The sequence below is a fragment of the Vibrio metoecus genome (genome assembly GCF_009665255.1).
Lineage (GTDB): Bacteria > Pseudomonadota > Gammaproteobacteria > Enterobacterales > Vibrionaceae > Vibrio > Vibrio metoecus_B.
The window spans coordinates 1,326,444-1,384,114 of the sequence record NZ_CP035686.1 but is presented as its reverse complement, the minus strand read 5'-3'; the positions used below and the strand labels follow the sequence as shown (position 1 = coordinate 1,384,114).

The window sequence follows — 57,671 nt, the reverse complement described above, 5'->3', positions numbered from 1 at the left end:
GAATGAACGGTATTGAGTTGTTAACCCGAGTGAAATCACTCGGGTTGCGTGAACAAACCAAATGTTTTCTCGTCACCGCGTATGGACGTGATATTCATCTCGATAGCGAAAACAGCAAACTGGTTGATGCGTTGATTGTAAAACCAGTTAACCCCTCTAACTTGTTGGATGCGATTGTCACCAGCTATGGGATTGATCATGTACGGCATAAACAAACAGAAGCGAGCCAACATCGCAAACCTAATTTTGCAGGGCAAACACTGCTGCTGGTTGAAGATAATGAAGTTAACCAAGAAGTGGCGTTAGGGCTGTTGCAAGAGACAGGGCTTAGTATGACGGTGGCTAATAACGGGGAAGAAGCCTTGCAAATGTTGGCCGAGAAATCGTTTGATCTGGTCTTGATGGACATGCAGATGCCGGTGATGGACGGGATCACCGCTACACAAAAAATTCGCGCAGATGAGCGTTGGAAGACGCTGCCCATCGTTGCAATGACCGCGAATGCGATGGCGACAGATATTGAACGCTGCACTCAAGCGGGGATGAATGGTCACCTGTCTAAACCAATTGATGTCGATAAGTTTTATCATGTGCTCAAACAGTTCTTAACATGGACGGAGCCTGAAGAGTCGGCGGCGTCTCCTTCACTTCAAGCAACGTCGATGGCGGCATCTAAGAAGTTGCCTGACGGGCTGCCAAATCTCACCGGTATTGATCTTGAACAAGCGATTTTCCGAATTGGGGGTAACCAAGCGCGTTATTTTGAAATACTGCGACATTTTATTGATAGCCAACAACAAGAATTAGACAACCTATCTGGGTTGATTTCCGAGCAAGATTGGGATACCGCAACGCGAGTTGCGCATACATTAAAAGGCTCATCGGCTAATTTAGGGTTCGATTCGCTCGCCCAATTCGCAGCGAGTTTGGAGCACCGATTAGAGCAGCAAATGGAACCTAATAGAGAAGACATACAACAAGCACAAAGGCTCTTGATACAGGTGAATGATGAACTTGCGATCTGGGAAATGCAGCACCATAAGCCAGAATGCCAAGCGAGCATGGATTGGAGCGCGTGGTATCAACAGTTATGGCAGGCCGTGAATGATTATGATGTGGTAGCTTTGAATTTGAGTAAACCGATCCGTCAAGTCTCAGCTTGGAATCCTACGCAACAAGAGGCCTTGATCAACGCTCTTGAGAACTTCGATTATGAACGTGCGAAACAGTTATTAGCAGAATATCCGGAACCATAAAGCAGATTAATGCTGGAACTCCTTGCAAATGCTAGGAGTTCCAGCGAATCGGCGGTCGAGTTATAGGCTCGCGAGTACCGTTTCCGCTTTGCTCAATTCAAAGGTTTTAGGTGGTTCAACATTGAGCAGCGTCACCACATTATTTTCGATAACCATCGCGTAACGTTGAGAGCGAACACCGCCAAAATTGCCAGTATCCATTTCTAAACCCAGAGCTTTGGTAAAACTGGCATCACCATCGGCAAGCATAAGAATCTCACTCGCGTTTTGGGCTTCACCCCATGCTTTCATTACAAAAGCATCGTTAACCGAAACACAAGCAATCGCATCGATACCTTTCTCTTTGAATTTGTCAGCGAAGACCACATAACCAGGTAAGTGCGCTTCTGAACACGTTGGAGTAAAAGCACCGGGAACGGCAAAGAGTACGACTTTTTTGTTCGCGAATAATGTTTTTACGGAATGCGTTAATGTGCCTTCGTTGGTGCGTTGGCTTAGTTGTGCATCAGGTAACGTTTGTCCAATTTGAATCATCATAGTTTCCTTAAGTCAGGTGGAATACCTTGTAGGCCATCATGTGAGAGGGCATGGGTACAGACCCAAGTAGTGTAGAACGATACGAGGCAAACAAACACAGAGTGTTATTAGGGGTATAACGTAAAGCCCTCGAAGTTGGGTATCGATTACACCTGATTAACAGCAATGATCACCATTTCGATTGAATCTATGGCTAAATCCACAGATTGAGTTTATTTTTCATAATGATTTGTGTACGACAAAATTGAGATAAAACCCATGAATAGTGTGATCAGAAAATAGATAATCAGTCGCTTCGATTGACGGTCTAATAAAAACTATTGAACCCTTGATCGGATAAAAGGAATGTTACAACGTCGAATTACGAAGGAACGTTACTGTCGTAAACAATGTCAGAAAAACCTCAGCCGCTTTCAAGCAAGTGCACTGAGGAAGGTTAGTCTTCAAATAACAACTAATCCGCTTATCGTTATCGGTGAAGCGGCGCTTTGCGTTGCGCCTAAATGATGAGTGTTGAATAAAATGATCCAGACTAATGCGAGAAATCCCTCTTTTTTGGGTGTCGGTTTCGAGTGTGAAGGACAATTAGAATAATGAAAGGAATTAGGCTTTTGGCTTGCTACTGGCTGCAGGTGTGTTCTATCACCATGCTGCTGTTTACGTTTTCCGCTTACGCTGTAGTAGAACACATTTCAGACTATTTCGTGGAAACGTGGACCTCAACGGATGGTTTACCGCACAACAGCATCAACAGCGTGGCACAAACCCGTGATGGGTATTTGTGGTTTGCAACTTGGGAAGGGGTGGTTCGTTATAACGGTATCAATTTTCAGTTATTTGATCGTAACCCACAGACAGGCATGGATGACTCTGGCACGCGAACCTTATTGGCAATGGAAAATAATGGCTTACTTGTTGCGGGGGCGCGAGGAAGTATTACCCAAAGACTCAGCTATGGCTGGCACTCTTTCCGTTCTGCGCCCAGTTTGGTGAATGGCGCGTTAATGGATGCTGACCAAAATTTATGGTTGGCCATTGAAGGCTTAGGCGTGATGATCCGCCCCTATTTAGGTAAAGGCGAATATGGTAACGACCAATGGCTACTGACGGGCGTTAGCGCTTATCGTTTAGTGAAAAACCAGCAGAATGTTGTTTTTGTGGCAACAGATAAAGGGTTATATCGATTCGATGAGCGTAAACCTTCGGTGGTTGACCTTCCGAAAGGACGTTACCAACGAGTTAACTATGTGTCGATCGACTCGAATCAAGCACTGGTCGTGGCTACGGAGCACGGTGTATGGGTTGAGGACGAAGAAGGTTTCCAATCGCTGTTTCCGCCGCTCGAAAAGGAGTCTGTCACTTTGGCTGAGCAAGATCGCGCAGGAAACTGGTGGATAGGCACCGTGAATCGAGGTATCGCTCGCCTTAAAAATCAGCAACTGCAATTTTTAGAGCCTAATCGGGGATTGCCCCACAGCCGAGTATTGTCTTGGTATCAGGACATTGAAGGCAGTATTTGGGTGGGGACAAATGCGGGGCTGATGCGTCTGCGTGATGCGCCATTCATTAACATCAATAGTGACAAAGGCTTGATCGGTGACTACGTGCGAACCTTACTGCCTCTTGATGATGAGCGCGTGATGGTTGGTACCAGTCGAGGATTGAGTATCATTGAAGATGGTCTGGCACACAGTGCACTAATGCCCCATGTGGGCTCTCGGCCGTCTGTTTTGAGCCTTGCTCATGCCAGTAATGTGAACGGTGGAGTATGGGTTGGAAGTGTGCAACGAGGTTTGCTACTTTGGCAGCATGGACTACTCCATCCGGTATTGGATGAAAACAAAGGTCTTCCGAGTAATGAAGTCAGAGCCATTGTGGATGATCAAAAGGGTAACTTATGGATCGGTACTCCTAATGGCATCGTAAAGCGCACCTCGGGAGGCGATTTAATTACCTATAATAAGCGGAATTCTCCCCTTCCTGATGATTACATCATGGGATTAAGTCTCGATGCACAAGGTCAGCTTTGGGTAGGAAGTGCGGTTGGCGTGGCTTATTTCGATACTCAAGGGCAAATTCATCCCGTCGATTTAACCAAGATGGAACGCGCTCAGTACGTTTTTGGGTTTTATATGGAACCAGATTATGTCTGGATGGCAACGGATCGAGGTATTGTTCGTTACCGGATGAGTGACAGACAACTCTCCCTGGTGGGGCGTGCGGCGGGCTTACCGATTGATAAGTTCTTCCAAATGCTGCGAGATAATGAAGGGCATGTTTGGCTATCAAGTAATCGTGGGGTGTGGAAACTCAATTACGATCAAATGTTGGCCGTTGCCGATGGCATCAGTAACAAGGTTGAGTTTGAGCATTTTGATGAAGGCGATGGCATGGCAACCAGTCAAGCCAATGGTGGAACCAATCCAGCCTCCGCCACATTACCCAGTGGTGAACTCTTTTTTGCCACCGCAAAAGGAGTCGCCAGTATTGAGGTTCAGCGCTTACAACAATTGAGTGAGCTGCGTTTGCCAGTGGTGATTGAGTCCGTCAGTTTTGACAGTGAAAGCATTAATCCAGAGACACAACATGTCGCGGCAGCGGGGACTAACCGAGTCAGCTTCAACTATGTTGGATTGGGTTTTGTGATGTCGGAACGTTTGCAATATCGAACGAAGCTAGAGGGCTTTGACCAAAATTGGTCGTATCGAGGGCAAACGACGTTAGCGGAATACACCAATTTGGCCCCCGGTAATTACCAGTTTTTTGTGAGTGCTCGGTACCCATATGGTGAATGGAACGATGCCACTTACGTTTACCGTTTTACGATTGAACCGCATTTCTGGCAGCGGAAAGAGGTGATCGTGTTGGCGGGAATGCTTGTCTTGGCTTTTGCTGTTTCAGTGGTGATGTGGCGAATTCGAGCGCTTAAACGTCGTGAATTATATCTGGTGGAGCAGGTCGCTCTGCAGACTCACAAACTGCGTTTACAGGCCGAGAAATTCGAAAAACTGTCTAAAGAAGATGAACTTACGGGGTTGGCGAATCGTCGCGCATTTGATCTGTATCTCAAGCAGACTTTCTCACGAATCGATAACCCGCAGCAACAGGTGAGTATCGCCGTACTCGATATTGATCACTTTAAACAAATTAATGATCGTTATTCACACATTATTGGCGATCAGGCGATTATCGCGGTATCTCAACAGTTACTGGAATATGTGGGGGATAAAAGACGAGTGGCACGTTGGGGTGGGGAAGAGTTCACCATTCTCTTTTTCGGTGAGTCTAAAAATGCTTGGCATTATTTCGAGCATTTGCGGCGTAATATTGAGCAGATGGATCTTTCAAGCATAGCATCAGGATTGGCAGTCACGGTGAGTGTGGGCTTTGCTAACGCCAACCAAGCAGAGAATTATGAATCGGCCTTGAAATTAGCGGATCATGCGCTGCTGACAGCGAAAAAGCTGGGACGTAATCGTGTGGTGAAAAGCGAAGAGTGGCAAATGAAAAGCGGTCTCTGTTGAGACCGCTTTGAATACAACTTAGCGTGAGAGGTACATGCAAAATGCCTCAGCAGGCTACAGCACTTTACACGCGAAGCCTTTCAGGTAGAAACCTTCAGGATAAGCGGTGTCGGTCGGATGATCCGCCGCTTGCTCGAAACGCTCGACAAACTTAACGTCACGTCCGGCATCCAACGCTGCATCGGCAATGATTTTCTGGAATAGCACCTGATCCATCAAGCCGGAACAAGAATAAGTCAACAGTGTGCCTCCAGGTTTTAGGATTTGCATCGCCAGCATGTTGATGTCTTTATAGCCGCGACAAGCGCCATCTAGCTGAGCTTTTGATTCGGCAAACTTAGGTGGATCCATGATGACGACATCAAAGCGTGTTCCTTGATCACGGTACTCACGTAGTAGCTTAAAGACGTCGGCATTCAAAAATACGGCGCGTTTCTTACTGATATCAAAGCCGTTGAGTTCGGCGTTGAGTTTTGCCGTATCCAAAGCCGGTTGTGACACATCCGCGTTAATCACGCGTTTCGCTTCACCTTTTAATGCGTATAAACCGAAACCACCGGTGTAAGAGAAACAGTTCAATACGTCTTTATCTTTGACGTATTTCATCGATTGGAAACGGCTATCCCGTTGATCCAGATAGAAACCAGTTTTGTGACCGCCGACAATATCAACGCTGATTTTGACGCCATTTTCTTCAATAACGACCGATTTAGGTGGCAGTTCACCATGCAACACACCAACGCGTTCTTGCAAACCTTCTTTTTTACGCACGGCCACATCAGAACGCTCATAAACATGGCATTCAGGAAAACAGTGCACAAGAGCTTCAACTAAAGTCTGCTTTTGATATTCCGCCCCCGCACTTAACAGTTGGCACACTAGGTAGTTTTGATACTTGTCGATGGTAATGCCGGGTAAACCGTCTGATTCTGCGGCAATTAAGCGGTAACCTGTTAAGCCATCACGCTCAATAATATCGTTACGCAGCAGTTGGGCCTGCTCAATACGCTTAATGAAGAAATCACGATCGATCGGCTGTTGCTCAAAGCTCCAGACACGTGCGGTGATTTGTGAATGTGGTGAGTAGGCGGCTTTGGCTAACCATTTACCCTCAAAGGAATAAACATCGACGGTTTCACCTAATTCTGGTGTCCCTTCGACTTTGCTGATGCCACGAGAAAAAATCCATGGGTGTTTACGACGCAAAGATTTGTCTCGACCTTTGACCAAATAAATTGCAGGAGTCATTACGCTACTCAGATGGAAATAGAAATGGGCGGCTATTGTCGTGGAACTGAGTAAGAAAAGCAAAAGAAAAGAGCCGCAGTCAGCGGCTCTGAGATTAGGCTTGAAGCCCTGTCAGTAAACGTTCTAGCTGATCACTTTGCTGACGTAATTGCTTGATGGTGTGGGTCGTGGATTGAATCGTTTTATGGATTCCTGATGCTTTTTGGCTAATCTCTTCGACGCTGGCGGCGATATTGTCCGCCACGACACCTTGTTCTTCCGCCGCCGTCGCAATTTGAACACTGCTGTCAGAGATGGACTGGTTTTTCTGAGCAAGAGCATTAATTTCGCCACTGACATCGGTCATGAACTGATGCCCTTGATTGGCACTGGCTACAGTGACTTCCATAAGCTTAGTGAGCGACTGGCTATTACGTTGCAGTGCTTCAATCATAGATTGAATTTCCACCGTGGCTCTCTGTGTTCTGCCTGCTAAAGCTCGAACTTCATCTGCTACTACGGCAAAACCACGACCTTGTTCTCCGGCACGAGCGGCTTCAATGGCGGCGTTTAACGCCAATAAATTGGTTTGCTCGGAGATGGCATTTATCGTAGAAACAACGGCATCAATTTGTGCGGCATTGCTATCAAGCTCCGTAACAGCATGAGAAGCAGAGCTAATTTCATTCGCGAGCTGACCGACGGATGTTAGTGTTTGGGTCACTTTTGTTTGGCCAGTGTTGGCCACGCGTTTGGCTTCTTCGGTTTGTTGGCTTGCATTATGGGCTAGGCTCGCCACTTCTCGGATGGTTGAGGCCATTTGCTCCGTGGCACTCGCCAGTGAGTTAAGATGCTCTTGTTGGTTTTCTGAAGCGCCAGAACTACTTTGTGCCGATAAATTGAGATCGGAGCTAATTTGCTGCATCAGCGCAACCGACTCTTGAATAGAGTGAACCAATTTCTGCTCACGTTCAGCCACTTTATCGAAAGTGATCGCGATTTCACTGAACTCGTCACGCACTGGAAAGTAGTTCATGCGGTAGGTCAAGTCACCTTGGCTTAGGGTTTCAAGAGCCTTATGTAATGAATACATAGCCCCACCAATAAACGTCATGATGTAGTAAACACCGGCAGCCAGTACCAGCAGGGTCACACCAATTACCAACCAATGATTGAAATTTAACGCATGCCATAAATCCATATTGTGGTTGGCGATTAAACTGAGAGTTCCATCCATGATTGGCATAGCATTAACACCATTACCTAAGCTAATGGTGTCAGATTTGGCTATTATTGAAGAGACTTGTTGTGCTGAAAGTGAACCCGCTTCGATCAGATCTTTTAATAGCACCAATTCTTGATGATAAAATTGTGCAAGCATCAGATCGGCTGCACGGTCTAGGACTAACGTCACACTCACCAAGGCTGCGATAGGGAAGAAAAACAACAGATAAAATTTTTCTTGGATTTTAAGATGAATCAGGTACTTATCTATCCAGCGGAAAGGGATCTCTTTCATAGTTTACGGCTCAAGTTATGAATCTGGGAAAGGGAAAGTTATGCGCAAAGCAGTATATCATTCGGTAGATTAAGGGTTTAAGGCGATGGTAACAAAATGCGACAAATTCATCGTATCGGGTCATGTTCAAGGTGTGGGATTTCGTTACCACACATCCCATCAAGGGTTGAAATTAGGTTTGACAGGGTACGCAAAAAATTTGAATTCAGGCGATGTTGAAGTGGTGGCTTGCGGTTTACCAGAAAAATTGGAGCAATTTTATGTGTGGTTACACGAAGGCCCTAAAACGGCCAGTGTAGAGCAAGTCACTCGCACAGATTGTCTGCCAGAAAAAGAGTATACAGGGTTTGAAATTCTGTAGCAGGCAAGGCTAAAACCGCCCACAGAAGCAAGCTTGTGACTTACCTCTGTGGTCTGTTCATATCATGAGAATAGGCGTTATAAACACTTTGCAGGTTTTGGTAAGCCTGCAAGCTTAGTGGCTTGTTTCGCTGGCCCTTTGGGGAACAATTTAAACAGATACTTGCTGTTGCCTTTCTCTGGTCCATGCTCTTTTTCCATTGCTTTCACGAGCATCCGAATCGCGGGAGATGTCTTAAATTCTTCATAGAACTTGCGAACAAAGTGAACCACTTCTAAATGGGCATCGCTCAACTCAATCCCTTCCTGCTCAGCGAGCAAGGTAATCATGCCTTCTTCCCATTGTGTGTAGTCCAAAAGGTAGCCTTGGGCATCGGTTTCAATCGTTTGGCCGTGATATTCAAGCATATTTAGATTCTGTGATTAGACAATTTGAGCTTAGGGTAGCGAAGCTCAAGGCGGGGCTCAAGTACAAAAAAGCCCGAAGGAATACCTTCGGGCTTAGGAATATCATAATGCGGCGAATTAATCGTCGTTCATGATACCGAGAATGCTCAGTAAGCTTGTGAACAGGTTCAAGATATTCAGATACATAGAAATCGTCGCTGAAATGTAGTTGGTTTCTTCACCACGTACAATGCGGCTGGTATCAAACAAAATGAAACCTGAGAATAGCAATGCAGAGGCGCTACTGATGGCAAGATGAGCCACGCTTGATCCTACAAAGATATTGATCAGTGAAGATACAATCACAATGATCAAGCCGGCAAACAAGAAATTACGCATGAAAGAGAAATCTTTCTTGCTAGTAATGGTGTAAGCCGACAGACCTAAAAAGACCATACCAGTCAGTCCCAACGCTTGCGCAATAACGATAGGACCATTAGGCATTGCGGCATAGAAATTCAGCATCGGGCCAAGTGCACCACCCATCAATCCAGTAAAGACAAATGTCCATACCACACCAGATGAAGAGTTAATGGCTTTAGGCATAACAAAAAACAACACACCAATCGCAGCCAACTGCATCACCAAAGCGACGATAGGAGAGATGCCGATAGCCATTGTCGCCATGGCTGCGATAGCACTAGTGACAAGAGTCATGGAAAGCAGGAAGTAGGTATTCTTCAAAACCTTGTTGGTTTCGAGAGTACGTTCCAAGCTAGAAGTTCTGGTAAACATTGGCGTATTCATACTTTTCCTCTATTAAAAGTACTGATTGCGATGTGAACAGTTATGAGGCTCAATCCCATAAATTTCAAGCCCCTTGTGCTGTTTAAACCAATAATAATCAAAATTGGTTGCGAAGGTGATATGGAGTTGTAACACGATATTTCATTAGGTTTGATGAATGTGGCGATACTGTTGCTTTACATTTAAAAGCATTCAGAAGCGGGTGAACGCTTCTGAATGTGTGTTGGATGGCGGAGGGTGTTAGCTAAACTCCGCGAGATCAGTGGTGTAGAATTTGCGCAAGGAAGTTTTGTGTGCGATCTGATTGCGGATTTTCAAAGAACTCCTTGGGATTGTTCTCTTCGATAATTTCGCCAGCATCCATAAAAATGACGCGATCGGCTACTTCTTTAGCAAAACCCATCTCATGGGTTACGCACAGCATGGTCATGCCTTCTTCGGCGAGTTCAACCATTACGTCTAACACTTCTCGTACCATTTCGGGATCGAGGGCGGAAGTCGGTTCATCAAATAGCATGACCTGTGGATTCATACAGAGTGAACGAGCAATCGCCACGCGTTGTTGTTGACCACCAGAAAGTTGCCCAGGGTATTTATCCGCTTGCTCTGGAATGCGAACGCGAGTGAGGAATTTCATCGCGATTTCCTCTGCCTTGTCTTTGGGCATTTTTTTGACCCAAATCGGCGCGAGAGTACAGTTTTCCAGAACCGTTAAATGTGGAAACAGGTTGAAATGCTGAAAACACATCCCCACTTCACGGCGTACTAATTCAATATTTTTCAAATCTTCGGTTAATTCATTTCCCGCCACGATAATTTGGCCTTTTTGGTGTTCTTCGAGGCGGTTAATACAGCGAATCATCGTCGATTTTCCTGAACCAGAAGGGCCACAAATAACGATTTTTTCACCTTTTTTGACATTCAAATTGATGTTTTTGAGTACGTGGAATTCACCATACCACTTATTCATATCTTTTATTTGAATCATAAAATCTTGATTGAGTTGTTGCGTCATAATACGTTCCTTGCAAGTGACTTATCGTTTGTGACCGGTATGGAGTTTGCCTTCAAGCCATATCGAATATCTCGACATGCCGAAGCAGAAAACCCAGAACACTAACGCGACAAAAACATAACTTTCTGTAGCAAATCCGAGCCAGTTAGGGTCGGTATTCGCTGATTGACCGATGCCGAGCACATCAAACATACCGATGATCAGCACTAAGCTGGTGTCTTTGAACAGACCAATAAAGGTATTTACAATCGATGGAATAGTGATCTTTAAAGCCTGAGGCAAAATAATCAGCCCCATTTTTTTCCAATAACTCAAACCCAATGCGTCAGCTGCTTCATATTGCCCTTTGGGGATGGCCTGTAAGCCACCACGAATCACCTCGGCCATGTAAGCGGCACTGAACATGACCACGCCGATCAAAGCGCGTAGCAATTTGTCAATTTCGCTGCCTTGAGATAAAAACAGTGGCAGCATCACTGATGCCATAAAGAGAACCGTAATCAGCGGTACGCCTCGCCATACTTCAATATAGACAGTGCACAAACTGCGAATAATCGGCATATCGGAGCGTCGTCCCAATGCGAGGGCAACGCCAATCGGTAAAGAAGCAATAATACCGACCAAAGCAATGATGAGTGTGACTAGTAATCCACCCCATTTGTGGGTTTCGACCACCTCAAGCCCGAATAGTCCACCATAAAGCAGGATCGCGGCGAAGAAAGGGTAGATATTGACAAAAACCAACCATACCCACGTTCTTTTGGGTGTTTTCTCATACGCAAGCAGTGCGACGAAAAGTGCGAGCGTAAAGAAGAATAGCCTTGGTCTCCACAACTCAGCCGCAGGGTAGAAGCCATACATGAACTGCTCCCAGCGGACGCTGATGAATACCCAACATGCGCCATCGAGAGTACAGTCATTACGTGTACTGCCACTCCAGTTAGCATTGATGATTGCCCAATCAAAAATATGCCAAATACCTTGGAGTGCGAAATAACCTAGCACGAGCGTGGCTACGCTATTGAACGGACTATTAAATAAGTTTTTACGTAGCCAACCGATAAAGCCAGTGGTATTTCCTGGTGGTGGTAGGCTAGGTTGAAATTGATGTGTCTTCATAATTATCTCTCCACCAAAGCCACTTTACGGTTATATAAGTTCATCAAAGCGGAAGTGAGTAAGCTCAAGCTCAGATAAACCAACATTGTCATCGAGATAATTTCAATCGCTTGACCCGTCTGGTTGAGTGTTGTGCCCGCAAAGACCGATACCAGATCGGGATAACCAATCGCCATCGCGAGGGAGGAGTTTTTGGTTAGATTCAAATATTGGCTGGTGAGTGGCGGAATAATAATTCGCAAGGCCTGAGGAATAATCACTAATTTCAACGTTTTGGAACGTGGTAACCCCAGAGACATTGCGGCTTCCGTTTGTCCATGGCTTACCGCATTGATCCCTGAACGTACTATTTCTGCAATAAAGGAAGCGGTATAGATGGTCAAGGCAACCAGTAAAGCCGCCAGTTCGGGCAGCACAGTGATGCCACCTTGGAAGTTGAAACCACGTAATACGGGGTATTCTGCAGTAATGGGCTGACCGAGCAAGTAGTAAACCAGCACTGGGAATACGCCGCAGAATAGCACCACATATCGCCCCATAGGCGTTTGTTGTCCAGTCAAGCGTTGGCGATTTCTCGCCCATATGCTCAATACCCAACAAGCAGCAACACCAGCGATGAGCGTAAAAAAGACCCACATACTACTCGCTTCAAAAATCGGTTTAACGAGATAGAGGCCTTTAACGTTTAAATAGAGCCACTCACCTAAATGCATGCTCTGTTTAGCCGAAGGTAAGGCTTGTAATACAACGAAGTACCAGAAGAAGATTTGTAGCAGCAAGGGAATGTTACGAAAGGTCTCAATGTAAACCGCGGCAAGACGGCTAATCAACCAGTTGCTCGATAAACGTGCAATACCTAATACAAATCCCAATAGTGTGGCAAGAATAATACCCAATAAAGAAACTAGAGCCGTATTGAGTAAGCCGACTACGAAGGTTCGACCGTAACTGTAGGTTTCATCGTACTCTACGAGTGATTGGCTGATACCAAAACCAGCTGGTTGATCTAAGAACGCGAATCCGGTGGCGATACCTCTAGACTCGAGGTTGGTTAACGCATTGTTTACTATGGTGTATAGAAAAAAGACTAAGGCACAAACAGCGATAAACTGAAAGGCGGCAGAACGAAAAGTGGGGTTATAAAGCAAATTAGTATGCTTCGAATGTGCGTCAGAAGGTGATGACGCCACGTTATTTGTGGGTTTCATACAGCAATAACCTCTTATCCATATTTGTGTTTGGCTTTGTGCCTAGCACAGATTCCTTTTTGACTTAAAGCTGCAGCACGCAGTGAACGTGACATGCTGCAGCTCTAAGGTGGTCAGGTATTATGGTTATTTATTAACGGATAGGTGGTGCGTACATAAAACCGCCTGCGTTCCATAGTGCATTCACACCGCGGTCAATTTGGAGTGGTGAACCTTTACCGACGGTACGCTCAAAGCTTTCGCCGTAGTTACCCACTTGTTTCACGATTTGATAGCTCCAGTCATCACGGATACCAAGACCAGTACCTTTAGGGCCATCAAGACCAAGAATACGTTTTACTTCAGGGTTTTCTGATTTCATCATCTCATCAACGTTTTTCGATGTGATGCCGTATTCTTCCGCGTTCACCATTGCATACAGTACCCATTTTGCTACGTTGAACCACTTATCATCATCTTGACGAACCACTGGTCCAAGCGGCTCTTTGGAAATGATTTCAGGTAGTACGACAGCAGTATCAGGTTTTTCTAGATTCAGTCGGAGTGCGTACAGACCTGATTGGTCTGTCGTCAACACATCACAACGACCCGCATCAAAGCCTTTGGAGGTTTGTGCTGCAGTATCAAATACCACTGGTTTGTATTTCATGCCGCTGTTGCGGAAATAATCGGCAAGGTTAAGTTCGGTGGTGGTACCAGACTGTACGCAGACTGATGCACCATCTAATTCTTTCGCGCTTTTGACTCCTAGGTCTTTTTTCACCATAAAGCCTTGGCCGTCGTAATAGTTCACGCCAACAAAGTTGAGGCCGAGTGCACTATCACGTTGTAAAGTCCAAGTGGTGTTACGTGATAAAACATCAATTTCACCAGATTGCAGTGCGGTGAATCGTTCTTTCGCCGTAAGTGGTACAAATTTGACCTTAGTTTTATCGCCGAGAACTGCCGCTGCAAGTGCTTGGCAATATTCAACGTCAATTCCTTCCCAATCCCCTTTCGCATTTGGGTTAGAAAAACCCGGTAAGCCTGTACTGACGCCACAAGTAATGAAACCTTGAGATAACACTTTGTCTAGAGTGCTTTCTGCGGCTGACGCCGATTGGGCCAGTAACGCAGACGAGGCTGCGACGACAGAAGCAAGAACAGTGAGTTTATTCGCCATTTGTATCCTTCCTGTTTGATCCGTTTTTGACCAGGTGACACCTGATACAAGGGTTCAGCTATGTTGTGTTTCTAAGTTATTGGTCGATGCCGCTGTGGTTGCACATTGACAAATCAACCAGTTGTAAGCGTAGGTAAGGATGTAAGATTTCTCAAACTACTCGTGAAAAGAGTTGCTTAATTCGTCAATTCCCTAACAGCGCCAAGAATGGCGAAGTGTTAAATAAATGTAAATAGTGCAACTGGGTGACAGAGTGGTGCAACAGAATGGCGTGGTGGTGAGTAAATAAACTTATAATTAATAGTTCTGTTAATTTGTTAAGGTTTAGTCGAATTCACTAATTAATGGGTGAAATTTGCACAGATTTTATTTCATTCGGGTTATTAGATGATTTCCTTGCCCCATTTTTGGTAGCATGAACCCAAGTTAAGGATAAACAACCATAAGAAGTACTATGCGCTATTTTCCGTTGTTTCTGGATCTAACAAATAAACCTGTACTGGTCGTGGGTGGTGGTGAGGTTGCTTGTCGAAAAATTGATGCATTGCTGAGAGCGGATGCCAAAGTCACGGTGATCTCCCCGCACGTTGCTCCTGTATTGCAAAACTGGATCCAAGAAGGGAAGTGCCACTGGATTCAGCATTTTTATTCATCGCACTGGTTGGATAAGCGTTATGTTCAAGTGTGGGCGACCACGGATAATCCAGAACTCAACCACCAAGTTCATAAAGATGCGAAAGAGCAGGGGATTTTGGTTAACGTAGTGGATGACCAACCCTATTGTGATTTTATTACCCCTTCGATGATCGAGCGTGGGCGCATCCAACTCGCTATATCTAGCGGTGGTGCATCGCCAGTGTTGATCCGTAATATTCGAGAAACTCTTGAGGCGGTATTGGCGCAAAATCTGGCTTTGCTAGCTGATTTTGCAGCATCCAAGCGTCACTCGATACAAGATTTTCTTCCGAATGTTGATCTTCGACGTCAGTTTTGGGAGCGTTTTTTTGCGCACCCCGAGGTGAAAAATGCGCAAGATAGAGAAAGCTTAGAACGAATATATATTCATTTGCTAGGCCAGTCTGCCGACAAAACATTCAGTATTACATGGATAGAGTTTGGACGTGATGTGGAGCTACTTTCATTAAAAGCGTTGCGTCACATGCAGCAAGCGGAGTTGGTTTTACATACACAAAATTGCCCGTTTGCTTTTGTCGATTTGTGCCGACGTGATGCGCAAAGGCAAAGTTTTTATTCTTCTGTCGAATTGAGCACGTTACTTTCAGCCGCGCAGCAGGAGAAACAACACGTGTGTGTGATGATCCCTGAAGGAAGTAGTGAATATGCGTTGTTGCAAGGCAAAGCGCGAGTGCTAAAACTCGCTCAACAAGTGTAAAAGGTAAGGCAGAGTTCTGCCTTACCGGACTGACTTATTCTTCGACTTCACTCAAACAGCCAAGCGCAAAACGTTCAATTGCAACGGCGACACCATCTTGATCATTGCTTAACGTAATGTGATCCGCGATGCGTTTTGTTTCTTCCATGGCATTAGCCATTGCGATCCCCAACCCTGCATATTCAAGCATGTGATGATCATTTTCCGCATCACCCATACAGATAACGTGATGAGCACCGATACCTAGATGTTGGGCTATCGCCTGTACACCTACACCTTTATTACTGCCTATATTAAGAAATTCTAAAAAGAACGGTGCACTTTGTACGACGGTAAACTCTTCTCGCCACTCTTGTGGCAACTGGCTTATTGCATTACTGAGCTTATCTGGCTCACCGACGATCATGGCTTTGATGATTGGATGGTCGTCAGCCAACTGTTCAAAGTCCATCTCTGTAATACTGAGCCCATTAATGGTTGCTTCAACCTCGGTATATTGGCTGGTTTTTGGGGTAATTAGCCCGTGAATTTGGCTAAAGGCGTGGGTGTTTAATCCCCACTCTTGTGCTAGGCGAGCTACCCGCTTTGCAGATTTACCATCAATGATCTGCTGATGAATAATCTCGCCACTTCCTACATTTGCGACCATTGAACCGTTGTAGTACAGAACATAATCGTTATGGCTCGTCAGGTTTAGCTCTTCCAATTTGCTGCGCATTCCATCAATCGGCCGACCCGATGCTAAAACTACATGAATACCTTGTTGGCGAGCCTGAGCAATGGCTTGTTTGGTGCGAGGTGAGATTTGCTTTTGGCTATTGAGTAGTGTGCCATCCATGTCGAGCGCAATCAGTTTGTACATCGGTTACCTACGTAAGTGGAAGAGGAGGAAAGAGCTTGATTATATACACTTCCGGATTGAACTGTGAGCTATCGAACTGAAAAATGAAAACAGGAGTAATTTTGGGCGGCATCTATGCATTTAAATTGACCTCGATCGCCATCTCCATTATGGTCTGCCCCCTGCAACTCTGTTTATCTCTATTAGGTCGTTCATCTTGTACCGAATTAATGAAATGTTTGAAACCATCCAAGGCGAGGGCGTATTTACGGGTGTTCCAGCGGTGTTTGTGCGTTTGCAAGGCTGCCCAGTAGGGTGTGCTTGGTGTGATACGAAGCAGACGTGGGAAAGCCTAGATGCCGATCAAACCTCATTTTCTCAAATCTTACTTAAAACTAGCGATGCCCCTACCTGGTGTCACGCGAGTGCTCAAGATGTTGTTCAGCGTTATCAATCACAAGGTTATCAAGCCAAGCACATTGTGATCACCGGTGGCGAGCCTTGTGTTTATGATTTGACTGAATTAACGCAAGCTTTTGAAAGCATTGGTTGCAATTGTCAAATTGAGACGAGTGGTACTTATGAAGTACGTGCCACACCCTTAACGTGGGTGACGGTGTCACCTAAAGTGGCGATGAAAGGCAAGTTACCGATTCTCGATTCTGCATTACAGCGCGCTAATGAAATTAAACACCCTGTTGCCACCGAAAAAGATATTGATAATCTTGATGAGCTGTTAGTACGAGCAAAAGTTACGGATGAAACGGTGATTGCTTTGCAACCGATTAGTCAAAAGCCTCGTGCGACAGAACTATGCATTCGCACTTGCATTGCGCGCAATTGGCGTCTCTCTATTCAAACTCATAAATATCTCAATATTGCTTAAAGGGAAAACATTATGAATAAAGCCGTCGTCGTGTTCAGTGGTGGGCAAGATTCAACCACTTGTCTCGTTCAAGCGTTGCAAGAATTTGATGAGGTACATGCGATCACTTTTGATTATGGCCAGCGCCATAAGCTTGAAATTGAAGTGGCGCAACAACTGGCCAAACAGCTCGGAGTTACGGCACATAAAGTGATGGATGTCAGCTTGCTCAATGAACTGGCAATCAGTTCATTAACCCGAGATGACATTCCCGTATCACATGAGTTACAGGCAAATGGTCTGCCTAACTCTTTTGTGCCGGGACGCAATATCCTCTTTCTCACCCTAGCAGGTATTTATGCCTACCAAATTGGGGCTAAGACAGTGATTACGGGAGTGTGTGAAACAGATTTTTCAGGCTATCCCGATTGTCGAGATGAGTTTGTAAAATCGATGAACCAATCTCTAGTGAAGGGGATGGATATGCCGTTAACCATTCGTACCCCGTTAATGTGGCTGAATAAAGCGGAAACATGGGCATTAGCCGATCAACTCGGTGCTCTTGATCTGGTGCGTCAGCAAACCTTAACCTGTTACAACGGGTTGATTGGTGATGGTTGTGGGGAGTGTCCAGCTTGCCATTTACGCAAAGCTGGACTCAATGATTACCTCGACAATCGTTCTGACGTACTCAATGCGTTGATGAGCAAGCAGTCAGCAGCCCATTAGTTAGGTCCGCAGCATCAACTATACCACTTCGACCATTCTTCTTAGCGATACTGAGCGCGGTATCAAGTTGAGGGTAGAAGTGGTGTTCGTTCGCTAAAGAACCGTCCAGTGCCAAATAGCTCATTGTTACACTCCAGCCTTGGTTAGAGTTCAGTAGCGCCTCATTTTGAGTATTCACGGAGTAATGAAGGGCGAATATCCGTGTTTCGGCACTGGTACGATCGCTGTTTGGCATCACAATTAAAAACTCATCGTCACCTAACCGACACAAGAAATCCTTAGAGCTGAGCTGCTCTTGCAGTGTATTAACCATGCTTTGTAACGCTGCATCCCCATGCTCATATCCAAAATTTTCATTGAACTCACGCAACTGATCTATATCGAGTAACACCAACAGGTGTGTTTGTTCCGAACGAGCACATGCATCAATATGCGTTAAACGTTCTAAGCCAGCCGTCCGACTTAGCACTCCGTGAAGACGATCCTGTGTACTCTGCGCACACTCTCTTTTACGTCGATAGTAAGCAAAAGGCAGAGCTAGTGCGAGTAAGAGAATCAGGATGGAAAGCGAAATACGTTGCCACTTCAACACTTCGTATTTCTCGGTTAAGGTTTGATAGTTTTCACGCCAGAAATTGACACTGCGCTTTTGTTCTAACTCTGCTTTAGAAAGATCGAGAGCCTCAAACGCTTTGCGCTGTTCCGTATTACGCAATTGCAACTCACTTTCCGCATATTGACGATACCAGTTCAATGCTTGTTGATACTGTTGTTGATGATCGGCAATGGTGGCGAGCTGCAGTAATCCTTCTGCTTTGATCCGCGGGAGAGAGGCAGTCTCGGCAATGGTGATAGCTTGGTTGGCATAATCGATGGCTTGAGGATATTTCTGCTCTTTCAAAAATGCTTGTGAAAGCGACAAGTAAATGAGGCTTTTCAGGTACTGATCTTGATGTTGATTGACATAATCCAAGGCTTGCAAAAGATGCTGATCACCTTCGATAAAATTGTTTAATGCAACATAAGCTTTGCCGAGCCCAAGGTGAACATAAGCAAGCCCAAAAAGGTAATTGCTGGGGGAGAGCAGTTTTTCCGCTTGAATAAAATGCTCAATGCTCTGTTGATATGCGCCTTGTTTGAAATAAACATCGCCTAAGCTGTGCTCAACTTGCGCAATCAATAAGGGATTGCTCTGCTGTTGACGGTATTCCAAAGCCTTATTCAGGTAGTCTAGGGCTGGTTCATATTGCCCTAATGTGTTCATCAGCAAGCCCACATCATTGTAGACCCCTGAGGGGTCGACGTAGTCTGGTAAGAGTTTGAGCAGGGTGTCGTAAACGCCTAAGGCTTCTTGATACTCACCCAAATATTCAAGGTTATTCGCCACTAAATGCAAACCGCGATAGCGCGGAAACAGAGGGTTTTCTGCATTCTGTAAACGTTGATCCATCTGTGAGCAGTAAAAACGCGCTTTGTAAGGTCTTCCATGGCGTTGAAATAATCGGCAAAGATGATATTCGAACAACACCAAGCCATCTTGGTCATCTTGTTGCTTCATCTCTGAATAAAACGCCAGATACGTCGCTTCTGCGTTTTGATAATTGAGCGCTTCTTCTTGATTCAGTGCTTCTAAGAAACGTTGTTCGCTTGCCGTATAAGCATCTTGTACCTCTGCTGCTTCACCATAATAGGGTTGGCCTTGGAGCACAAAATAGCCTTGAATTCTAGAAACAATATAGAGTTTTTCCGTACCATCAGGGAGAGAGCGGTAGCGATCGCGCAACAGCTGCAATGCACTTTCATCATGTTTATACAGTGATTTCGCGTATACCTCTTCCCACGCTAAGCGTTCGGATGCGGTGCAGAGAGAGGCAAACAGACTCAGTACAAGCAATGAGGGTTTCAAATAGAGTTTCATAATCTAATAATGTGATCTTGGTTCGGAAAATATATAGAACAGTCACTTGATAAACAATCGCTTATTCAACGTGTTGTCTCATTTTGTGATGATAACGGCATGCTAACACAAGATATTCACTGCGCTGATGTATCGTTCGTGTTTCTTGGCTTTTTATCATGAATAGAACGCGACGACTAAAATGCTGTATGAAATCACAGTATTTTGGTTGACAATCGTATAAAGCTAACTATGCTGTGATTATATACAGTATGGGAGGGCTTAATATGTTTTTAGATACTTTAGAACGTGTTAATCGTTTGCGCCAAAAAGCGATGAACAACCCTGAATTTCTTCAATCCGCTAAACAGCATGAAGAAACCTTGCAGCATGTAGAGCAGTACTTCGAACCGAAAAAGGCTCGTAAAGCCGCTCCTAAACGTCAAAAAACGTTGGCTGATATTTATGATCAAGCCGAATTTGGCGGTCGTCCTGATGGAGTCACTCACTAACCCTATGATGATAGGTCAAAAAACGGATGTGATTTCATTTGCATAAAAAAGGGAGTGCTGTTAATTAGTAACAGCACTCGCGAATCGCTAATTTGCAACTAAACTGAATCATAGAACGATATACATATAGATTCAGAGGTTGGCATGTTCTTGGCTAGGCAATCCCATCGATGGATGGTTTACCTATTATCTGTAGCAATGGCTTTGGGCTTATGGTTGTGGTGGAAACCCTTGATCAATTCCACAGCTTCAGTCACGACCCTCGCACCAATTAAAATTGCGGTATCACAAACGCCGCTTTCTTCCCCTTTTTATATTGCAGATCAACTGGGTTTTTTTAGAGAGCAAGGGATCAATGTGGAATTGGTGGCTTGCAGTGGTGGTGTTCAATGCAGTCAGGCCTTACTAAAAGGCGATGTGAGTTATGCAACCGCTTCGGAATCGGTGGTGATGTTTACCAGTTTTGAGCGTCAGGATTTCGAAATTCTTGCCAGTTTTGTTCAGTCGGATAATGACGTAAAACTACTTGCTTTAAAAGAGGATGAAATACATACAATCGGCGATCTGCAAAACAAACGGATTGGCATGATTAAAGCCAGTTCGAGTGAATTCTATTTTGATTCATTATTGTTAGTGAATAATTTAAAAGGAATTCCCCTAAATAAAGTGTATGGTTCGCCAGAAGAATTGTATCAGAAACTATTTGATAAACAGCTTGATGCTGTTTCTATTTGGGAGCCTTGGGGTTACAAAATCGATGTTGCGGCGAATTCTCAAGTCAGTAATCTCGGTTTACCCGGAATTTATACTCTGTCGTTTAATTTATTAACGATGAAAAATACCCCCACTTCTGAAAAACAAAATACTCTTGCTATTCTCAAAGCACTTAAACAAGCCATTAGTTGGATGCACCAAAATCCAGAAAAAACGTTACATAGAGTCGCGGGCGTTTTAAGTATTGATGAGAAACAGTTGCAATGGTCATGGCAGGATTACTCTTTCCGTCTTTCGTTAGGGAATACTCTATTAACCAATTTGCAGTTACAAGGTCGTTGGGCTTTAGACAGTCGGCTTGTCCTAGGTGAGATGCCCGATTACCGGCAACTTATGGCAGATGAGCTTTTCCTGAATGCCACGCAAAGTAGTGGAGTTGAGTGATGATTAACTCTTTAACTCGAAAAATGACCCTTCTCTTCATTGCGTCCTTCATGTTGGTAGGTTTTATCGCTTTTTCATTGTTTAACTTGGCTGAAAAACAACAACAGACCAATGCTCAACTCAATACCATTTTAGAAATCCAAAATAGTGTCGCCATGTTACGGGGGCAACTGTGGACCTTTCTGCAATATAAGGATGCAAACAGCCTAGAGCTTGTTTATCGGGCTCAACAAGTTCTTGCTCGGGAATTGAAGACGACCATGATTGAGGATCAACATCTCAATAGTATTCAAAGAATGAACAATAGTTTAGCTGGCTTACTGGAACAAGAGCGTTATATGGCACAAGAGTCTGGAATCACCAAGCTCATCGATGGTATTGGTACTTATGAGCTGTTGCATTCTCGCTACAACATCTTGGTGCAAAACATGAATGAAGAATTAACCTTTATCCAGCGTCAAGTGATGGAAAGTAGCATCAATAGTCAGAGAACCTTATTAATAACAACCATGCTGCACCTATTAGTATTCTCTTCGGTGGTGTGTGGTGTTGCGTTAATTGTTCTACGTCGCTTTCGATATGGCTGTAAGACTCTCCAAGATGGCATAACGAAGATGGCTAAAGGTGATCTGGCAAGTCGAATATCTAATCAAAACAGTGAATTAGAGTTTGTTGAGCTAACTCAATTTTTCAATCAAATGAAAGCCTCTCTGCAAAGTACAACGGTAACTAAAGATGAGTTACAAGCTGAAGTTGCAAGGAAAACTGCAAAATTAGAACGCCAAAAAGCTGAATTGCGCTTCCTGTCTGAACGGGATTCTTTGACCGGCATCTTGAATCGTCGAGCCTTTAAACAGCAGCTTAGTCAAGCATTAGCTAAAGCTAAACGCTCGGATATGAAACTGGCATTACTGTTCTTTGATCTTGATAAATTTAAAGAAATTAACGATACCAAGGGCCATGAAATCGGTGATTTAGTATTACAACAAATTGCGCAAAGGTTAAAAGGTACGATTCGTGAAGCAGATTTTTGTGGTCGTCTTGGTGGTGATGAATTTGTTGTTTGTTTAGATATTTTGCAAGATCACCGAGGGGTCTTGAACAAAGCCTATCAGTTACTCGATAAGCTACAGGCTCCGATCCAAGCGAATGAAGAAAGGCTCAATGTTGGGGTTAGTATTGGTATTGCATTATACCCAGAGCAAGCTTCACAAGTGACGGAATTACTACGTATTGCCGATGAAGCGATGTATGTTGCAAAACATCAGTCAGGCAGCACCATTTATTGCGCTTATCGTAATAAAGATGATGAAACGATCTTGGCTGGCTAATTCATTAACCAATGAATAGGGCAGTGTGGTAAGTTTCCACACTGCCGAAGTGTTGTTTCATGGTTAATGACGAGCATTTTTGAACGATGAACGCTTGTCATGAAAACGCTTGGGGGATTTCCCTTTATTGTTAGAGGCCTTGGTATGAGCCGCCTTCGCTTTTTTATCAGGTGCTTTAGGATCTTTAACAACAAAATACGGGTCTTCATAGTGCTCAGCGGGGCCAAACTCACTTTCAACGATACGGTTCCAGAGAGCACGATCAAAGCTCTGCTCTGGGATTGCAGGGTACAAAGTTTCAATCTCTTCCCATGCGAAACTCATAAACGCGTCTTTTTGAATTCGATTAAATCGCTGAGCGACTTGGTTATGTTTTTTAATCCAAGCTGCTTTAAAGCGCTGTAATTCAGCTTGTGCTTCATCAAGTGGTAAGCGAGATAAATAGATGCGTTTATAGGAGACTTTTCTATCGATCATCGTGCGCATTGCGGTTTGGATATATTCACCATGATGAGTAATTGAAATGTCATCACAATCAAATAAATTAACGCACCAACCTTTAGGCTGAAAATCATCTCGTTGATATTGATGGTTACGAGCAACTAAGGCTTGGTGAAGAACTAAATCCGATTTACCTCGAAAGGTCTGTTGCCATTTGGCAATACGGACTTGAATTGAACCGGGCAAACGAAAAATGTGTGTAAATTTATCTTGTTCCATTGGCTTATTTGCAACCAGAGCTTGTGGGTTTTATTAGTACATAGGCTTGCTTAGCGTAGATGTAGCTAAGAAAAGCCGAGTTAAGCAAAAGAGCAAACTGTCACAGCAGTTAATGACCAACGACGTGAGCCTGATATTTTGGTTATCAAGCAGTAGTTTTTATTTTGGAGGCATATTTTACACTCTACTCGATGGTTAATGCGAGCTTAAGTTGTGACATAATTTATATTTTAGTAGTTATTTGAAGGGAAGAACGCCAAAATGGCGTACTGTTGAGTTTCTTTTTATGCATTCAGGATGACCAAGCATGATGGATCTTTCTTTTTTAGAAATTGCCACGGTGATCAATAACATCGCATGTAGTGCAATAGCAGCACTGTTTTTATACATGCTAAGAAGTAAGTTAAGCGAACATAAATTAGATATGGCAACGTGGTTTGTTTTACTGTTTTTAGCTTACGGCTTGGCTTATACCACCTCTTCGCTGCGATTTATCTTACCAATGGGCTTTGCCATCTTTGTCAATAACTTGCTTTATCAATTGGGTGGTTATTGTATGCTATTTGCCGTATTGCGTTGGTATAAAAAACCGATCAAAAGCGGCTTATATCTACTGATGATGGTTCATTCTTTGTCGTTTGCTTTGCTCTTATATGTTTTGTTCCGATCAAATCCAGAAACCATAGGGATGCGCATATTGATTGCTTCGTTGAACTTGTCATCAGTCTATCTAGTCTCTGCCTTTATCGCGGCAAAAAATGGACAGCGTGGACGTCCAGAACAAACACTATTTGCGGTAGTCTTGGCACTTATGATGGTCATGCTTTATGTTCCTTTTGCTGCCTATCAAACTTTACCTTTGATGGCGGTCTTCCGAGCTGCGACCATTGTGGTACAAAACCTGTTTTTCTTCATTATTCTCGGGACCATGCTCATGCTGTTCCTATTTGAAGAAATTGAATGGCACCGATTGCGGTCCATCCGTGATGAGTTAACGGGTTCTTTCAACCGCCGTTATTTTAAAGAGCATGTACAACGTCAGCTTAACCAGTCAGAAGCAGCTTCCATAATTGCCTTGGTCGATATTGATCATTTCAAACAGATAAATGACACCTATGGGCATGATATTGGTGATGAGGTGATTACTTTTGTCGTCCAGAATCTGGAGTCATTAAACCTAACGGACTGCGTAGTCGCGAGATACGGTGGAGAAGAGTTCGCGATATTTGCCCGTGAAAATGATGAGGCTCGTGTGGCGAAAGCGCTAGATACTGTGCGTGATGAGATTGCGGGTGGTTTTAGTATTGATGATCAGCCTCTTCGTGTTTCTGTCAGTATCGGTGTGGTAATGCTGGATACCTCATATGACTATGGTGATGCCATACGCCAAGCGGATAAAGCTTTATATCAAGCAAAGCAACAAGGTCGAAATCGAGTCATGTTGCAAGCGGTGAATGCGGCTTAAGCCTTTAGAATATCGGAGCCTGATGGCTCCGATATTCATGTTTTGTACAAAGTGGAATTAGTGATTCAGCAAGATTAAGCCGCTAGGCAGACTTTCGCCGAATGCGCGTTGGGTTTCCGCTTCATCCAATTCGACCACTTCACTAACCAGATTAACCCACGAGTCTGAAACGCGACTCTGTTTGAGCTTATCCAACACTTTTGTGCGCCACTCTTCGGAAATATCGCGGCTGCGATCGCCCGTTTTTCGGCACATCATCACGGTGGCGAAAGCGCACATGGGTTCTTTTTGCCAATCTTGCTCTAAAAGCTTAGGTAGCCATTGTTGGATCTGCTCTTTCGGGAGTGTAGCGTGCAGGCTGCCATAGAAGGGAATGCGCGCAGCTAAACGCCCTAAAGCCCACCAGTGTGCTTGTTGGTATTGATTGTGGTTCAGTGCCTTATTCAAAAACCAAGTGGCGAGTAGTGTTTTATCTTCAACCTGTAGCTGCTCTAACGAAGCCGCCAGCCGCACCATGGCTTCGTAGCCTTTTTCTTGGGCTTCTTTGGTCGAAGCAGGAGTTCGCATAGCACTTGGATGCAGGTATTTAGCAATATCCGCAAGTAAGGTTTCTTGCTGTTCCTGATTCAAACCGCCCGCAACTCGACGCCAGAACACCCACCAATCCGTCCAACCTTGAGTGTTGGCAAACTGGATGCCTTGTTGGTAAAGCGCCCAAATTTGTTCAATACGCCAGCTGTCGGTTGCATCGCCAAATCCGGGTCGTAGGCTGAATCCTGCTAGTCGCAGCCAGTTTTTCTCATGCAGCTCTGAACGGCGGCGGCGCTTGCGACCAAGCGCTAGGCTGTCAAACAGGCTACGCAGAGTCGCAAAGTCCCATTCTTCCCGTTTGCCTAAGCGTCTTTCTAACTCTTTGGTCAGTGTTTTGATGGCTTGTTGGTCGGTATTGGTTTTGTTGGCGCTGTAGATCTTGCTGATCAGCGCTTTGGCCTCCTGCAATTTAGGAGAAATCGACGAGTTCTCACTCAATGCATCTTCATTCGACAAGTTCTGGCGAATCTCAAACTCCACTTGCCAACGCTGATTTTCATCATCAGGGTTCACACACACCATTTGCAAAGTGCCGACTTCGGTCAACTGGCAAGCCAGTTGCACCTCGACTCGCTGCTTTTGATTGGCGGCGAGTGGGGTTTCATCCAAAGCTGGTAGGGTGAGTACGTAAGGCGGTAAGGGCTGGAATTTATCGGGGTCGATAGGCAGCAGCGCACCATTTTGTACCTTCTGTTCGGGCACGATTTGGTCGTGAGTTGAGGTCAGCAGATTAAAACGAACAGGCTCACCCACCGTTAGCGAAAAACGGCGACTGGTTAAGCGGATCTCTTGTCCCTCTTCACTGCCTTTCGCGAGCAGACATAAGGCTTTGCCGAGCTTGTTTTTCTCCTGTAAATGCAAGAAATAGGAACGGGCAGAGCCTCCACCAATCTTAAGCAGAGCACCGCGTCTTGCTTTGGCATAAGCCACTGCGCCTAAGGCGACGGACCAATCTGGATGAGGGTTATCGAGCAAAGTAATGGGGCGTCCTAACCATCCGCTCAGCAGCGTGATTAACCGTTGAGTAATCAACTCACTGTTAAATACACCACCATTGAGCAGCAAACCCGTCGGTAGTGCTGAGTTATTTTTTTCAGTAGCTAACGAACCTTGTTCAGCCCCTTGGTGATGGCTGAGAAATTCTGCAATGTGTTTGCTGACAGCGGGATCGGCCGCGTAGGGTAGGCCAAACTCAACGACAGCTCGGCGACGTTTCTCCGGCAGCACGTCTTGTTCTGTCAGCGGGAAAAATCCGTCAAGTGCAATGCGGTGTACTTCATCGCGATGTAACGCCACACTTTGGGTTCCACCCAGTAACTTTGAGCCACTGCCCAACAAGGTGATTTTCATCTGTTCAGGTGCATTTGCTGAAAGCAGGCTCTCTTTGGCTTGGCGAGTTTGTTGGATGAGCTTGGATAAACCCGCAGCACTCAATTTCTTATTTTGATTGAAACGGCTTTCGGCTACGTGAGCCAAGGCAAGGTCGATGTTGTCGCCACCGAGCATAAGGTGATCGCCCACACCAATCCGGTTGAGTTGCAGCGTTTCTTGCTCATCAAATTGCGCGGCAATCAGGCTTAAATCGGTTGTACCGCCGCCCACGTCACACACCAATATCAGCGGCACGTTTTGCAAGATATCGTTCGCTTGAGCTTGATGGCGATGATGCCAGTCATAACAAACTGCTTGTGGCTCTTCCAGCAGGATGATTTTCGGCAATCCGGCCAACTGAGCGGCTTCAAGGGTCAGTTTACGTGCACCTTCATCAAATGAAGCGGGAACGGTTACTACCACTTCTTGTTGTTCTAACGGGTTTAAAGGATGGCGATGATTCCACGCTTGGCGGATATGGTTGAGATAGCTGGCGCTGGCAATGATAGGAGACACTTTTTCGACATCATTTGCTCCTGCCCACGGCAAAATGGGTTGGCTGCGATCAACGTTCGGATGTGAAAGCCAGCTTTTGGCACTAGAAACTTGTCGGCCTTCCACTTTTGCGCCCAACTCACGTGCCCATTCGCCAATAATCACTTGCGGCAGATCGCCATTCACCAACTGTGATTCCCAAGGCAGGGTTAAATCAGAACTTGTGAATTGCCCGTGTGAAGGGTGATAACGGAAAGAAGGAAGAAGCGGACGGCGAACCACTTCACCAGGACCAACCAATTGATCAACGGGGAAAATCTCAACGGGAGATTGTTCTAGAGCATCGTTGAGTTCACAAAAAGCGACCACCGTATTGGTCGTGCCCAAATCAATGCCAACCAGAAAACGTGGTGATGACATGCTATACCTCGTATTCATAAAGGATAAGCGGCACCCCGAAGGATGCCGCTGTAGTCTTTCTAATGTTGCTGTGGTGCAGGCTCGTCTTGTGGGTTGTCACGCACATCAAATTCCACATGCCATTTCTGACCATTATCGGCGGCGATCGCTTCGAGATAGAGCGTACCGACTTCCGTAACACGTGATGCCAGCGTAACCGGAACCACTTCACCTGCACGGCGACCTTCAGAAGCAGGCAAGGTGATCTGAATGGTGGGCAGATCTTCTAGTTCATCATTGCCCCAATCGACAAGGTGAGTACCCGCGACATCATCACGGCGTACGGTTGAACCATAGAATTGGAAGTGCACAGGCTCACCAATCACTAGGCCAAACTGGCGATCTGCGACTTGCGCGCTTGAGCCTTCTTCCATACCAAATGGAGCAACACAGAGTGCTTCCATCGGCGGTGACATGCCCGGAATGGCTGGCATCGCACTTTCAATCCCGACATAGTAAGCCGAAGCTATACCACCACGGATGCGTACACCTTGACCTTGACGCACAACGCCGTAGTAAGCCGCGCCACGTGCTACTGCCAGATCCAAATCCACTCCGGCTAGGAGTTTGGCAGGCGCCGCATTGGCCTGAGTTAGCCAAGCATTAATGGTTTCTAGCAAACGGTCGGCAAGCAAAGTGGATTTCAGCACGCCACCGTTTAGCAAAATAGCACTTGGCTTAATGAAATCGGCTTGTGGAGCGGCCATGCCCGGAATTCCTGCCATCGCGAAAGGCATGCTTTCTGCGTGGTTCTGACCTTGAGCATTCGCTTGCTTGCTTAAAAATGCTGCGATGTGGCGAGTAATGCCGGCATCGTGCGCGTAAGGCAAACTCATTTGAGTCAAAGCTCCGCGCATTTTTTGTTGTGGATGCTCGTTGATAGAAACTGCTGGGAAGAAACCATCGACCAGCGTTTGCTGCACTTCTTCACGAGTCAGCTCGGTTTTCAGTGTTGCGCCGAGCAGTTTAGAACCACGGCTTGGTACCACGATTGGTACTGCGGCCAAATCCGGTTGGCTGAGTAGTGCTTCTTTCGCATCACGACAAGCGTGCGTCATGGCTTGCACTTGCCACATTTGCAGCTCTTTACCTTCTTGCGCCAATTTCATTTTCAGACGATAGGCGAGGGCGAGATCCATGTTATCGCCACCGAGCAGAATATGTTCGCCAACGGCAATACGTTTGAGGGCAAGGTTACCTTCTTCTTCGGTCACTTCGACCAGTGAAAGGTCAGTGGTGCCACCACCGATATCGATCACTAAGACTACATCGCCTACGTTTACTTCATTGCGCCATTGCTCATGGCGGTTATCAATCCAGCTGTAGAGTGCCGCTTGTGGCTCTTCCAGCAACGTTAATTGCTGTAAACCGACATTGCGCGCCGCTTCTGCGGTTAAATCACGGGCGGCAGGATCAAACGAAGCAGGAACGGTAATCGTGACATCTTGCTCAGCCAATGGGGCATCAGGATGGGCGTGATCCCATGCCGCTTGCAAGTGCTCTAAATAAAGCTCAGTGGCACGCAGTGGGGAAATTTTGCTGACATCTTCAGGGCTGCCCGATGGCAAAAAGGCTTCGCGACGATTAACGCCCGCATGGCATAACCATGATTTGGCGCTTGCGACTAAACGAATCGGTGTTTTTGAGCCCAAATTACGCGCAATCGCGCCTACTAATGCGGACGGTTCAGTGCTCCAAGGCAAACGGCGTGAAGCGGCAGCCATTTCATGTTCATGCGGCTGATAGACGAAAGAACCAAGCTGGTTGAGGTTTTCTACTGTGCCCGGCGCCGTCATTTGCGCAATCGACATCACTTCAACACGGCTCTCTTCACTTTGTACATCTTGATAAGCGAGTACGCAGTGGGTAGTACCAAGGTCGATGCCTACACTGTATTTGGCTGAATGAATTGGCATCTCCATTACAGTTCTACCTCCGCAGGAGCCAGAATCGAGGTATCGTAATTGTCAGCCAGTTTTGGCAGGGTGATGGAATCCGCGCGCCAACCTTTGTGGATCAGAGTGCCAACGAATGGTGCTTGGCCAGTAACTTGTCCTGTCAGGCGAATTTCTTGCGCATTGAAGCCTGCTTCAACACTAATTCGGCTCTCTTCTTGTTCGCTACGAATTGGCGATAGAGTGAGATACTCACGCAGCACTTTTTGGCCTCCGCTATGAATCACGCGAGCGGCTGCGCCCACTTCTTCATCAGAAAATTGGCTGACTTCTTCTTGTAAGAAGTCAATCAGGCGAGCTTCTTTTTGCAGCAGCGCCAAAAGTTGCAGTGCTGAATCGGTCGAGGCGGTCGCGAGTTTGGATTCCACCTCAACGACTTTTTCCACCACTTTCTCAACTTCAATGATCTTTTCCACTTCGACAATTTTTTCTACAGGCTTTTCAACCGTCACAATTTTTTCGATCGGTTTTTCTACGATTTTTTCTGTGACTTTGCCTTTGCGAGCAACAGCAATAATCAATAACAGGAGAGAGGAAGCCGCTAGCCCCGCATGGAGCATATCAAAAGTGGTTGGGATCAGGTTTAAGTCGATATTCATCGTGAATTCTCTTTGGCAGACTGTGTGCGTAAGCACAGCAAGTTTTACGCTCTGTAGGAAGGTTTTTGCAACAAGGTCACACTGAGTATGATTTTCTCGGTGAGACTACTGCACATTCCCCAAGGCGGCGTTATAGACTAAGCTCAAAATGGGGGCGGATAGTACCATATTCAAGGACAAAGCAAGCAGAGAATCCCAGCTTGAACACGGCTTGACGGTTTGTTTGGTGGCTTTTTGAGCGATGATCCGTGTGTTTTTTTGTCTGTTTGGAGTGAGGGTGTTTTGGTTTTTTGTGACTAAACGACCGATTTGTTAGCTTGTTATTGATAAATGACTTGAAAGTTTTGGTCTGAATACAGTATGGGTATGGATATATCGCATAACTTCTCGATATCGCTATGAAATGCAATGTCTAAGACAGTCAAAGATAAGGAAGAGGTGAATGCTCAAATTTTTCCGTGAATTCGCACCTTTGCTCGTTCTGGTTAGTGGTTTATTGTTGACGAGTTTCGTGGTCTATACTGCGTATTCACTGCAGGTACGCCATAACCGTACTATGTTGGAGAACCTTGCCGATCGACAAACTATGGCGCTCCAGCAGTTTGTTGACAGTGATATTAACTTTATTGGCTCTGCGGCTAATTTTTTCCACTCAAGTACCAGTGATGATTGGGAACGCTTTCATACTTTCGCGGCAGAAACCCTCAAAGGGTCAAGAAGCCTAATTACCTTAGAGTGGATGGTCAAGGTTGAGGCCGGAGATGTCGATACCTTCACGAAACTCATGCAGCAGCGATTTACGGATTTTAAGCTATTTACGATTCCGCAAAATGGTCAGATTCAATATGGTTTTGGTCAGACTGAAGACGCGAAATTTGTTTTAGCCGATGTGTATCCGCTCAATCATACCAATCGAGCCTTATTGGGATTTTTCTCTGAACGTGAACGCTTTAAGCGGATATTGGGTGACATTGTCACTAATCGCCGACCTAATGTGTCCGATAAAGTTCGTCTTCTGCAGGATGGTATTGATAAGTCGATTACCAAAGATGGTTTGTTGGTCTATCACCCGGTTTTCTCTGCTGAAAATGGCCGCACTCTCATTGGTGTGATGGTGGGGGTGGTTCGTCTATCTACCTATTTCGATAATCTTGTACAAATGAGCGCGGTGGAACAAGACCTCGATATGCGGGTGATGGATACCGGATTTGATTCGGACGACAGCCCAATTCTTTACCAAAGCCCCGGATGGATAAAGCATGAAGGATTGCAGATAGAACGCAAACTCGTGTTACCGAACCGTGACTGGATGGTGCAATTTGCTCTACGTGATTCACTCAACCACAGTGATCAGTGGGCGTTATTGGGATTAGGTCTAGGAGGCATGATTATTTCATTCCTGCTCAGTTACATCATGCGCATGCAGATAGAAGAGCAGCAACGTCTAACGGCGATGATAGAAGATCGTACTGCAGAGTTACGTTACCTTGTTGAACATGACAGCCTGACGGGGATCTATAACAGGCGTTATTTTAGCCGACAGCTTTGCCGTATGCTGGATGAGGAACAAGCGTTTACATTGATCTCATTTGATATTGACCATTTTAAAGAAATTAATGACACCTATGGCCATTTAGCTGGCGATCATGCCTTACAACATGTGGTGTTTACCGTGCAAAAAATTTTGATGGAATCCGATACTTTTGTGCGCCTCGGAGGGGATGAATTTGCCATTCTATCTTCATTGACGGAAAGAAATGAGCTCGTTGAATATTTGGAAGGTATTCGTCAATCGGTTGAAAACAGCCCCTTTATCGCTAGCGATGAAGTGCAACTGGCATTAACCATCAGTATTGGGGCGAGCACTAACTGTCAGTACACCGAGCCTGAAATTTTGCAAAGTGTGGATAATCAGCTGTATCAAAGTAAGTCAAAAGGGCGTAATCGAGTGTCGATTGCTGAGCGATGCAGCAAGGTGGAATCGAATTATCCTGTGAATTCAGGTAGGATGTTCGACTTTATGTAAGCAGAGAAAGAGCCAAGAATGAATTACAACCGTGTTGTGTGCTTCGATTTAGAAATGTGTTGTTGGAACGAAAACGGAGTGGGAACCACGGGCGAAATCATTGAGGTTGGATTGGCAGAAATCGATCTCGCGGCGGGAGAAATCGTCAAGCGTGCACAATATTTCGTTAAGCCAGAACATGATGAAATTTCACTGTTTTGTGCTGAACTCACCGGAATTACACCGCGCAAAATAGAGAAGCAAGGCCGCCCGTTGGCCGAAGTCCTGCAATCTATGGTTAAAAACTTTGGCGGCTCAAATAAGATTTATGCCTCTTGGGGACGCGATGATCGTATTTTGATCAACGAGTGCCAAGAAAAAGGCATTCCAGTACCTTTTCAAGAATTTCTTAATCTCGCCACTTTGTACCGCATTCAACATCGTTTGAAAGACAAACGCATTGGTCATCGCGCGGCTCAAGAATCGCAAGGTATTGAATGGGAAGGGCGTCAGCACTCAGGCTATGTCGATGCCTACAACTTGGCAAAGTTAGCGTTAACCATGCTGTAATGTGATACTCAGCAAATTGTTATGCAACAATTTGGATCTTGTTCTAGGCTTTTGTATGGTTGTCCACAAAGCCGAGTACAAGAATGGAAAATACACTCTACGTCTGTTGGCTGGTGAATGCTCTAAGTTGTATCGCTGTGATGCTCTATTGGCGAATGACACCACCACTCTAGCGACTTTTTAGACAAAAAATCCTAGAGAAAGCCCAAGTTCAAAAGCGCGAATTTCGCGCTTTTTGTCTTTCAGAAAAAGGGAAGGCGTGGGAGGAGATAACACGCGCGTTATTCTGGTGATTGATTTTTGTCTGCGGCCATCAGTTTGGCGCGAATAAACTGGCTGTGGTCGACATACAGCAGCTCAGCGGCCTTGCGAATCACCGCATCTTCGAGTGGATCAATCACGCCATCCGCATTAGCGACTTCCCACATGGCTTGGATCAGCTCAAACCGCTGCTCTTGGGTGAGCGTACGTAGCTGGGAAGTAAAGTCGTACAAAGACGCAGACTGTTTCACCTGTTGCTCAGCACGTTCCAGTAAAGCTAGTGCTTCTTCATCCGTCATATTTAATAGATGCTTTAGAAGAGTGGATTTGGCTTGCTGCTCAGGTTGCGAAATTTGGTGATCGGCCCCCGCCACCTCGGTGAGCAGACAGGCTATCGCAAGCTCTGGAGTGGCTGAATTTTTGGCTAAGTCTTGGCCATCAAGCAGTTGCTTGAATAGTGAAGTGATCGCATTAAACATTGGCAAGCCTTAGATTGTAGAAAGATGTCACTAAAGAATGAGGTCTTGAACCTTACTCTTCAAACATGGAACCTAAAATTTCGATAAATTCTGAGCTAGTGCGTTCGTGGGCAAGAGTAATCAACGCGAGTAGTGCTTCGGCTTTGGTTTTGGGGCCGCTGTCCTCAGCCAAAATCGTCATGAGCTGTGAGCGGATCAATTCCATCTCATGTTCCACAAAGCCGCGACCTTCCTCTTCGCCTTCCCCTTCTTCCGGCGCGTTATCAAAGGTGAGAAACAGCATGTCGTCATCAAGCTGCGCTTCAATTAAGCGTTCTGGAAGCCACACTTCACCCATCACCACGTCGGGATCAAGGTCATCGGGGAGCTGGTTTAAAATCGTTTTCAGTTCAGAGGCTTTCACAATCGCTTCGTTTCCTTAAGGTTCTGTCTTTATTTTAGCGGCCAATTGCGCTGAAAACGAAGCATCTTTTGATTTCAAGCACAGCAATTGCTGTTTCTGTAGACAGGTAACAGTGGCTAAAGCGTGGGATCATGGGCGTGTTGCTAAAACTCTGTGGTACAATCCGCGCAGTTTTTTGGAAAGATAACAATAGGAAATGCTTTGACTTCGTCACAGCCCACACCCGATTCGGCAGCTCAGCCAAAAGCCAATAGCGCTGCCAGTTTAAAAAAGGCGCTCGGAGAGTGCCTGATCAAAGATCGTTTTCGTTTCAGTAAACGCATTGATGGTGCCAGCAAAATCAAAAATGAATTGGCACGCAACGCGGTATTTGACGAAATCGCGCTCGATATTGCTCAATCCATGATGGTGGTGGAGCAGCGCAAGCAACAAATGCCAAAAATCGAGTATCCCGCACTGCTACCGGTTAGCCAAAAGCGCGATGATATTGCACTGGCGATTGCTCATCATCAAGTGGTGATTGTGGCCGGTGAAACCGGTTCAGGCAAAACCACTCAGCTACCGAAAATTTGCGCAGAATTAGGCCGTGGTAAATACGGTTTGATTGGCCATACTCAGCCGCGCCGTCTTGCTGCGCGCTCAGTGGCAAACCGCATTGCTGAAGAGATGGAAACCGAACTCGGTGGCTTTGTTGGCTACAAAGTGCGTTTTACCGACCAAATCTCTGATCAGACCCAAATCAAATTGATGACTGACGGTATCTTGCTGGCGGAGATCCAAAACGATCGTTTCCTTAACCAGTACGACACCATCATTATCGATGAAGCGCATGAGCGCAGTCTCAATATCGATTTTATCTTGGGCTATCTCAAGCAGCTTTTGCCGCGCCGTCCTGATCTCAAAGTCATCATCACCTCGGCGACCATCGACCCTGAGCGCTTCTCGAAGCATTTTAGCAATGCGCCGATCATTGAAGTCTCAGGCCGTACTTATCCGGTGGAAGTGCGCTATCGTCCTCTAGCGGGGGACGATGACAGCGAAAGCGATCGCGACCAACTGGAAGGCATTTTCCAAGCTGTGGATGAGCTGTGCGATGAAGGATTGGGCGACATTCTGATCTTCATGAACGGTGAGCGCGAAATTCGCGATACCGCCGATGCACTGGCAAAACGCAATCTGCGTGATACGGAAATTGTGCCACTGTATGCGCGTTTGTCAGCTGGTGAGCAGAACAAGATTTTCCAACCTCATGCAGGTCGCCGCATCGTGCTAGCAACCAACGTGGCGGAAACCTCGCTAACGGTTCCGGGCATCAAATACGTTATCGACCCGGGTACTGCGCGGATCAGCCGTTACAGCTACCGCACCAAAGTGCAGCGTCTGCCAATTGAACCCGTTTCTCAAGCCAGTGCCAATCAACGTAAAGGTCGCTGTGGACGTACCGAAGAGGGGATCTGTATCCGTCTCTATTCGGAAGAAGATTTCTTGTCGCGCCCAGAATTTACCGATCCCGAGATTCTACGCACCAACTTGGCCTCAGTTATTTTGCAGATGACGGCATTGGGGCTAGGCGATATTGAAGCCTTCCCCTTTGTGGAAGCGCCGGATAAACGTAATGTACAAGATGGTGTGCGTCTGCTCGAAGAGCTGGGCGCGATCAACGATCAAATCAAAGACCCGAAAAAACGCCTCACCGAAAGTGGTAAGCAGCTAGCGCGTTTGCCAATTGATCCACGTTTGGCGCGCATGGTGCTCGAAGCCTCTAAATTCGGCTGTTTGAAAGAAGTGATGATTATTGCTTCCGCGCTGTCGATTCAAGATCCGCGTGAAAGGCCGAGCGATAAGCAGCAAGCATCGGATGAGAAACATCGCCGTTTTAACCATGAAGATTCGGATTTCCTGACGTTAGTGAACCTTTGGCACTACATTGGCCAGCAGCAAAAAGCGTTGACCAGTAACCAGTTCCGCCGTCAGTGCAAGCTCGACTACCTCAACTATTTGCGTGTGCGTGAATGGCAGGATGTGTATACCCAACTGCATCAATCGACTCGGGAAATGGGCTTTAAGCTCAATGATGAACCGGGCAGTTACCATGCGGTACACAGTGCGATTTTGGTCGGTTTGCTGTCGCACATCGGTATGAAAGATCAGGAAAAGAACGAGTACAACGGCGCACGTAATGCACGTTTCAACATTTTCCCTGCCTCTGGTTTATTTAAAAAGCAACCAAAGTGGGTAATGTCTGCTGAGCTGGTGGAAACCTCCAAGCTGTGGGCGCGTGTGGTCGCGAAAATCGAACCGGATTGGATTGAGCCACTGGCGAAACACCTGATCAAACGCAGCTACAGTGAACCGCATTGGTCGAAGAAAAATGCGGCGGTGATGGCGTATGAAAAGGTGATGTTGTATGGCATCCCGATTGTGCCGAAACGCTTGGTCAACTACGGCAATATTGATCCTGTGCTCAGCCGCGAAATTTTCATTCGTAGCGCGCTGGTTGAAGGGGATTGGGAAACCAAACATGCCTTCTTCAAACAAAACCGCGCGCTGCTCGCCGAAGTGGAAGAGTTAGAACACAAATCGCGTCGCCGCGATATTCTGGTTGATGATGAAGAGCTGTTCCAATTCTACGACCAACGTGTCGGCACCGAAGTGGTGTCGGGCCGTCATTTTGATGCGTGGTGGAAAACCGCCAGCCGTAAAACGCCGGATCTGCTCAGCTTTGAAAAAGAGATGCTGTTCAAAGGCGATGCCAGCCACATTACCGATTTGGATTACCCGAACTTCTGGCACCAAGGCAACTTGAAGCTCAAACTCAGTTACCAGTTTGAACCGGGTGAAAACAGTGATGGTGTGACGGTACACATTCCGCTGCCGATATTAAACCAAGTTGAGCCACATGGCTTTGACTGGCAAATTCCCGGTTTGCGCCACGAGTTGGTGGTGAGCTTAATTAAATTGTTGCCGAAAACGCTGCGTAAAAATTTCGTCCCCGCGCCGAATTACGCTGACGCTTTCTTGGCGCGAGTGACACCGTTTGAAATGCCGCTGCTCGATGCAATGGAAAAAGAGCTACGCCGCATGACCGGTGTGACGGTGTTGCGTGAAGATTGGAAACTCGATCAACTGCCTGCGCATTTAAAAATTACTTATCGCGCTGTGGATCACCGTAATCGCAAGCTCAATGAAAGCTGCGATCTGCATGAGTTGAAAGAGAGCTTGAAAGAGAAGGTGCAAGAGACGCTTTCACAAGTCGCGGATGATGATATCGAACAGCGCGATCTGCATACGTGGTCATTTGGCGAGCTGCCGAAAGTGTACCAGCAAAAGCGTGGTGGCTTTGAAGTCAGAGCCTATCCGGCGTTAGTCGATAAGAAAGACAGCGTTGAAATCAAACTGTTTGAAACCGAGCAAGAGCAGCTTAGCGCGATGCGTGCCGGTCAGCGCCGTTTGATTTTGCTTAACGTGCCATCGCCGATCAAATATCTGCACGCCAATCTGCCGAACAAATCTAAACTCGGTTTGTACTTTAATCCGTATGGCAAAGTGTTGGATTTGATTGATGACTGCATTGCCTGCGGTGTTGATAAGCTGATTGAAGAGCGTGGCGGTATGGTGTGGGAGCCACAAGCGTTTGAAGCGCTCAAAGAGCATGTGCGTGCCGAGCTTGGCGATACGGTAGTCGAGATCGCTAAACAGGTAGAAACCATTTTGACCACCGCTTACAACATCAATAAGCGTTTGAAAGGTAAAGTGGATTTCACGATGGCCTTTGCACTTTCTGATGTCAAAGCACAAATCGAAGGGCTAATTTTCAGTGGCTTTGCGACTGAGTGCGGTTGGAAACGTCTGCCGGATATTCTGCGTTACATGCGCGCGATTGAACGTCGGATGGAGAAACTGCCCACTGATCCCAACAAAGATCGTCTGCATATGCTGAAAATTGAATCGGTAGCCAACAAATATAAAGAGCTGCTGAACAAGATCCCGAAAGGGATGGCGATTCCCGATAACGTACGAGAAATCCGTTGGATGCTCGAAGAGTTACGCGTGAGTTATTTTGCTCAGCAATTAGGTACACCATATCCGGTTTCGGATAAACGGATCATCAATGCGATTGACGCTTGTTAGTAATAAACGCGAATTCTGTGAAGTAGGTATGAAATTTGCTTAACAAGCTGAGATGACGGAATTTGCACTCAATGTGGCAACGACTGGCCGCCGTCACCGTTGCCCAATTATTTTAAGAAGGTTAACTATGAAAAAGACATTACTTGCTCTGGCATTACTGGGTGCCTCTTCAACCGCGATGGCGGATTCATGGATCTATGGCGGTGCGTCTGTAGGTCAGTCTGATTTCGAAGGCAAAAATGGTACTGCGTATTCACTGCATGTGGGTACCGGTATTCTGCCGCTGATTGGTTTAGAAGCGGGTTATGTTGATCATGGCGATTTTGATCTGGGTGCGAGCCGCGAGTTGTCTGCGACATCACTGTACTTTGCCGTGAAACCAAGTATTGATTTTGGCCCATTGCATGTTTACGCCAAAGGCGGTCTTCACTCATGGGATCAAAACATCAACGGCAACAAGAGCAACGATGGCATCGACATTATGTATGGTGTGGGGGCGGAATACTTCATCATGGGCCCTGTGTCAGTGGGGGCAAGCTACATGAAGTACACCATGGATAACTCAGATGTCGGCACGATTTCCTTTAACGCGACGTTCCATTTCCTATAAGCGTTATTGAAATAAAGACGTGATGAGCCAGCCGATTTTCGGCTGGCTTTTTTATTGCGCATTGCATAAAAAGCACCCAATGAAGCGATGAGGGGGACGAATGTACCTCCGTATCATAAAAGTGACATCAACTTCTAACCCAATTGTCATAGTGTTTGACTAGGGTGTGTGCCAGTTAATATATAAAAGGAATTTCAAATGCTTAATCCTCATTTCCGCTTAGGTGCATTGGCGGCCGCATTAGCTTGTTTCACTTTCCCCAGCGCAGCTAACACCTTTAATCGCATAGCTAGTTTTGCCGTGGCAAACAACATTCCTCCCACGCTGGATGTGAAGAAAAATACCTCGGCCGAGATCATTACGGTCACCCCTGATGGCAATACCGTGATTTATTCTGATAGTCCACTGGGTGGGATCGGTTTTATGGATATTAAAGACCCTGTCGCTCCTAAAGCTGCTGGTTTCCTATCACTCAATGGTGAGCCAACTTCCATGGCAGCAGCAGGAAAGTGGGTTTTTGCAGGGGTTAACACTTCACTCAGTTATACTCAACCTTCTGGCTATCTGGCGATCGTATCCGTGGCGAGTCACAAAGTTGTCGATCGGTGTGAACTTGGTGGTCAACCGGATTCTGTCGCTGTTTCTAAAGATGGTCGTTATATCGCTGTTGCAATCGAAAATGAGCGTGATGAAGCGTTGAATGATGGGGCGCTTCCCCAAATGCCCGCTGGATTTTTGGTGATTTTGACGACAGATCAGCAAGGTAAGCCCGATTGTAAAAGCCTCAAGCGAGTGGAGCTAACCGGACTAGCGCAAATTGCAGGGGATGATCCCGAGCCTGAGTTTGTGGCATTCAATGATGAAAACCAGATAGCCCTGACGTTACAAGAAAATAATCATTTGGTGATCATCGACGCTGCGAGCGGCAACATTGTGAACCACTTTTCTGCAGGCACAGTCGACCTCAGTCAGATTGATACAGAGAAAGACGGTGCACTGCGTTTTGATGGGAAAATTAAAAACGTATTGCGTGAACCCGATGCCGTGAAATGGTTGGATAACAACCGACTGGTGATCGCCAATGAAGGTGATTACCAAGGTGGTGCGCGTGGATTTACCATCTTTAGTAAAAGTGGTGAAGTGTTGTTTGAAAGCGGTGCGGAGTTTGAACATCAGGCGATCCGTGTTGGGCATTACCCTGAAAAACGCTCGAATAAAAAGGGCATCGAGCCCGAAGGGTTAGAAGTCGCGACCTTTAATGGTCAGCAGTATATTTTTGTGTTGGCCGAACGCGCTTCTCTGGTCGGAGTGTATAAAGACATGGGCGGCAAACCAGAATTTGTACAAATTTTGCCATCAGGCATTGCTCCGGAATCGGCAATTGCAATTCCACAGCGCCAGCTGCTGGTGACCGCCAATGAAGCCGATTTAGGTGAGGATGGCGGTGCGCGTTCACATGTGATGCTATACCAGCTTTCGGAGCGTACTGCTCAATATCCACAGATTATCTCAGGCAATGATGCTCAAGGTTTGCCCATTGGTTGGGGAGCACTGTCCGGTTTAACCAGTGATCCTAAGCAAGCGGGTAAACTCTACGCGGTAAATGACAGCTTTTATTCTGCACAACCGTCAATTTTTACTATCGATGCCACTCAGCAACCGGCATTCATTGAGCAAGCCATTACCGTAAAACGCAATGGTAAGGTGGCGAAAAAGCTCGATCTGGAAGGCATTACGGCTGATGGGAAAGGGGGTTTTTGGCTCGCCTCAGAAGGTGATGCTGAGAAAAAAGTCACTCACGCGCTCTATCATGTTGATGCCACCGGTGAAATCACGCAAGGCGTTGAATTTCCATCTGAATTGCTAGAGCACCAGACCCGATTTGGAGCCGAAGGTGTGGCCATGGTTGGCGATACACTCTGGGTGGCGATTCAGCGTCCTTGGAAAGACGATGGCAAAACCATGACCAAATTGCTGGCTTACAATACCAAAACTCAACAGTGGAATGCCGTGCACTATCCGTTAGAGAATGCAGAGCAAGGGTGGGTCGGTTTATCGGAAATCACTGCCTATAACAATAGATTGTATGTCTTAGAGCGGGATAACCAGATCGCGGGTAACGCCAAAATTAAACGCCTCTATCAAATTGACCTTGCTGATCTCAAACCTGCAAAATTGGGTGAGGCTCTGCCCGTGGTGAAAAAGCAGTTGGCTTATGATTTTCTACCGGATCTGAAAGCAGGAAAGGGCTATGTTGTGGATAAAATCGAAGGGTTTACCATCGATAGTCGTGGGCAGGGGTATGCAGTCACGGATAACGATGGGGTGGATGACAGCAGTGGTGAAACCCTGTTTTTCAAAGTGAATACGCCATTTTAATCTGCGCGTGATCCATCACTAAAAGATACCTTTACAACCCCAGCTCCAAGCTGGGGTTACTTTTTAAGTCGCAGTGATGATTTCTGATGGTGTTTACTGATTTCCCAAAAAACGACAACAACCATACTGCAATGCTTGATGGCACACTCATTTATGTCTAATGAGTAAGAGAAAAATTGATATAAAACAAATAAAGTCAATATCAACCTGTAGCGAAAGCAGCAGTCACTATAGTTAAACCAATGGCATAACATCAGTGAGCAGGAAAATCGCATGTGGCTGTCTAAACTAAAAATCCGTACTCGAATTGTATTAGGAATGGCATTGTTGCTGTTGCTAGTGATGAATATCATCATGCCCTTTGTGCTCAGTGAGTTTCTTGGTCAAATACATCGTAATGAGCTGCGACAACTTGAAAAACTCTATCAAACTGCAGTGGCTGAGATTGATTCAACAGGGCGGCTTTCGCAGGCACTAGCAACGTTGATCGCGAACTCACCCTCGATTCAAAAAGCCTTTTCAGAAGGTGACCGCCAATCTATCGCCGCTCAAACATTACCGCTTTATCAGGCCATGAAAGAGCGATATGACGCCACTCAATTGCAATTTCATACCCCACCCGCAACGTCTTTCTATCGTGCGCATAAGCCTGAAAAATTTGGCGATGATCTCTCTAGCTTTCGTTTTACGGTATTACAGGTAAACCAATCAAAACAACCTGTCATGGGGTTAGAAAATGGTGTGGCAGGTTTAGGAAATCGAGGCGTGGTGCCAGTGTTTTATGAAGGTAAGCTAATTGGTTCAGTCGAGTTCGGATTGTCTTTCGGACAGCCATTTTTTGAAAGCTTCAAGCAAAAATACCAAGTTGATATCGCATTGCTGCTTCATTCTGAATCTAGCCGCTATCAACAATTTGCGGGGACGTTTGATGCGAGCCCGTGGATTGATCAAACCGTGTTAGATACCGTACTCACAGGACAAAGTCGTAAGTTGGATGTTGAAATTAACGGTAAGAACTATGCGCTTTATTTACAAAGTGTGAAGGATTTTTCGGGTAAACCGATTGGTGTCTTGACGATTGCGATGGACCGCAGTGAGGCTATTGCGAGCGTTTGGGATGTGAATTTGAAATTGGTCGGTCTTGGTATTGTTGCTCTGACCATTGGTATCATTATCGCAATTTTGATTGCTAGAGGAATTACTCGTCCTATCGTGAGTGCGACTCGAGCAATGAAACGAATTGCCGAAGGTGATGGTGATTTAAGCCAGCAAATGTCGGTTAAAACACGAGATGAAATGGCTCAACTCGCCAGAGCGTTTAACCTGTTTGTCGGAAAAATTCACGATACGATGGCGCAAATCTCTGATGTGACCCATCAACTGGTTATCTCTGCGGATGAAACAGCACGTATTACGGAAACCAGTCGTGCGAGTGCAACGAAACAACAAAGTGAGGTAGAGCAAGTGGCTACTGCGATGAATCAAGTGGCGATCACAGTGCAAGAAATGGCGCAGCACGCCAATATGGCTTCTGATTCTGCAGCGCAAGCCGATGCTGCCACGACTACCGGTAAGCAAATTGTCAGCCAAGTAATTGCTTTGATTGAAGAATTGGCAACAAAAAGTCAAGAAGCGGTCTTGACGATGGGTAAGCTAAATAATCAAACTCAATCAATAGATTCTGTGTTGGAAGTGATTCGCAATATTGCGGACCAGACTAATCTTTTAGCGCTAAATGCCGCGATTGAAGCCGCTCGCGCCGGTGAGCAAGGACGTGGTTTTGCTGTTGTCGCTGATGAGGTTCGTACTTTAGCAAGCCGTACGCAGACTTCGACACAGGAAATCCAACGCATGATTGAAAGTTTGCAAAGCGCTGCTAACTCAGCAGAAAGTGCCATGTTACAAAGCGACAAGATTACCGAACAGTGTGTGAGCCAAATTCGGGGAGCAGGAGAAGCATTAGATAATATTCATCGTGCAGTCGGTGCCATCAATGACATGAACTTTCATATTGCTAATTCAGTGACAGAGCAGAGTGCCGTTTCATCCGAATTGAATATCAATTTGCACAATATCAATGATGGAGTCACTCAGTTTAGCAATAACGTGGCGCATGTTGCGACGTGCGGTGAAAACGTTAATCAGCTTTCCGTTCGGCTCAATGGATTACTCAATAAATTCAAATTGTAGCGAGGATTGCCAAGACTCTGGCAGGGGGCGTAACACTATAGGTGTTTGTATGTTCGTGTCTTGCCAGCGTAATATTTTTAAAATGAATGATTTCCAAGTGAATATTTGCTGATTTAGTGATTCATTTTTCATCGTAAAACGGTGAGTTGAATAGTTTGAATTGTGCCGCAAATTATCAGTCTTTTACCCTCTGTTTAGTATGGGTAATCCGGTTTCAGGATTACAGTCCATGAAGTTTCTCTTCAACCCATCCTCGATAAAGGGAGTAACCTATGACTGGCTGTAATCTCAATGGTCAATGGCGATTAACCTCTCCACAACGTCCTGATATTTCAATTCCGATGACGATTCCAGGTGACAATGTCACTGCTTTATTGGCTGCGCACTATATTCCTGACCCTTATTGGGGTGGCAATGAAGCCAAAGTGCGCTGGATTGAAGAAGTCGATTGGCAAATCAGCCGCGAGTTTGAGGTGAATAACTTGCTACTAGAGAACGATCAACTGTGGTTAACACTGACACGTGTCGATACGTTTGCCTCTCTGTATATTAATGACGTCCTTGCCTTGGAGTGCAGCAATCAGTTTGCCGGTTATGAGCTGGATATTAAGCCGTATTTGACATTGGGCAGTAACACTCTGCGTATGGTTTTCCATCGAGTGGTGCCTGAAGCCGAGAAAAGAGCCGCTGCATTACCTTTTCCTATTCCTTCTGCTATGGGTAACAACCAGTTACCGCATATGAATTTAGTGCGCAAAACGCAATGTCACTCAGGGTGGGACTGGGGGCTGTGTTTGATGGTGTCAGGGATTTACGACCCGATCCTATTACAGCCGATTAACCACACACGATTAAAACAGTTGGCGACAGAGCAGCGCTGGCAACGTGATGGCAGTGTGATTGTGACGTTGGCAGTAGAGGTGGAAACCGAACTGGCTGCAAACTTGACGTTCACCATGGCCGATCAACAACAAAAGTTGGTCGCAGAACATAATGGTTGGGTGCAGTGCGAGTTTTTGATTGCACAGCCAAAGCGCTGGTGGCCAAACGGATTGGGTGAGCCGCATTTGTATGACGTGAGCGTGGCCAGCGCTGAGCAAACTTTGCAGCGCAAAATCGGGTTACGCCAACTTGAACTGAATACCGCAGCCGATGAACGCGGTTCGGCGATGGAGTTTGTGATCAACGGCTTTCCCATGATGGCGAAAGGCGCGAACTGGATTCCACTTGATGCAATGCCTGCTCGTGAAAATGAAGCGCGCTATCGACAGCGGCTGCAAAGCGCGGTAGAGGCCAATATGAACATGATCCGCGTGTGGGGCGGTGGGCAATACGAGAGTGACACATTTTACAGCTTGTGTGATGAACTCGGGTTACTGGTTTGGCAAGACATGATGTTTGCTTGTTCGCTTTACCCGAGCCATGCGGATTTCCTGCGCGAAGTCGAGCAAGAGCTGCGTTGGCAAATCCCAAGGCTACGCGAGCATCCTTGCGTTGCGCTTTGGTGTGGTGATAACGAAGTGATTGGCGCGATTGGTTGGTATGACGAATCCAAACAGAACCGTATCAAATACACGGTCAATTACGATCGCTTAAATCGCAAGATCGCGGAAGTGATTGAATCGCTTGATCCCAAACGCGCATTCTGGCCAAGTTCGCCCTGTAATGGTGAACTCGATTTTGGTGATGCATGGCATGATGACAATAAAGGCGATATGCACTTTTGGGATGTGTGGCACTCTGGCAAGCCTTTTAGTGCGTATCGCTCGGTGAATCCAAGATTCTGCTCTGAGTTTGGTTTCCAATCTTGGCCCTCCCTTGCGGAAGTCAAAACCTTTACGCCAGAGCACGATTTCAACATCACTTCGCAGACCTTTGAACAGCACCAGAAAAATCCGCGCGGTAACAGCATCATCACCGAGATGTTTACTCGTTATTTCCGTTTTCCAACCGGATTTGAACAGATGCTGTATCTGAGCCAAGTGCAGCAAGCCATGGCGATCAAAACCGCGGTGGATCACTGGCGGGCGATTTCGCCGGTTTGTCGCGGCATTCTGTATTGGCAGCTCAATGATTTGTGGCCTGTGAGTTCTTGGTCGAGCATTGAATACAGTGGCCGTTGGAAACAGTTGCACTATCACGCGAAGCGCTTTTTTGCGCCGCAGTATCTGGTGTTTTCAGAGCACAGCGGTGGATTGACGTTGCACGGTTTAAACGATAATCGTGAACCGGAGGAAGTAGAAGGCCGAATTTGCTTGATAAGTTGGCAAGGTGAAATTGTTGAACAGTGGCCGCTCAGCGCGACGTTATTGCCTAATCACAACCATGCGCTGTGGCAAAAAAACGCATCTTTGAATTTAGGGCACGAAGGTTTTTTGTGGGTTGATGCGATGATCAAAAACCGTGGCGAGCGATTACAGAACACTTATTTTGGTACAGAAGAACTGAAATCTTTGCCGATGGAAAATGCCAAAATCGAGGTGCAGCAAGCTGGGCGATGGATCACGTTAAGTAGCGACAAGCCGGCTTTTTATGTGTACTTGGAGTGTGAGGGGGGCGGGCGGTTTAGTGATTCGAGCTTCACCTTGCTACCGGGACAAAGTGTCACCGTGGAGTATTTGGGAGAAGATGCACACACATTAGCGACTTCGCTGCGGGTTTATTATCTCAATAGCGAAGTTTAAATAAGTTAAGCATTCCACCACGCGAGCCATATTTTCAGCTTTAGCGTTCATGCGTAAAGAGGGAGTATGGTTCGCCAGATGGACATTTTCAGTGTTATTCAACCTTGTGCTCTCAAACCTAACATTGCTCAAGCCAATGAATCGGCGATATTTATTCCGCCTTTGTTCGTTTGTGATCGAGTTTGTTTACATCAGCGTGCCAAGATCACATAAGCCTGCAAATATCAGAGCAAACGTTTGCATTCCAGTTTTATTCTCTTACTATCGCGGCAATGAAATCTATCCTGTTCAAGGAAAATAAAATGCTGAAACCCAATTTAATTGCTGCTGCTATCGCTGGTATGAGCCTGTTTTCATCTATCAGTTATGCTAAACAAACTGCGGATCTGATGATTACTGACGCTATGGTGCTCACCATGAATGGCGATAAAACCGTATATCAGAATGGCACTGTTGTGGTGCAAGAGAACAAAATCATTGCGGTGGGGGATGCTGAATTAGCCAAGCAATATCAAGCCAAACAGGTGCTGGATGTGGATGGCGATATCGTGATGCCGGGTCTTATCAATACCCATACGCACGTTTCGATGACGGTGTTCCGATCTTTGGGTGATGATGTACCCGATCGTCTGCATCGTTACATCTTTCCGTTGGAATCCAAATTGGTGTCGCGCGATATGGTACGCATTGGAGCGAACTTAGGTAACGTGGAGATGCTCAAAGGCGGCGTGACCACTTATGCCGACATGTATTATTTCGAAGATGAAGTGGCGAAAACCGTGGATCAAATTGGGATGCGCGCGGTATTAGGCCAAAGCGTGATTCAATTTCCGGTAGCGGATGCAAAAAATGCCGATGAAGGTATTCAGTACGCACTGAACTTTATCGAACAATACAAGAATCATCCGCGCATTACCCCAGCGTTTGCGCCGCATGCGCCATACACCAACACCACCGAAACTTTGCAAAAGATCGCCAAGCTCTCTTTAGAGAAGCAAGTGCCTGTGTTGATCCATTTAGCGGAATCTGACCGAGAGCAAGAGAAAATTGCCGAGCGTTCGAATGGCCTGTCTCCGGTACAGTACATGCACGATATCGGTGCTTTGAACGCCAACTTGGTTGGCGCGCATATGATTTTAATCGATGACAAAGACATCGAACTGGTGAAAAAGTCAGATATGGGCGTAGCACACAATATGAGTGCCAACATTAAATCGGCGAAAGGTGTTGCGCCTGCACTCAAGATGTATGACGAAAATGTTCGTATCGGTTTAGGTACGGATGGTCCTATGTCAGGCAACACGCTGAGCACCATTGATGAATTCAACCAAGTAGCGAAAGTGCATAAGTTGGTGAATCACGATCGCGCCGCGATGCCACCACTAAAAGTGATTGATATGGCAACCATGGGCGCCGCCAGAGCGCTGCACATGGAAGATAAAATCGGCTCGTTAGAAGTGGGCAAACTCGCGGATATCATAGTGATTGATACCAAAGCGCCGAACATGGTGCCGATTTATAACCCTTATTCAGCGTTGGTTTACTCGGCAAACAGCGGCAATGTTCGCCATGCCGTGATTGATGGCAAATTGGTGATGCAAGATCGTGCCATCAACACCGTCAATGAAGAGCAAATCCGCCAAGAAGCGCTCGCCTTCACCGACATCGTTCGTAAGAGCGTGCTGGATTCAGGCGAAGAGATCCGTTAACGGTGTGAAAGCTGAGTAGAAAATAACAATTTCTGCTAGAGATAAGAAAAGGCTTGCGGTAGTATCGCCGGTCTTTTTTCGTTCAAGAGTAGGAGTACGCAAATGTTTATCGGGTTTGATTACGGCACGGCTAACTGTTCGGTGGCCAGCATGCAGGGCGATAATCCAGTGCTGATCCCTCTTGAGCGTGACAGCCTTTATATTCCTTCCACATTGGCGGCGCCGACTCGTGATTCGGTGCCTGAGCACCTGTTTCGTCATCGCCAGATTTCACCGGCCGATGCACTGGGCGAGCAATTACTGCGTCGTTCAGTAGCCGCGAATCGTGATGAAGGCATCGACTTGCAGTTTGATGATGTGGTGTTTGGTCAGGCGGCGCTCGATCTCTATCTGTCCGATCCGCATGAAGTGTATTACGTCAAATCACCAAAATCGTTTTTAGGGGCGATGGGGCTGCACGACATTCAACTGAGCTTTTTTGAAGATCTAGTGTGCGCCATGATGGCTAACATCAAAGCCCAAGCGGAAGCGCGCTCCAACGCAGTGATCAATGATGCGGTGATCGGTCGTCCGGTCAACTTCCACGGCCGAGGTGGGGAAGACTCTAACCGTCAGGCAGAAAATATTCTGCGCCGCGCAGCCACGCGAGCTGGGTTTCGCCACTTAGAGTTTCAGTTTGAACCAGTGGCCGCAGGGCTTGAGTACGAAGCGACACTGACCGAAGACAAAACTGTGTTGGTGGTGGATATCGGCGGTGGTACGACAGACTGCTCACTGATTCAAATGGGGCCTTCTTGGCGGGGCAAAGCGGATCGCACGCAAAGCCTCATTGCGCATACTGGTCAACGAGTGGGCGGTAACGATTTTGATATCCATCTTGCCTTTAAACAGTTGATGACGCCCTTTGGTTTTGGTAGCCAAATGCTCAGCGGGCTAGATATGCCGATCACTCAATTCTGGAACCCGATTGCGATTAACGATGTTAGCGCGCAGGTGAAATTCTTCTCGCGTGAAAATCTGGTGGATTTAAAACGCCTACACAAAGAAGCGCGTGAGCCTGAAAAACTGGCGCGTCTGCTTGCGGTGTACCACGATACGCTCGGCTACAGCTTAGTTAAGAAAGCCGAAGAAGCGAAGATTGCGCTATCGGATATGGCACAAGTGACAGCGCAAATTAAAGTGCTGTCGGAGTTGCTGGAAGTCAAGATTCAACGTGAAGCGATGATCGAAGCGATTGACGTGCTGAAAACCAAAATGATTGAACTGGTTACGGAAGCGGTAGCGCTTGGTGGCGTGACGCCGGACGTGATCTTTATGACCGGCGGTAGTGCGCGTTCACCAATTTTACGTGCTGGTGTTGAGCAGGTACTGCCGAATGTGCCAGTGGTCAGCGGCAACTATTTTGGCTCAGTCACCGCGGGGCTTGCACGTTGGGCGCAGGTTTGTTTTCGTTAATCTTATGAAGCCTTCTTCGGAAGGCTTTTTTACACGGGTCATGAGTGTGCCAAGGTGTTTGGCGATCGGCGCGGAATTGCGTAACATAGCCGCATCTTCCTTTCTGTTTGGCACAAAATGACCATGACCCAAACCCGCATTTTGATCTCTGACTCTACTGACCCGTGGTTTAACCTCGCGGTTGAAGACACTATCTTTCGTTCGATGCCTGCCGACCAACGAGTACTGTTTCTGTGGCGTAACGCCGATACCGTAGTGATTGGTCGTGCGCAGAACCCGTGGCGCGAATGCAAAACCGATCGCATGGAGCAGGACAACGTAAAACTTGCTCGTCGTCAGACGGGGGGCGGGGCTGTGTTCCATGATTTGGGCAATACCAACTTCACCTTCATGGCCGGAAAGCCGGAATACGATAAAGCAATCTCGACGCAAATTGTGCTAGCCGGATTGAAAAAGCTGGGTATCAACGGTGTGGCAAATGGTCGCAACGATCTGGTTTTGGAAGATGAGCAGGGTATTCGTAAGTTTTCCGGCTCGGCTTATCGTGAAACTCTGGATCGCGGTTTTCATCATGGCACTCTGCTGCTCAGTGCCGATCTCAACCGTCTGGCGGATTACCTAAACCCTGATCTCAAAAAGCTACAAGCCAAAGGCATTACCTCGGTGAAATCACGAGTTATCAATCTCAATACCGTCAAGGCCGATATTGAACACCAGCAAGTGTGTGAGGCGATCATGCAGGCTTACTGTGAACACTACCAACAAGACGTTACGCCAGAATTTATCTCACCGCAGTCATTTCTGGACTTACCGGGCTTTGAGCAGAAATTTGCATTGCAAAGCAGTTGGGATTGGAACTTTGGTCAGACGCCACCGTTTACTCATAACATGGATGAACGTTTTGCTTGGGGTGGTGTGGATGTGTATCTTGATGTTGAGCGCGGCACAATCATGCAGGCGACTCTCTTTAGCGATATGCTTGACCCATATCCGATGGAACAACTGGCGCAGCGTTTGAATGGTCTTGCTTACAACAAAACCGCCGTAGCACCTTGCCTTGCCGACATGATAAATGAACTGCCGCAATATCAGGCGCAGCTTGAGGATTTTCAGCGCTGGTTTATCGGCCAGATTGATTAACTCAGCGACCTCACCTCTTAGCGAAGAAAAACTCGCACGAGCAAGCTAAGGCGGTGAGCCAATGCCGCTAAAGTCACGTATCTCTTTAATGGATAACGGTTATTAAAGGTGAAACGTGGCTTCGCACAAAAAGGCTCACTTGGCGCATAAAATTTGCCCTGTCTGTTTGCGCTCGTTTGTTTGGCGCAAAAAGTGGCAACAGTGTTGGGCAGAGGTGAAATACTGCTCGGAGCGTTGTCGGCGTAACCGTTCTGTCCATACTAAGGCTGATGCCAATAGCTGAAAGCGACTCGCGACCAATGATTGATGATGTAATCGATCAGGGCTTGGGTACGTTCTGGCAAGAATTTTCGTTGTGGATGGAGCAAATACACATCCGCGCCTTCAATATCCCATTCGGGGAGTAACTCGACCAATTTCCCCTCATTGAGTAAAGGAGCCATCAAGCCTCTTGGCAGGCGGGCAATTCCCATGCCTTGTAAGGTTGCTTGTACTATGGTGTCCAGTTCATCAGAACACAGTCGTGCAGCGGGTATAAATTGCACTTTTTGTTCGCTGTGTCGATGTTGGAAAATCCACGGTAGCTTGTGGTTTAGGCTAAGCAGCGGTGAGTGGGTGAGTTGTTGTGGATGAGAGAGTGAGAGCGTGGCGGCAAACGTTGGACTGGCACACAGCACCGAAGGGTTACGCGCCAGTTTGCGGGCAACCCAATCTGATTCCGGTTGTGGGCCAAAGCGCAGTGCGATATCCAAATCCCGTTGCGTGAAATAATCGAGCCCCGAGTTTACTTGCATGCGTAAAGTAACGTTGGGGTGCTGCTCAGAAAATTCTAAGGCTAAAGGCGTGAGTTGATGACGTAGCGGTAACACGGGAGCACTAATGGCGATTTCACCGCGATAATCACGTTTAGCTTGCTCGACTTGATCTTGTTTACGCTCGATTTCGGCAAAGAGCTCTGCATAAGTGTGGAACAGTTGTTCCCCTTCTTTGGTCAGCACCAGTTCTTTACTGCTGCGGATCAGTAAAATGCTGCCAGTGTCTTGTTCAAGTTGCTGGATACGTCGGCTAAGTGTGCTGGTGGACATCGATTTTTGTTTGGCCGCTAAGGCAAAACTACCGCAGCGAACTACGGTCAAAAAAAGCGCCAGATCATCAAGTTTCATGCTTAATCCCATTTTTGCAATTTTGCGTCCCATTCTATCCTATTTTAGGATGGTTGTGATTTGGTTATCTTGTGCCACAAAGTCCTATTTCGCGACGATAATCGACCACAAAGAGAACCCATGCATTCCGATCCACATCCTTTACCTGCTGCTAATCCACGCATCATTTTTGCCAGTGTGGCGTTAGTGATTGCCCTTGGCTCACTCGAAAAAAGCATAGTTACCACACCTCTTGCCCTGATAGGACAGGATCTTTCCGCTGGGAGTGCCTTAACGTGGGTCATTACCGCTTATTTGCTTGCCGCTACGGCGGTATTACCCGTGTATGGCAAACTCAGCGATCTGTTTGGGCGAGTACGTATGCTGAACATCAGCATTGGTATTTTCATTGTGGGTTCGGCGCTTTGTACGTTTGCTTATGATTTGCCCACGTTGATTGGCGCGCGCGTGATTCAAGGTATTGGTGGCGGCGGATTGATTGCGCTGGCTTTTACCGTGATTGCCGATTCCATTCCGGCGCGTGAGGTTGGGAAATATCAAGGTTATATTTCCGCGGTCTATGCAGTTTCCAGCATTGCAGGCCCCTTACTGGGGGGCTATTTTGCCGATCATTTAAGTTGGCGTTGGGTGTTTGGCATTAACTTGCCATTGGGTCTGGTGGCGTTGTACATGGTGAATCGTCATCTCAAACACCTTAATCAAAAACGCCAAAGCCGTTTTGATTGGTTAGGGGCAGGGCTACTCATGATCTTCACCACCTTGCTTTTGCTTCAACTCTCCTCACATAGTTTTCTGCCTGCGGGCTGGGGAGCCTTTGCTCTTTTGCTCTGCTTGGGATTGTTGATCTTGGTGGAAAGACATGTCAGTGACCCTATTTTACCTGCACGACTGGCACGTTTACCCGGTTATTTAACCGCGATTAGTTTGATTATGATTGCGCAAATGCTGATGTTTGCACTGCTGGTATACATGCCACTTCAACTGCAATGGCAAAAGGGACTTTCGCCCTCACAAAGTGGTTCCGCGATGGTGATCTTTATGTTCAGTATCACGACTGGCGCCTATCTCGGCGGCAAGTGGGTCGCTCGCTCTGGGCGATACAAAGCTCTGGTGGTGGGCGGTTTTCTGCTGTCAGCTTTGGCGATTTGGCAGATTCATTATGATCTTTGGGTGCACTTATCGCTCGGTATCGCAGGTCTGGGTTTAGGCTTTACGTTGCCTTCGCTTGGTGTGGTGGTGCAAAGTGTACTGCCCGCGCGTGACCGTGGGATTGGAATGTCACTGTTTAACTTTGGCCGTGAACTCGGTGGTGCATTGGGCGTAGCATTTTGTTCGGCGCTGTTTTACTTGCGCGTTCCACAAACTGTGACAGTGAGCGAACATGGCAGCCAAGCCACATCTGTCACTTCAGAGGTTCTCGCTCAAGGATTTAGTCTGGTGTATTTGGGGATGAGCTTGTTAGGTCTGTTTGCTATGCTGATCACCGCATGGCGTTTACGCCGTGATGCACTAAAAACGGAATAATGATTGACCAAGATAGCCAAGCGTATCCTACTTAGGTAGGATACGCTTCACATCAGGAAGTGAGGACGACCTCACCACTCCATTTCTTTTCGGGGACGACCCCATATATGAGGTGTATATATGGCGTGGTTAATCCTCTTTCTCGCCGGTATTTGTGAAATCGCTTGGGCGATTGGTCTGAAATACAGTGAAGGCTTTACTAAGCCACTGGCTTCTGTCGCTACCTTGTCTGCGTTGATCATCAGCTTTGTGTTACTGGGTGTTGCATTGCGCACTCTGCCGTTAGGTGTGGCTTATGGTATGTGGGTAGGTATTGGCGCTGTTGGTACGGCGCTCGCCGCCGCTTTCTTATTTGGTGAAGCCTTAACCGTGGTTAAATTAGTCAGTTTACTTTTGATTATCGCAGGGATCGCTGGGCTAAAAATGAGTGCCTAACATAATCCTCCTAAAGCCAGAGCCGTTATGCTGAGAACGGCTCTGGTGAATGGCATTAGAACAGCTCAATTTTTGGCAAAGGATTCAGCAGACTGAATAGACGGACAGATTAGACTAAAGAGGTAAATTATTTTTTTTCAATAAAAACAAAGCCATGAATCTCTTATAAGCATCAGTTTCAACGGTTTGCAATTTCATAACCTAGACTAATTAAGAAAATACTCAAATTAGAAACAAACAAAACGTCGATTTTGTACTAAGTGATCACCACGCGTTGGCTAGTGGGTTTGTCTGCTTACTCTCTTTGAGTAGGTTGAGACAGGTTGGAGCCATGAATGTATGGCATAAGTGCAAGGAATGTGAGGCGCGCTGTTATGAAGTGGTTTAAAAACTTATCGATTACTCAAAAGATGATCGCTTTAGTCGGATGTTTATTAGTTTTAACTTTATTCGTCTCCGCTTATTCCATTTCAAAAATGAGAAAAATTTCTGTTGAAATCGACGCTATAGCACACGACAACATGCCGCTCGCTAAATTGATGACGGATATGACTGTGCATCAACTGGAAGGTGCCATTACTCTTGAGCGAGTATTCCGTGTGGCGAAAATCGCAAGCCAAGAAGGGAAGCAACAACAAGCCCAACTTGAAACTCAATTACGTGACTTAGTGAGTGCGTTTAAGCAAGAACTCAACCAAGCCCGTGAAAAACTCAATGCTGCGATTGTCGACTCAACCTCCCCAACCATCCGCGGAAATTTAAACAGCTTAGAACAATATCTTGATTCACTCAGCAATCAACACAATGAGTTTGAACGTCAGCTCAATAGTTTGCTAAGTGAAATTCATGCTGGTAAAGATGTTCAGCTACTGGCAGAACAAGCCCACCAATTAGAGCAGCTGCAAGTGGCACTTGATGAGCAATTAATTGATGTGTTGCGTAAAATCGAGCAAACAACAGAGAAATCGGTGCTCGTAACCGAGCAACAAGAACAAGAAGCTCTATGGGGAATGATCTATTTAAGTGCTTTCTCGATTTTATTTGGTTTGGTCTTAGGTTTTTCTTTTAGTAAGCAAATCGTGGTCTCGATTGCTCGCGCTCGTAAATTGGCAACTGAAATGGCCTCTGGCAACTTCAGTAAGCGAGCCAAGGTAACGACGGGAGATGAAGTGGGTCAACTGATAACCAGTATGAATACGACCGCAGAATCACTCAGCCATATGGTGGGGGAAGTTATCGATCGTGCCAATACAATAGCGTCAACCGTGACCGAACTGGCTTCAGTGGCGGAAGGCAATAAACACTCAGTGCAACGGCAGCAAGTCAACACCGAGCAAGTCGCCAGTGCAATGGCTCAAATGGCCATTACGATTACTGAGGTTGCGAGTAGTGCAGAAGAGTCTTCATCCGCAACGGCTCGTGCTCAAGAAAACGCTCGTCAAAGTTGTAGTGTGTTGGCGCAAACGGAAGCGGTCTCAAGCCAACTGGTAGCAAACGCCCAACAATCTCAGCAAATGATTGTCGAGTTAGAGGCGAGTACGCGGCAGATTGAAAGTTTTGTTTTAGTCGTAGAGGGCATTTCTGAACAAACCAACTTATTAGCCCTGAATGCGGCGATTGAAGCGGCGCGTGCTGGCGAACAAGGTCGTGGATTTGCCGTTGTGGCTGACGAGGTGCGAGCGTTAGCTTCCCGTAGTCAACAAGCCACGCATGAGATTAAAGGCTTGATTCATACTTTGGTGGAGCGAGCACAAAGCGCAACGAAAATGATTGATTCAAACGATCAGCAAATTGAAGACAGCTTTGCCTCTATTTCGGAGGCCAAAAAACAGTTGGATGGTATTAATCAAGCACTGTTGGAGCTGACTTCGGCGAATACCCAAGTGGCAGCCGCGAGTGAGGAGCAATCTGTCGCGGCAGATGAGATCAGTCACAATATGAGCGATATTCGGGATGCTGGGGAAACGGTACTACTGAGCGCGCAAGAAACCGCTCAGGCAAGTGAAGACTTGGCTCAGCAAGCACAAGCGTTGAGATTATTGATGGGACGCTTCGTTATTTCATAAAAATGTTGTCTATACTGAAAACAACTTGTTATTTATAACAATAAAATCACAAAATGCGCAGCCCGCAACCTTGAGCGGGATTTGAGTGACAGGAAGCCTGTATATGTATTTTTGGAAAAAAAGAGCGGTGAAACCGGAAGTCGAACCACAACAGAGCCAAGAGGGCGATGTGGTTTTAGCCCTGAAAAATAACATGGCTTACATTGAGTTTGATCCACAAGGCAAAATTTTAGACGTCAATTCTCTGTTTTTAAATACGATGGGCTACAACAAAGAAGAACTGCTCGGGCAACATCACCGCATGTTTTGTGACCCAGAGGCGGTGAAAGGCCCTGAATACGCACATTTTTGGAAAAGTTTGGCACATGGGCAAGCGCAGCGTAAAACCTTCCACCGCATCAAAAAAGATGGCTCAGACATTTGGATTGAAGCGATTTATATGCCCGTTCGTAACAGTGCTGGAAAAGTCTATAAAGTGACGAAAGTGGCTTACGATGTCACGAAACAAAAAAACCGTTCAGATAAACAAGCGGCAATATTTTCGGCATTAGATCTCTCCTCGGCTGTGATTCGTTTTACCCCTGATGGTTATGTCAAAGATGCCAATGATAATTTCTTGAGAGCAATGGGCTATCGGTTAGAAGAAATCGTAGGTAAGCATCACCGCATGTTTTGTGATGACGCGTTTTATCAAGAAAACCCCAACTTTTGGCACGAACTTGCTAACGGCGAATTTAAATCAGGGCTTTTTCACCGTAGAACCGGCCATGGAAGAGACATTTGGCTAGAGGCGACCTATAACCCAACCTTTAGTGACGGTGTAGTGAACCAAGTTGTTAAATTTGCATCAGATGTGACTGAGCAAGTATTGAAAGCGAGAGCGACCAAGGATGCTTCACAAATGGCTCAACAAACCTCGGCTGAAACCGTGGATTTGGCAGAGTCAGGACGCACTATGATTGATGAGGCGGCAACAATCGCCGGAGGCATCAAGGAATCGATTGTTGGTGCCAATTCGCTGATGACGGATCTGTCTTCTCAATCACAACGAATTGCTCAAATCGTTATCACCATTAATAAGATTGCAGAGCAAACCAACTTGTTAGCGTTAAATGCGGCGATTGAGGCTGCGCGAGCGGGTGAATATGGGCGGGGTTTCGCCGTGGTGGCTGATGAAGTGCGCAGTTTGGCATCCAACACCAGTCAAGCCACCAGTGAAATCGATAATATCGTGAAACGTAACAGTGAGTTGACGGCACAATCCAGTGAAACTATGGAACAAATCCAAGCGAAAGTGACAGAGTTCAACGACATGCTGCTGCAAACTCAAGGCTTGATTGAACAGATCCAAAATGCAGCTGAAAATGTGCAAAAAACCGTCAGTGAGATTGCCGATTAATCCAAAGGTTCCTAGGGATGGGGATGTCGGCGGTGTTAGTCAACCTGCGTTAATAAGACGCTGGGGTGAAAAAAATACGCAGTCTGTTCTGGGTTGGTGGTAGAATCCAACCCTTGTTTTTTCGGGTGAGCCAAGATTCGGTTCAGCCATTAAGATTACCTATTTCGAGTAAATTCATGCCTTTTTCTCAACTTGGTTTAAGTGACGTTCTCACCCACACTGTGGCGCAACTTGGTTACCAAACTCCAACTCAAATCCAAACTCAAGCTATCCCTGTTATTTTACAAGGGCGAGATGTTATTGCGGCGGCGCAAACCGGTACCGGAAAAACAGCCAGTTTTGTCCTGCCGATCCTCGAAAAATTGCGCCAAGGGCAAACACAACGGAAAAAGCGCGTTCGCGCATTGATTCTTGTGCCAACGCGAGAGCTCGCGATGCAGGTAGCGGAAAAAGTGGATCAATACGGTAAAGCCACAGGGTTAAAAGGCCTAGCTGTATTTGGTGGTGTGGATGAACAAACTCAAAAGCAACGCTTGATTGAGGGTGTCGATGTGTTGGTGGCAACA

General features: G+C 46.3%; 44 protein-coding genes and 2 pseudogenes (2 of these 46 cut by a window edge). 28 read left to right on the top strand and 18 right to left on the bottom strand.

Going from position 1 to position 57,671, the window contains the following annotated elements; genetic code table 11:
• Positions 1–609 (top strand): annotated as a pseudogene (locus EPB59_RS06250) (response regulator); its annotated part reaches 2,719 nt to the left of the window's first position; the annotation flags it as partial.
• 8 nt (positions 610–617) lie between these two features.
• Positions 618–1,256: pseudogene (locus tag EPB59_RS19010) on the top strand (Hpt domain-containing protein); the annotation flags it as partial.
• Positions 1,257–1,316: 60 nt separating this feature from the next.
• Here the strand turns inward: EPB59_RS19010 and EPB59_RS06245 are convergent.
• Positions 1,317–1,790 (bottom strand): peroxiredoxin, encoded by a 474-nt coding sequence (locus EPB59_RS06245; protein ID WP_055050712.1) that lies wholly within the window; start codon positions 1,788–1,790, stop codon positions 1,317–1,319.
• Positions 1,791–2,386: 596 nt separating this feature from the next.
• On the opposite strand from EPB59_RS06245, the gene EPB59_RS06240 reads away from it, so the two are divergent.
• Entirely contained in the window at positions 2,387–5,317 is a 2,931-nt protein-coding gene (locus EPB59_RS06240) for a ligand-binding sensor domain-containing diguanylate cyclase (protein WP_154171874.1), read from the top strand.
• Between the two features lie 54 nt (positions 5,318–5,371).
• On the opposite strand, the gene EPB59_RS06235 is transcribed toward EPB59_RS06240, so the two are convergent.
• Positions 5,372–6,565 carry a class I SAM-dependent methyltransferase gene (locus EPB59_RS06235; protein ID WP_154171872.1) on the bottom strand — a complete coding sequence of 398 codons (1,194 nt, stop codon included), beginning with the start codon at positions 6,563–6,565 and terminating at the stop codon, positions 5,372–5,374.
• 94 nt (positions 6,566–6,659) lie between these two features.
• Positions 6,660–8,063 carry a methyl-accepting chemotaxis protein gene (locus EPB59_RS06230; RefSeq protein WP_154171870.1) on the bottom strand — a complete coding sequence of 468 codons (1,404 nt, stop codon included), beginning with the start codon at positions 8,061–8,063 and terminating at the stop codon, positions 6,660–6,662.
• A gap of 85 nt (positions 8,064–8,148) precedes the next feature.
• On the opposite strand from EPB59_RS06230, the gene yccX reads away from it, so the two are divergent.
• Positions 8,149–8,424: an acylphosphatase gene (gene yccX, locus EPB59_RS06225; RefSeq protein ID WP_154171868.1), complete on the top strand. Its 276-nt coding sequence runs from the start codon at positions 8,149–8,151 to the stop codon at positions 8,422–8,424.
• A gap of 77 nt (positions 8,425–8,501) precedes the next feature.
• On the opposite strand, the gene EPB59_RS06220 is transcribed toward yccX, so the two are convergent.
• The 6 genes from EPB59_RS06220 to EPB59_RS06195 all read right to left on the bottom strand — a co-directional run bounded on the left by EPB59_RS06220 (position 8,502) and on the right by EPB59_RS06195 (position 14,121).
• Complete coding sequence (locus EPB59_RS06220; protein ID WP_055050717.1) at positions 8,502–8,831, bottom strand: TusE/DsrC/DsvC family sulfur relay protein; 330 nt, start codon at positions 8,829–8,831, stop codon at positions 8,502–8,504.
• Between the two features lie 117 nt (positions 8,832–8,948).
• Entirely contained in the window at positions 8,949–9,617 is a 669-nt protein-coding gene (locus EPB59_RS06215; RefSeq protein WP_009372659.1) for a Bax inhibitor-1/YccA family protein, read from the bottom strand.
• Positions 9,618–9,876: 259 nt separating this feature from the next.
• Positions 9,877–10,632: an amino acid ABC transporter ATP-binding protein gene (locus EPB59_RS06210; RefSeq protein ID WP_055028508.1), complete on the bottom strand. Its 756-nt coding sequence runs from the start codon at positions 10,630–10,632 to the stop codon at positions 9,877–9,879.
• A 21-nt stretch (positions 10,633–10,653) separates the two neighbouring features.
• Positions 10,654–11,751 (bottom strand): amino acid ABC transporter permease, encoded by a 1,098-nt coding sequence (locus tag EPB59_RS06205; protein WP_055050718.1) that lies wholly within the window; start codon positions 11,749–11,751, stop codon positions 10,654–10,656.
• A 2-nt stretch (positions 11,752–11,753) separates the two neighbouring features.
• A complete protein-coding gene (locus tag EPB59_RS06200; protein ID WP_154171866.1) occupies positions 11,754–12,959 on the bottom strand; it encodes an amino acid ABC transporter permease in 1,206 nt (401 codons plus the stop codon).
• Positions 12,960–13,092: 133 nt separating this feature from the next.
• Complete coding sequence (locus EPB59_RS06195) at positions 13,093–14,121, bottom strand: amino acid ABC transporter substrate-binding protein (RefSeq protein ID WP_055050720.1); 1,029 nt, start codon at positions 14,119–14,121, stop codon at positions 13,093–13,095.
• A 454-nt stretch (positions 14,122–14,575) separates the two neighbouring features.
• Here EPB59_RS06195 and EPB59_RS06190 point away from each other — a divergent pair, with 454 nt between their 5' ends.
• Positions 14,576–15,514 (top strand): precorrin-2 dehydrogenase/sirohydrochlorin ferrochelatase family protein, encoded by a 939-nt coding sequence (locus EPB59_RS06190; RefSeq protein ID WP_095476624.1) that lies wholly within the window; start codon positions 14,576–14,578, stop codon positions 15,512–15,514.
• 34 nt (positions 15,515–15,548) lie between these two features.
• On the opposite strand, the gene EPB59_RS06185 is transcribed toward EPB59_RS06190, so the two are convergent.
• Positions 15,549–16,376 carry a Cof-type HAD-IIB family hydrolase gene (locus tag EPB59_RS06185; RefSeq protein ID WP_154171864.1) on the bottom strand — a complete coding sequence of 276 codons (828 nt, stop codon included), beginning with the start codon at positions 16,374–16,376 and terminating at the stop codon, positions 15,549–15,551.
• Positions 16,377–16,590: 214 nt separating this feature from the next.
• Between EPB59_RS06185 and queE the strand changes: the two genes are divergently transcribed.
• Both queE and queC read left to right on the top strand, forming a co-directional pair.
• On the top strand, positions 16,591–17,241 hold the full coding sequence (gene queE, locus EPB59_RS06180) for a 7-carboxy-7-deazaguanine synthase QueE (protein WP_154171862.1): 651 nt from the start codon (positions 16,591–16,593) through the stop codon (positions 17,239–17,241).
• 12 nt (positions 17,242–17,253) lie between these two features.
• Complete coding sequence (queC, locus tag EPB59_RS06175) at positions 17,254–17,949, top strand: 7-cyano-7-deazaguanine synthase QueC (protein WP_095476621.1); 696 nt, start codon at positions 17,254–17,256, stop codon at positions 17,947–17,949.
• Here the strand turns inward: queC and EPB59_RS06170 are convergent.
• Positions 17,912–19,867 (bottom strand): diguanylate cyclase domain-containing protein, encoded by a 1,956-nt coding sequence (locus EPB59_RS06170; protein WP_154171860.1) that lies wholly within the window; start codon positions 19,865–19,867, stop codon positions 17,912–17,914. The two genes, queC and EPB59_RS06170, sit on opposite strands and share 38 nt — an antisense overlap.
• A gap of 266 nt (positions 19,868–20,133) precedes the next feature.
• On the opposite strand from EPB59_RS06170, the gene EPB59_RS06165 reads away from it, so the two are divergent.
• The 3 genes from EPB59_RS06165 (at position 20,134) to EPB59_RS06155 (ending at position 22,847) form a co-directional block, all read left to right on the top strand.
• Positions 20,134–20,358: a hypothetical protein gene (locus tag EPB59_RS06165; protein ID WP_055050726.1), complete on the top strand. Its 225-nt coding sequence runs from the start codon at positions 20,134–20,136 to the stop codon at positions 20,356–20,358.
• Positions 20,359–20,502: 144 nt separating this feature from the next.
• The gene (locus tag EPB59_RS06160; protein ID WP_154171858.1) at positions 20,503–21,516 is read left to right on the top strand and encodes an ABC transporter substrate-binding protein; all 1,014 of its coding nucleotides are present in this window, start codon (positions 20,503–20,505) and stop codon (positions 21,514–21,516) included.
• On the top strand, positions 21,516–22,847 hold the full coding sequence (locus EPB59_RS06155) for a GGDEF domain-containing protein (RefSeq protein WP_095476617.1): 1,332 nt from the start codon (positions 21,516–21,518) through the stop codon (positions 22,845–22,847). The genes EPB59_RS06160 and EPB59_RS06155 overlap by 1 nt, the downstream gene beginning before the upstream one ends.
• Positions 22,848–22,910: 63 nt before the next feature.
• Here EPB59_RS06155 and EPB59_RS06150 read toward each other — a convergent pair whose 3' ends face one another.
• Positions 22,911–23,567, bottom strand: coding sequence for a hypothetical protein (locus tag EPB59_RS06150; protein WP_055050729.1), 657 nt, complete (start codon positions 23,565–23,567; stop codon positions 22,911–22,913).
• A gap of 388 nt (positions 23,568–23,955) precedes the next feature.
• Between EPB59_RS06150 and EPB59_RS06145 the strand changes: the two genes are divergently transcribed.
• Positions 23,956–25,032, top strand: a complete 1,077-nt coding sequence (locus EPB59_RS06145; protein ID WP_195707098.1) for a GGDEF domain-containing protein — start codon at positions 23,956–23,958, stop codon at positions 25,030–25,032.
• A 57-nt stretch (positions 25,033–25,089) separates the two neighbouring features.
• Here EPB59_RS06145 and EPB59_RS06140 read toward each other — a convergent pair whose 3' ends face one another.
• From EPB59_RS06140 to EPB59_RS06130, 3 genes are read right to left on the bottom strand one after another with little or no spacing between them, the layout of a single operon-like run.
• On the bottom strand, positions 25,090–27,909 hold the full coding sequence (locus EPB59_RS06140; protein ID WP_195707075.1) for an Hsp70 family protein: 2,820 nt from the start codon (positions 27,907–27,909) through the stop codon (positions 25,090–25,092).
• Positions 27,910–27,968: 59 nt separating this feature from the next.
• Positions 27,969–29,870 (bottom strand): Hsp70 family protein, encoded by a 1,902-nt coding sequence (locus EPB59_RS06135; protein ID WP_154171852.1) that lies wholly within the window; start codon positions 29,868–29,870, stop codon positions 27,969–27,971.
• Positions 29,870–30,502 carry a DUF2760 domain-containing protein gene (locus tag EPB59_RS06130; RefSeq protein ID WP_154171850.1) on the bottom strand — a complete coding sequence of 211 codons (633 nt, stop codon included), beginning with the start codon at positions 30,500–30,502 and terminating at the stop codon, positions 29,870–29,872. The genes EPB59_RS06135 and EPB59_RS06130 overlap by 1 nt, the downstream gene beginning before the upstream one ends.
• A 442-nt stretch (positions 30,503–30,944) precedes the next feature.
• Here EPB59_RS06130 and EPB59_RS06125 point away from each other — a divergent pair, with 442 nt between their 5' ends.
• The 3 genes from EPB59_RS06125 to EPB59_RS18840 are packed head-to-tail and all read left to right on the top strand — an operon-like array spanning position 30,945 to position 33,261.
• Positions 30,945–32,528 (top strand): sensor domain-containing diguanylate cyclase, encoded by a 1,584-nt coding sequence (locus EPB59_RS06125; protein WP_055050733.1) that lies wholly within the window; start codon positions 30,945–30,947, stop codon positions 32,526–32,528.
• Positions 32,529–32,546: 18 nt separating this feature from the next.
• Positions 32,547–33,077: a 3'-5' exonuclease gene (locus EPB59_RS06120; protein WP_055050734.1), complete on the top strand. Its 531-nt coding sequence runs from the start codon at positions 32,547–32,549 to the stop codon at positions 33,075–33,077.
• Positions 33,078–33,132: 55 nt separating this feature from the next.
• Entirely contained in the window at positions 33,133–33,261 is a 129-nt protein-coding gene (locus tag EPB59_RS18840) for a hypothetical protein (protein ID WP_001915377.1), read from the top strand.
• A gap of 97 nt (positions 33,262–33,358) precedes the next feature.
• Here the strand turns inward: EPB59_RS18840 and EPB59_RS06115 are convergent, their stop codons facing one another.
• Together EPB59_RS06115 and EPB59_RS06110 are read right to left on the bottom strand one after the other, a co-directional pair.
• Positions 33,359–33,817, bottom strand: a complete 459-nt coding sequence (locus tag EPB59_RS06115; RefSeq protein WP_055050735.1) for a TerB family tellurite resistance protein — start codon at positions 33,815–33,817, stop codon at positions 33,359–33,361.
• A 52-nt stretch (positions 33,818–33,869) separates the two neighbouring features.
• Positions 33,870–34,220: a hypothetical protein gene (locus EPB59_RS06110; protein WP_154171849.1), complete on the bottom strand. Its 351-nt coding sequence runs from the start codon at positions 34,218–34,220 to the stop codon at positions 33,870–33,872.
• A gap of 201 nt (positions 34,221–34,421) precedes the next feature.
• Between EPB59_RS06110 and hrpA the strand changes: the two genes are divergently transcribed.
• The 9 genes from hrpA (at position 34,422) to EPB59_RS06060 (ending at position 50,801) form a co-directional block, all read left to right on the top strand.
• Positions 34,422–38,351 carry an ATP-dependent RNA helicase HrpA gene (gene hrpA / locus EPB59_RS06100; RefSeq protein ID WP_154171848.1) on the top strand — a complete coding sequence of 1,310 codons (3,930 nt, stop codon included), beginning with the start codon at positions 34,422–34,424 and terminating at the stop codon, positions 38,349–38,351.
• A 127-nt stretch (positions 38,352–38,478) separates the two neighbouring features.
• Positions 38,479–38,961 (top strand): outer membrane beta-barrel protein, encoded by a 483-nt coding sequence (locus EPB59_RS06095; RefSeq protein ID WP_055050737.1) that lies wholly within the window; start codon positions 38,479–38,481, stop codon positions 38,959–38,961.
• Between the two features lie 198 nt (positions 38,962–39,159).
• The gene (locus tag EPB59_RS06090; RefSeq protein ID WP_154171847.1) at positions 39,160–41,340 is read left to right on the top strand and encodes an esterase-like activity of phytase family protein; all 2,181 of its coding nucleotides are present in this window, start codon (positions 39,160–39,162) and stop codon (positions 41,338–41,340) included.
• Positions 41,341–41,613: 273 nt separating this feature from the next.
• Positions 41,614–43,530, top strand: coding sequence for a methyl-accepting chemotaxis protein (locus EPB59_RS06085; protein WP_154171846.1), 1,917 nt, complete (start codon positions 41,614–41,616; stop codon positions 43,528–43,530).
• 272 nt (positions 43,531–43,802) lie between these two features.
• Complete coding sequence (locus EPB59_RS06080; RefSeq protein WP_154171845.1) at positions 43,803–46,214, top strand: beta-mannosidase; 2,412 nt, start codon at positions 43,803–43,805, stop codon at positions 46,212–46,214.
• A gap of 302 nt (positions 46,215–46,516) precedes the next feature.
• Complete coding sequence (locus EPB59_RS06075) at positions 46,517–47,923, top strand: amidohydrolase (RefSeq protein WP_195707074.1); 1,407 nt, start codon at positions 46,517–46,519, stop codon at positions 47,921–47,923.
• A gap of 102 nt (positions 47,924–48,025) precedes the next feature.
• Complete coding sequence (gene yegD / locus EPB59_RS06070; RefSeq protein ID WP_154171843.1) at positions 48,026–49,378, top strand: molecular chaperone; 1,353 nt, start codon at positions 48,026–48,028, stop codon at positions 49,376–49,378.
• A gap of 123 nt (positions 49,379–49,501) precedes the next feature.
• Entirely contained in the window at positions 49,502–50,518 is a 1,017-nt protein-coding gene (locus EPB59_RS06065; protein WP_154173189.1) for a lipoate--protein ligase, read from the top strand.
• 115 nt (positions 50,519–50,633) lie between these two features.
• Complete coding sequence (locus tag EPB59_RS06060; protein ID WP_154171842.1) at positions 50,634–50,801, top strand: DUF2256 domain-containing protein; 168 nt, start codon at positions 50,634–50,636, stop codon at positions 50,799–50,801.
• On the opposite strand, the gene EPB59_RS06055 is transcribed toward EPB59_RS06060, so the two are convergent.
• Positions 50,779–51,714 carry a LysR family transcriptional regulator gene (locus EPB59_RS06055; RefSeq protein WP_154171841.1) on the bottom strand — a complete coding sequence of 312 codons (936 nt, stop codon included), beginning with the start codon at positions 51,712–51,714 and terminating at the stop codon, positions 50,779–50,781. The genes EPB59_RS06060 and EPB59_RS06055 overlap by 23 nt on opposite strands.
• 87 nt (positions 51,715–51,801) lie before the next feature.
• On the opposite strand from EPB59_RS06055, the gene EPB59_RS06050 reads away from it, so the two are divergent.
• From EPB59_RS06050 to EPB59_RS06030, 5 genes are all read left to right on the top strand, one after another.
• Positions 51,802–53,205 (top strand): MDR family MFS transporter, encoded by a 1,404-nt coding sequence (locus EPB59_RS06050; protein WP_154171840.1) that lies wholly within the window; start codon positions 51,802–51,804, stop codon positions 53,203–53,205.
• A gap of 120 nt (positions 53,206–53,325) precedes the next feature.
• A complete protein-coding gene (locus EPB59_RS06045; RefSeq protein WP_154171839.1) occupies positions 53,326–53,640 on the top strand; it encodes a DMT family transporter in 315 nt (104 codons plus the stop codon).
• A gap of 374 nt (positions 53,641–54,014) precedes the next feature.
• On the top strand, positions 54,015–55,706 hold the full coding sequence (locus EPB59_RS06040; protein WP_154171838.1) for a methyl-accepting chemotaxis protein: 1,692 nt from the start codon (positions 54,015–54,017) through the stop codon (positions 55,704–55,706).
• 103 nt (positions 55,707–55,809) lie between these two features.
• Complete coding sequence (locus EPB59_RS06035; protein WP_154171837.1) at positions 55,810–57,105, top strand: methyl-accepting chemotaxis protein; 1,296 nt, start codon at positions 55,810–55,812, stop codon at positions 57,103–57,105.
• Positions 57,106–57,281: 176 nt separating this feature from the next.
• A protein-coding gene (locus tag EPB59_RS06030) for a DEAD/DEAH box helicase (protein ID WP_154171836.1) crosses the window boundary here: on the top strand, positions 57,282–57,671 show its 5' end (the start). It continues 807 nt past the right edge of the window; 390 of the gene's 1,197 nt are visible here — the first part of the coding sequence; the start codon lies at positions 57,282–57,284; the stop codon falls past the right edge of the window.

What these genes read in the sequence shown, in the direction of transcription:
- EPB59_RS06205 (WP_055050718.1), bottom strand. Translation starts at nt 11,751, where the DNA reads ATGAAGACACATCAATTTCAACCTAGCCTACCACCACCAGGAAATACC.
- EPB59_RS06120 (WP_055050734.1), top strand. Translation starts at nt 32,547, where the DNA reads ATGAATTACAACCGTGTTGTGTGCTTCGATTTAGAAATGTGTTGTTGG.
- EPB59_RS06080 (WP_154171845.1), top strand. Translation starts at nt 43,803, where the DNA reads ATGACTGGCTGTAATCTCAATGGTCAATGGCGATTAACCTCTCCACAA.
- EPB59_RS06215 (WP_009372659.1), bottom strand. Translation starts at nt 9,617, where the DNA reads ATGAATACGCCAATGTTTACCAGAACTTCTAGCTTGGAACGTACTCTC.
- EPB59_RS06190 (WP_095476624.1), top strand. Translation starts at nt 14,576, where the DNA reads ATGCGCTATTTTCCGTTGTTTCTGGATCTAACAAATAAACCTGTACTG.
- EPB59_RS06090 (WP_154171847.1), top strand. Translation starts at nt 39,160, where the DNA reads ATGCTTAATCCTCATTTCCGCTTAGGTGCATTGGCGGCCGCATTAGCT.
- EPB59_RS06035 (WP_154171837.1), top strand. Translation starts at nt 55,810, where the DNA reads ATGTATTTTTGGAAAAAAAGAGCGGTGAAACCGGAAGTCGAACCACAA.
- EPB59_RS06050 (WP_154171840.1), top strand. Translation starts at nt 51,802, where the DNA reads ATGCATTCCGATCCACATCCTTTACCTGCTGCTAATCCACGCATCATT.
- EPB59_RS06040 (WP_154171838.1), top strand. Translation starts at nt 54,015, where the DNA reads ATGAAGTGGTTTAAAAACTTATCGATTACTCAAAAGATGATCGCTTTA.
- EPB59_RS06095 (WP_055050737.1), top strand. Translation starts at nt 38,479, where the DNA reads ATGAAAAAGACATTACTTGCTCTGGCATTACTGGGTGCCTCTTCAACC.
- EPB59_RS06240 (WP_154171874.1), top strand. Translation starts at nt 2,387, where the DNA reads ATGAAAGGAATTAGGCTTTTGGCTTGCTACTGGCTGCAGGTGTGTTCT.
- EPB59_RS06135 (WP_154171852.1), bottom strand. Translation starts at nt 29,870, where the DNA reads ATGGAGATGCCAATTCATTCAGCCAAATACAGTGTAGGCATCGACCTT.
- EPB59_RS06150 (WP_055050729.1), bottom strand. Translation starts at nt 23,567, where the DNA reads ATGGAACAAGATAAATTTACACACATTTTTCGTTTGCCCGGTTCAATT.
- yegD (WP_154171843.1), top strand. Translation starts at nt 48,026, where the DNA reads ATGTTTATCGGGTTTGATTACGGCACGGCTAACTGTTCGGTGGCCAGC.
- EPB59_RS06245 (WP_055050712.1), bottom strand. Translation starts at nt 1,790, where the DNA reads ATGATTCAAATTGGACAAACGTTACCTGATGCACAACTAAGCCAACGC.
- EPB59_RS06210 (WP_055028508.1), bottom strand. Translation starts at nt 10,632, where the DNA reads ATGACGCAACAACTCAATCAAGATTTTATGATTCAAATAAAAGATATG.
- EPB59_RS06115 (WP_055050735.1), bottom strand. Translation starts at nt 33,817, where the DNA reads ATGTTTAATGCGATCACTTCACTATTCAAGCAACTGCTTGATGGCCAA.
- EPB59_RS06155 (WP_095476617.1), top strand. Translation starts at nt 21,516, where the DNA reads ATGATTAACTCTTTAACTCGAAAAATGACCCTTCTCTTCATTGCGTCC.
- EPB59_RS06160 (WP_154171858.1), top strand. Translation starts at nt 20,503, where the DNA reads ATGTTCTTGGCTAGGCAATCCCATCGATGGATGGTTTACCTATTATCT.
- queE (WP_154171862.1), top strand. Translation starts at nt 16,591, where the DNA reads ATGTTTGAAACCATCCAAGGCGAGGGCGTATTTACGGGTGTTCCAGCG.
- EPB59_RS06200 (WP_154171866.1), bottom strand. Translation starts at nt 12,959, where the DNA reads ATGAAACCCACAAATAACGTGGCGTCATCACCTTCTGACGCACATTCG.
- queC (WP_095476621.1), top strand. Translation starts at nt 17,254, where the DNA reads ATGAATAAAGCCGTCGTCGTGTTCAGTGGTGGGCAAGATTCAACCACT.
- EPB59_RS06145 (WP_195707098.1), top strand. Translation starts at nt 23,956, where the DNA reads ATGCTAAGAAGTAAGTTAAGCGAACATAAATTAGATATGGCAACGTGG.
- EPB59_RS06220 (WP_055050717.1), bottom strand. Translation starts at nt 8,831, where the DNA reads ATGCTTGAATATCACGGCCAAACGATTGAAACCGATGCCCAAGGCTAC.
- EPB59_RS06065 (WP_154173189.1), top strand. Translation starts at nt 49,502, where the DNA reads ATGACCCAAACCCGCATTTTGATCTCTGACTCTACTGACCCGTGGTTT.
- EPB59_RS06075 (WP_195707074.1), top strand. Translation starts at nt 46,517, where the DNA reads ATGCTGAAACCCAATTTAATTGCTGCTGCTATCGCTGGTATGAGCCTG.
- EPB59_RS06170 (WP_154171860.1), bottom strand. Translation starts at nt 19,867, where the DNA reads ATGAAACTCTATTTGAAACCCTCATTGCTTGTACTGAGTCTGTTTGCC.
- EPB59_RS06055 (WP_154171841.1), bottom strand. Translation starts at nt 51,714, where the DNA reads ATGGGACGCAAAATTGCAAAAATGGGATTAAGCATGAAACTTGATGAT.
- EPB59_RS06195 (WP_055050720.1), bottom strand. Translation starts at nt 14,121, where the DNA reads ATGGCGAATAAACTCACTGTTCTTGCTTCTGTCGTCGCAGCCTCGTCT.
- EPB59_RS06130 (WP_154171850.1), bottom strand. Translation starts at nt 30,502, where the DNA reads ATGAATATCGACTTAAACCTGATCCCAACCACTTTTGATATGCTCCAT.
- EPB59_RS06045 (WP_154171839.1), top strand. Translation starts at nt 53,326, where the DNA reads ATGGCGTGGTTAATCCTCTTTCTCGCCGGTATTTGTGAAATCGCTTGG.
- yccX (WP_154171868.1), top strand. Translation starts at nt 8,149, where the DNA reads ATGGTAACAAAATGCGACAAATTCATCGTATCGGGTCATGTTCAAGGT.
- EPB59_RS06140 (WP_195707075.1), bottom strand. Translation starts at nt 27,909, where the DNA reads ATGTCATCACCACGTTTTCTGGTTGGCATTGATTTGGGCACGACCAAT.
- EPB59_RS06235 (WP_154171872.1), bottom strand. Translation starts at nt 6,565, where the DNA reads ATGACTCCTGCAATTTATTTGGTCAAAGGTCGAGACAAATCTTTGCGT.
- EPB59_RS06125 (WP_055050733.1), top strand. Translation starts at nt 30,945, where the DNA reads ATGCTCAAATTTTTCCGTGAATTCGCACCTTTGCTCGTTCTGGTTAGT.
- EPB59_RS06230 (WP_154171870.1), bottom strand. Translation starts at nt 8,063, where the DNA reads ATGAAAGAGATCCCTTTCCGCTGGATAGATAAGTACCTGATTCATCTT.
- EPB59_RS06085 (WP_154171846.1), top strand. Translation starts at nt 41,614, where the DNA reads ATGTGGCTGTCTAAACTAAAAATCCGTACTCGAATTGTATTAGGAATG.
- EPB59_RS18840 (WP_001915377.1), top strand. Translation starts at nt 33,133, where the DNA reads ATGGTTGTCCACAAAGCCGAGTACAAGAATGGAAAATACACTCTACGT.
- EPB59_RS06165 (WP_055050726.1), top strand. Translation starts at nt 20,134, where the DNA reads ATGTTTTTAGATACTTTAGAACGTGTTAATCGTTTGCGCCAAAAAGCG.
- EPB59_RS06185 (WP_154171864.1), bottom strand. Translation starts at nt 16,376, where the DNA reads ATGTACAAACTGATTGCGCTCGACATGGATGGCACACTACTCAATAGC.